Origin of the sequence: Oryzomonas sagensis, assembly GCF_008802355.1 — a bacterium.
In the GTDB taxonomy this organism is placed as follows: Bacteria; Desulfobacterota; Desulfuromonadia; order Geobacterales; family Pseudopelobacteraceae; genus Oryzomonas; species Oryzomonas sagensis.
In genome coordinates this window covers 521,532-579,202 of record NZ_VZRA01000002.1, presented here as the reverse complement: position 1 = coordinate 579,202, position 57,671 = coordinate 521,532, and the positions used below count along the sequence as shown (strand labels likewise).

Genomic DNA, 57,671 nt, shown 5'->3' with positions numbered 1-57,671 from the left:
GTTGTTGATCATGTTCACCAGGTCCCAGGCGGTTTTGTAGCTGACGCCGACCGCCTTCGCAGCCTTGGTGATCGAGCCCAGCTCGCCGATCTGCTCCAGCAGACTGATCCGGTCGCCCCCCAGGAACTTCCGGTCTTCCTTGTTCAGCCAGACGGCCCCGGAGAGCTCCAGCTTGGCACCTTCCTGTGAACATTTCATAACACGATACCCCTGTGCGCAAAAAACTCGCGGCGACCGGCACGGAATTTCGTGCCCTATTGGTTAAAATTATACCGGGATCACCACCCATGTAAAGCGCATTACTATAAATTCAGCCCGGCAGGCTGCCGAACGTGGCGCAGCCTGCCGGATGTATTCCCGATGAGTTGAATCAGAACAGCATCTGGACCTGGAAACGCACCTGCTGATCGTCGGTGACGTTCTTGCCGCTTGTGGAGGCGATGGCCGCCTGCTTGTGGACATTGGTGTAGTCCGCCTGGACCTTCAGGTTTTGGTTGTTCACGTACCACGACACCGCACCGGTGTTCTCAACCCACAGGTCGTTCACCGCGTCGCGGTTCGGGTCGATGTAGGAATAGCGGTAGGCCACCTCCACCTTCTTCGGGATCACGAAGTAGCCGGCCTGGGCGTAGAAGCCCTGACCGCGCAGCTTGTGGCTGGTCGTCTGGCCGTCGGCCTCGGCGAAGAAGTACTCGCCCGTGGCCGAGAAGCCGCGCCATTTGAAGGCCGCATCCACGCTGGCCATGTTGAAGTCCAGCGCCTCGCCGGCGCTGAACGCCCTGGCCGCGGGCAGGAGGCCCTTGCCAAGCCCGTACCAGCTGGTGCTCTTGGCAAAGCTGAGGTTGTTGCCGGTGGCGGTGTTGGTGGTATTGACTTCGGTGGCGCTCAGGGTGTTCCGGTAGAAGTCGGCGCCCACGGAGACCAGCGGGCTCTTGCTGTACTCCACGTCGGATTCGGTGTATTTCACGTCGCCCAGGGGGTTGACGGTGAGGCGCGCCGCAAAGGCGTTGTCCGTGGTGCTGCGGTAGGTGTTCTGCCCTACCCCGCCGTAGCCGGCGATGTTGTAGTTGACGAGTCCGCCGGCGATCTTGCCGTGGATCATCACCCCGGTGTCATACCCGGGCACGAAGGCGTTGGTCACCGCCGAGGCGTCCACGAACTGCTGCGCCGCGGAGGAGGTGATCCACTGGCGGCCGAACTGGACCTTGTCCTGGCCGAAACGGAACTGCACCTCGTTCAGCAGGCGGTAGTTCACGTAGGTCTCTTCCAGAAGACCGCCGTTGCTGGTGGTGCCGCCGGCGATGTTGGCGAAGTTGATCGTCATCTTGTAGGTCAGGTCCGGGGAATAGGCATAGCCGTTGGCAACCAGCTTGATGCGCCGCAACTCGAATTTGCTGGAATCCTGGGCCTGCTTGGCGGCGGTGTTGTTGGCATCATCCAGATCCATCAGGGTGTAGCGGAGCTGATACACACCGCCGATGGAGGTGCTGAACTTCCCGTCGGCCGAGGTAAAGTTGAACCCTTCGCCCAACTTGTACTTGATCGGGCTGCTCTTCTGGATTTCCTTGTAATCCTCCTCGGTGATGACCCCCTTTTCCTTCAGCACATCCTCCAGACTCCGTGCCGAAGCCGTGCCGGCCTGGGCCGCGATCAGGGCAACCCCCAACAAAATTCCCAACCTTTTCATACCAACCTCCTTTGTTTTATACGCGCCCGGGGGCGCGCCATTCATCCCGCGAAATGCGCCCGCCGCCCCTGCATGAAAAAAGGGGGGATCGCTCCCCCCACCACATGAAGGAGGCCCACAAAGTGAGCCTTGTACGGCGTGCGTACAGGTCAACGTAATCCTTGGGAAAACGCCCCTGAGCGGGTATGTCACCCCGCAACAAAGTCGTTCCCTATCTGCGCCTTGCGAATCCAGGGTGCCGGGGCCCCCCGCAGCACGTTCTTCAACCTGCCGATGATCTCCTCCACGGGGGTGGCCACGCCGGCCTTCAGAGGGTGGATGCCCCCGGCCGCCAGCTTGGCCGCCGCCGGGCCATTGATCTCCCGGGCGCACACGATGGAGCATCCGCTGAGCGCTTTGACGCGGATGGCGATCCTGTCATCCTCGCACCCCGCATCGTCTGTGATCCGTACCGTTGTTACGTAGTACGCCTCGTCCGGCCTCACGTCCCAGACGGTGAAACTGGTGGATGTGCGGAAATTCAGATCGACCTCGACGCCGGTCGAGGTGGTGAAAGCGACCTTCATACTGTCTCCCTTCCAAGGCCTTACGCCGCCGGCGCCCCCGCAGTGCCGCAGTTTGCCACCGGCCGCGCGTGCATTTCCCGTGTGCCCACGCAGACACGGTGAGCATGGTACATCGTGCATATTCGGAAAGAGGCGCTCCATTCATCCATGGCAACGCCGTTACCGCATCCACCAATGGCAGCGCACACCAACGGGCGCCGCGCGCGACCTCCCTGTCGCCTTACCGGCACCCGAATCACGTTGCGGCGGAATATAGCCATTCTCGCTCGCAACACCTTCGGGCGCTATATAGATAAATACATAACACATGCCAAAATCATTGAAGCATAATTACATTATTAATTCATATAGTTATGCAAACAAAACGACGGGCGGCATATTATATGCTGCATAACGAATAGTCAAGTCCCGCGTACATGCCCCATTATAGGGCAGCCTTGCTGTCCGCACGGCGCCAGGGGCGTCGTCGAAGAAACCGTATTCAAAAGGCATCTCGGCCGACATGTTGCATAGAATCATATGCAACAACAGCTGAGCACCCGCTTGCAAGGAGACGCAACATGGCACAGGCACAACAGGGCAGCACCGTAACGGTCCACTACATCGGGACCCTCGACAACGGCCGCATCTTCCACAGCACCCCGGACGAGGAGCCGCTCGTCTTCACCATCGGCCGGGATCAGGTCTTTCCGGCCCTGGAACGGGCCGTGGTCGGCATGGCCGTAGGAGAGACGGTCAATATCCTCATTCCGGCCGCCGAGGCCTATGGGCCGCGGGTGCCCGAGAACATCCTCCGGGTGGACCGGGCCCATTTCCCCGCTGAAAAAGAGATCATAGTTGGTCAAAAACTCAGCATCGGCTTTTCGGGAGGCGGGGAACGGGTCATGCAGATCGCCGGGATCACCGAGACCGAGGTAACCCTGGACGGCAACCACCCTCTGGCCGGGCTGGACCTGACCTTTGCCCTGCGGCTGGATGCCATCGAATAGTTTCCGTCCGGAAAGGGTTCTTTTTCGCCCATGCGGCGTCAATCTTCGGGATTGCTTGTGCGGCGTACAGTAGTACGCCTCCGCGCAATCCCTTGATTTCCTTGCCTGGACAAAAAAGCCCTCCATTCCGGATCGGAAACACTACATCTGAAAGGATGAATTTATGGAGGCAACAACAGCAGCAAAGCCGGACCGCTACGTATCCTTTATCGGCATCAACGGCGACGAGAATTCCCGGGTGCTGATGGCGATGCTGCGGCGGCATATCGACGACCCGGAACGGACCAATCCGTTCTGGGAGAAGTTCAAGGAAAAGCTGGACAGCGTGGGAGCGCCGGACAAGACCAGCGGCCGCTGCCTCGACGAGCTGTTCCTGATCCACTCGTATATCAATAACATCAGGGAGCTCTTCGAGACCTACGACGACCAGGATGCTTTGGAACTTTTGGAAAAAATCGAGGAGGAGAGCTGCTGAAACGCCCGCAGATGGTACGCCACGGGGCGCGGGGCGGGGGGAAGGCGTCGCATAATCCGGCACAATGCGCGCCCCGCCCCGGCCGGTCATGATCAAGCCCGACGACAGCGATCAGACATGCTCGATCAGCTCCCCGTTGCGCAACGCGTTGCGCACGGCGGTCAAACGGGCGTCCATCTCCTCGAAGGCGGCCATGTTGGCCCGTTCAGCCGGCGTGGTGGCGATGACCGCACGTACGCCGCCGTTCTTGAACACCAAACGCCGGTCCCCCATGAGGGCCAGGATCGGGTCGTGGGTGGCCATGAGTACGATCTTCCGTTCGTCCACCAGGGTCCGCACCGCCCGTTTGCGGTCGATGCCGGCGTTTTCGATCTCATCGATGAGCACGATGGGCGAGGTACTGAGGCAGGAGGTGTCGGCGATCATCAGCGCCCGCGATTGGCCGCCTGACAGAGCCGTGACCGGGGTCCGGGGCGAGAATTGCTCACCGGCCAGTTCGTTGGCCTTTGCGATGACGGTGCGGGTAATCCCGGCCACGTCGTTCACCAGGCGACTCTCGGCGTGCATGGCGATAAACTCCTCCACGCTCAGGTCCATGACGAAGTTCATGTTCTGGGAGAGCTGGGCCACCAGCTTGTGCTCCAGGGAAAAACGGCGGGACGGGTCGGGCACGGCCCCGTTGATCAGCACCCGGCGCCTGGTGGGCGTGTCCCCCTGGGCCATCCATTCGATGTCGGCCAGGAAACGGCTCTTGCCGGAGCCGGTCGGGCCGACGATGGCGAGCACCTCCCCCGGCGCGACGGTCAGCACGAACCCTTCGGCGGCGCCGCTCTTGTCCACGCCACCCTGGATCGTGATGGAATCGATGGTCGGGCCGGTGTGCTTTTCCCGGAGCGAAACCAAGAGGGCCATGAAGGCGTCGAACCGCTCCCCCAACTCCCGGCGTTCCACCCCCAGCTCTTCCAGCGTATCGGGCGTCATGCGCCCGAAATAGGCGTCCACCGACTCACCGGCCGGCGGCAGCGCCAGCCCCATGGCGGTGAAAAAATCCTCGGCACAGGGGTAGTTGCGCAGCAGTTCCCCGCTCGGCATGGCGCTGTAGGATGGTGTCTCGTTACCGGTGTCCATAAATCCCCTTTACGAAAAATCCATCTTTCTGACGTTGCCCATCTGGTAATCGCTGCCGATGCGGCGCTGGCCGAGGCAGTAGGAGCAGAGCGCCGCGGGCATGGTGAAGCGCAGCAGCCTGCCGGTGAGGGAGACCGTTTCCTCTGCGGCGGACAACAGCCGCCCCAGTTCGTATCCCCCCTGGCCGGTGAGGCCGTTGACGTTGATGATGACCGCCCCCGGATTGACCTGGCGCACCCGGTAGGCGAACACCTCCCGTTCGGCCTGGGAGACGATGTCCCCCTTGGTGACCACCACGATGTCCGCCATCTTGAGCATCGGCCCGATCTTGCGCGGCGTCTCCACCCCGCTCAGATTGTCGATCACGCAGACCGCACACACGTCCTTGATGTGAGGCGCACAGCGGTTGCAGAGACCGGCGCTCTCGGAGATCAGCAGGTCGAAGCCGCTCTGCTCGCCCCAGTGCAGGCACTCCTGGATATTGCTGACAAAGAAATGGTCGGGACAGAGGTTGCCGGACAGGCCGGTCTTCGCCGCGATGCCCCGGCGCTCGTACAGGGCCTGGTCGCCGGTGGAGAGGCAGTCGAACTTGACGACCCCCACCGTGATCCCCTCCCCCACGAGCGCCTCGGCCGCCTTGATGATCACGGAGGTCTTGCCCGACGACGGCGGCCCGGCCACGGTGACGAGCCTCATACCCCGCCCCCGGCGAAGCCATGGCGGAAGGTCGCGTTGATCTCCGCCAGCATGGCCTTGATGTCATGGTTTTTCACATACTCCCAGCCGACCCACTTGAACACGGCATCGTCCGGCAGGCGGTTGTCCACGGCGGGATGGACCGCCGGGAACGCGGCTTCGGCGCAGATTGCGGCTGCCTTCGGCCCGGCGAAAAAATCGATCAGCGGCTGCAGCGCCTCCCGCTTGCCGGTCTTGACCAGCATGGTCACCGGGCTGACCAGGGCGCCGTCGGCGGGCCAGACGATGCTGACCCCCTTCCTCCCGTGCAGATGCCGGGCGAAGAAATAGGGCATGGCGCTGATGGCAGGTGCGTCCGCACCGCCGCTGGCTGCGGCCTTGACCATCTGGGAGGGGTGCCAGCCGTAGCGGACGTTCTCCCCCAGGCGAAACACCCCGTCCAGGCCGAACTCCTTGTGGATCGTCAACAACAGGGTCTCGCAGAAGGAGCCGTCGTGGTTGCCGCGGATGGCGACGCTCTTGCGGTATGCCGCATCCAGCAGGTCCCGCCAGGTTGCGGGAACGGGCCGGTCGCCGAGACGGGCATGATCGACCACCATCACCAGCAGGTTCATGGCCAGCATGGTGTACTGTCCCTGGGGATCGAGCACCCCCAAGCGCGCCAGATGGCGGTCGCCGGCAAAGGTGGAGACGCTGGTGAACAGGCCCGGCTTGATGAAGCGCTCCACGAACGGTCGATGGAAGAAACTGTTGAAACCGGGGGTGACGATGATGTCCGGCATATCGTCGATGGACTCGAAGTGTTCCACCAGGGCGTAGTAATCCACGTCGTGGTTGGCGTTTCCCTCCAGGCAGTAGGTGAAGGAGGCCCGCACCTCGGGGAGGAGGGTGTCCAGGTACGCCTCGAAGGCCTCCTCCAGGGGAACCTTGAGCGGACAGGGGAGCAGGGCGAACAGATTGAGGGGGGAGCCCGCCGCGGTCGGGGCGGGCTGTCTGCGCGCCGTACGGGCGGCCTCACCAATCGCCTCGTCCAGGCGCCGGCAGAACAGAACGGCGTTGAGATCCCGCGCCTTGAGCAGGGTGCGCAGGGTCACCACCGTGCCGAAAGAGGCCCGGAGCCCTTCGTCCGCGACCATGCCCAGGCCGGCGTCGGCGAAGACCGGAAGGGTTTCCGGGTGGCCGGTGAGGATATGGTTGAGGGTCGCGTCGAGCAAGCCGGCGCTGGCGGTTATGGTCATAGAAGATTCCTCGTACCGGTGTGGGATGTCATTACCCTTCCCCCTCCAAGCATAATGCTTGCCAGATATTCGGAAACGGAGCTTGACCACGAGCCGGGCGAGTTGTTGTCGGCCCGGGTCTCGCTATGCTCACCCACCATAACCACCGCCCCATGCGTCCACGGCCGGCAACCAGGAGAAAACCCGATTACCGCCCATGGCCGGATACCGGCAGGCAGCTTCTTGGGCACAAGGTGACTAATTAATGGGCAGGAACGGCGTAAAGTGAGACAAACGGCACGCAGCAGGACGTCATGCTCAGCATGTTGCTGCTTTTCCCAATATTTTACCGCCTGCTCACAAATCAAAGCGGGCTGCGCCATTATGACGCAGCCCGCTGTTTGTACCGAACCGTCGCTCCTAAAGGCGTGGTCTCTTCAATCGCATCGTTCTTCCAACTCCAGTATGGGCGCTACTGCGACCCGGTAGGCGCCCGCAAGGGAAGAAGCCACAAAAGCGTCTTCCCACTCCTGGTACCGCCCTTGCTCACCATCCAACGGCACCGGTTCCCCGCCATCGTACCGGGCCTCTCTGGCCACGAAATCGAAGGAGGTCTTCTCCGTCGCTTCGGAGAAATCGGCGGCATCCGAAAAGCTGGTAATGAAGATGATGGTGCCGTCGGTATCGATGGCGATTTCGGCCGGATGGTGGCCGACTGCCGGGGTCCGGCATTGAAAGGCAATGACGCAGGCCGTGAAACGATCGGAGATGTGGGCGTGGATGACGGTTCGCAGCTCTTTCGAGATGAGCCACGGCAGGTTATTGGTATTCAAGAACACAATTAAATCGACCCTATAGTGGAGAGATGGAATTCCGTACCTTCAGATAATCAGCCGCCTCGACCGAGCCGGTTGCAACATTTATGAGCTGACGTTCAATGATGTCGATCGCATGGGACCGGTCATCGTAGTTCCGCGAGAAGTTCATCAGAAGGATGTGGGTCGCGGTGGTCTCCGCCCCTATTTTTTCCCGCAAATCCTCCGGCACAAAGGCCAGGTTGCTCGACTCGTATTCGTTAAGCACCCGGTTGACCTCACGCCTGTTGACCACGTTGAAGGCATATTTCTGAAAATACTTGGAGAGATCGAGCAGATGATGCTCGTAATCGGCAATCAGTTCCTCGGTGGTTACCGACACAAACTCCTGATAACCGTCATACCCCTCGTAATTGTTATCAATCTTGACAGTACCGGCAACGACGGCAATCCTGATATTCTGATTGCAGGAGAGATAGTAGAGCTTGCTGTCGATGGGAAATTCATTTTCCGAGATTTTGTTATGCGAAAGGGTCGTCAAGCCGTAAGACCTGGAAAGGTTGCTGCATGCCGCCAGCACCAGAAAAGACGTTATGAGGAATGCTTGTAATAACTTCATAGCAATACCTGAGCACAGGAATAACAGTGGGTGGTGCCCCTCCGGCAACGAGCAGCAGCACAGTAACAAATTCCGCCCAGGCTTTCAAGCGTTGTGATACCGCTTATCGGGGCGTGGCAGAAGAGTGCCGGGGCGTGCGACGCTACTTCGGCGGTAAATGCCTGTTTTTTTTGCGAGGCCATAACGTTCCGCCGGTACGGCCGGAGCCTGTTTCTGAACCCGAAGGAGCGCCACCCGGATTCTCACCAGTTCTGGATTGGCACAGGAACCGCAGGCTCCGGTAAAGCGGTATGCGGCTGGATTGCGGATTTCGATCTTTACGGTGCATCTCCCTTTGTCCGGTTGGCCGCAGACGCGAAAAAAGCAGATAAACGCGGGACACCGTGTGGTAGAGTGACGGCTCAACTTTCACACCAACAGGGGAGACGAACATGATACCGTGGGAACTCATCGACAGCGCACAGGCGCCGGGGGGCGGCGAACTGTGCCTCTACAGGCGTGGCAGGGAATATTCGATCCAGGTCAACGGCAACGAGCTCATGAACAGCCGGGTTCACGGTTCGGAAGAGGCGTTGGCAGAGTTGGCCTGCGCCCGGATCGCCGACCGCCCCGCCGCCCGGATACTGATCGGCGGGATGGGCATGGGGTATACTACCGCTGCGGCGTTGCGGCGACTCGGTGCCGACGGTCGGGTGGTCGTCGCCGAACTGGTGCCGGCCGTGGTGGAGTGGAACCGGGGCCCGCTCGCGGACCTGGCCGGGTTCCCCCTCGACGATGGCCGGGTCACGGTCCGGGAGCAGGATGTGGCCCTGGTCCTCCGTTCGGAGCACCTAGCCTACGATGCCATCCTGCTGGACGTGGACAACGGCCCCGAGGCCATGACCCACAGGGGCAACGAATGGCTCTACAGCCGGACCGGCCTGGAGGCGTCCTTCGCCGCCCTGCGGCCGGGGGGGGGGCTGGCCGTATGGTCGGCCGGTCCCGACCGGACGTTTACCGAACGGCTGCGCCGGGCCGGTTTCCAGGTGCACGAGGTCCGGGTGCCGGCCCGGGGCAAGGCGCTGGGGGGAAGACAGCACACCATTTGGCTCGGCGTGCGGGGGCCTGAAACGACCGGTTCAGTTACGCAACACAGGAAACCGGCACTCGGCTGACATCCTTTTTCGAGTGCCGGTTCGGCCCACAGCCGCTCCCCTCTCAGCACGTCACACCACTGTAAAAAATTCCGACAAACGGGCGGCTTGCTGCGTTCCACGCCAACAGTAATGGATAAGGCAATATCATATCAACCAGTTACAACGCACGGTACACATTATGCTTTAATTACCCCATGCGGTTCGATTTCACCCGCCCCGCCGCAGAGCGGGGGGTATTGAGGTTGAAAACACGGGCGTGGAAAGGGGTTGATGAACATGCCGTGGTACATTAATCCGGCTCTGACCTGCAAGGTGCTCAACAGGATTGCCGATCGTATATCCCGGACAAACCTTCAAGACCTCAATGCGACTCTGGATCGTGCCACTGAATTGATCTGGAGCAAGCAGGAGTGCTACAACAACATGCGGAATGTACGTCGCAAGGAGGGGTGAGCGCTCCTGCGCGGAGAGCAACACCTTCAGCTCTTGACGAGGCGGCTTCGCCGGTGTCAGGATTTGCCGGCCGCCAGCAGTTCCAGCAGCTTTTACGCCGTAGCCTCGGATGAGGCGGGATTCTGGCCGGTGACGAGCGTGCCGTGCGACGTCAGTACCATCAGGATTTTCATAGCTGCCTCCGGGTGTTTCGGGCCTGTCGCTGATGTTGAAATTTCCCCCGGCAAGGGCTAATGCCGTACGCCTGCCTCTTCGTTCCATGACTGTTAGTACAACATCTGTCCCCCCTGACCCGTGGCCTGGAGCAACTTGTTGACGAAGGCATTTTTGACCACCGCATCCCCCGGCTCGGGAATGCGCCGCTGGGATCGATAGGTGTTATGCTTCAACTCCAGGAGTTCACTGCTTGCGCCAAACTTCTTGAGCAGCGCTTCAAGCTCCTGTTTGCTCGCAGAAAGGGTGAGGAGCGTTTTGGGGATGGTTACGCCATCCCGCCCTTTTTCTTCATAGATGGACCAAAGCCCCTTCAGGTCGGAAATATCCCCGGCACTGAGGTGCCCATGCCTGTTCAACGGGTCGAGACGAACCATGCGCAGGGCGAGTTGGTCTGCCTCGGCCTGGCTGAGGAACACATCTTTGCGGAGACCATATGCCGCCTTGAGGGCATCCAGATAGTGCGGATCGAGGTCTGCCGCCGTCAGGAAATGACGGTAGGCCTCGGCCTTGCGTCCCTGGGATTCGCGAAGCTGCCCAAGAAGGTAGTGAACCTGCGGCTTGCGAGGAGTGGACGTGACCAGCCCGGTCAACACCTCCTCGGCAACGCTGACGCTCTGCTGGTGAGTGAACACCCCTTCGCAGCCGAAGCAGAAGCTGGCGACCTGCCCAAATTGTTCCGGCATCCGTTCAAAGGCGATCTCATAGTGCTTCTTCGCCGCTTTCAAGTCCCCCAGGGACGAGAGGCGCTCCGCCAGACGCCACTGGACACAGTAAGCATCAACAAAACTTTTGGATGCCTCCTCGTAAACGGCGATACTCTTCCGGACGAGTCCGGCTTCCGTGAATTTGTCCCCCGTTTCGGCAGTGTGAATGGCGGTAACAACCCGGTCGAAAAATGCCGCATCTTCGGCACGCCCTTTGGCCCTGAGAGTATCGGCCAGCACCACGTACGCACGGCCCCGGTTGCCCGGTTTCTGTTCGCCGTCGGTCGGATCGATCTTCAGCGCCTGCCGGACGGTTGCTTCAGCCTCATCAAGCTTCCCAGCCTTCAAGAGGAGTTGCGCTTTCCAGATCAAGGGGCGTTCCTCAAACCGATCACGGGCCTGGAGTCCGTCGAGCCAGGGGATTACCGCCGGGCCAAGGATTTCGGTCAGGGTGGCATAGGCAGAATCATCTCCCGGTTTTCCCAGCAGATAGCTCTTGAGTATCTCGACCGCCAAGCTGTCGCGGCCCGCCGCGTGCAACGCCCGAGCGGCCACAGCCGGTAGTTCGTTGTTTCCCTCAGCCAGGTCCACCAGGTCGGTGCCTCCCCACCAGGCGGCTTTTTCCAGAAGCGACAAGACATCCTCGTGGCGTCCGGCGCGATCATAGATCTCCGCCAGCCGAGCCAGATGCCCGGCTAAGAATCCGCTACTGAGCGCCAGTTCGCGTCCGCCCGGCAACTCCGTTAGCTCGGGGGCTTTGAGCATTACCTGCATGGCAGTCACCACCATATTCTCCGCGCCGGCGAAGTCTCCCTTCTCCAGGTACGCATCGACCATAACCCCCAAGGGCGAATCCGTATCCATGACGTTTAAGGCCGTCATTTCCGATAGGTTGATCCGCATTCCTTCATTGCCGAGAACCGCAAGAAACGCATCTTCACTTTCCTTAACCAGATCGGGGCGGGCCAGGAGCATCCCCAAGGTGCACATGCGGGCCGCCAGCCTCAGCTTTGTAAAACCGGCACCACGCTGAACCTTTGGGGTCTCACGGCCGGCATCGGCCTTGATCATCTCTCTCAGGAGCGACACGGCATCGTCAACCCGGTCCAGGGCGAGCAGCAGTTCGACCTGCCGTTCACGGATGCCGAGCCGCGTCTCGAACCCCACATCGCTTTTCTTCGCCGCGGCATCAACGATGGCGACCAGCCCCTCGGACTCACTGACATTCGAAGCAATGACGCCGCACTGCTTCCAGAGCGGCAACTCCGGGCGGTCAGTCAGAACACTCTTGCAGAATTGGTTCAATCCATCGGCATAGCGTATCTTGTCGAAAGAATGCCACTTCTTTTCAAACTCCTTGTTCTGGAACTCCTCGGGGTCCATCCGCTTTGCCTGCTCCGTAGCATCCTTCACACGGTTCAGAGCGATCAGCCCCAGGATGTAAACCGTCCGCGCCTTGTGCCGACTCATGTCGTCCCCGCTGGAGGGACCGCTGTATCGATCAGTGGCCTGGAAGAGATCCGGAGGTGCCTGCCCCCTCTTCTCCTTGTCGGGAAAACGCTTGGCCAGTACCTCGAACAGTTCGGTATCATGGGTGCTGGTGACCAGTTCCCATTGCGGGTCGGTAAGCGTCGCGATGTTTTTCAGGACAAGACGCTTGGCGAGCTCCAGGGTGGCGCCACCCGACGGGACGTTCAACGAGAGCCCCGATATGGTCAATGCCCTGAGGATCATCTCCTCGGCCCGTTTCTCGCCTGCCAGTGTCACAAGGTCCGGTATCTGGATGCTGATGCGCCCCTCGGGCCGTTCCCCCTTGAGCGCCTGCAGATAAGCGTCGAACGACTCGACAATGGCGCCGCTTCCTTTTGCGCCGTCCTGCCGCGGTCCCTCGACACGCAGATCGCGGAAGAAGTAGGACGAGCCGGGGTTCCCCTTTAAGGCTTCACTTGCTTTCAGTTGCTCGATCGTTTTTTAAGGTTTGGCGTATCCTGTGTCAGGAGGTACGCCAGTGCCCGCAACACGGTTTCCTGAGTACCGCCTTCTGTTGCCTGCCGTGCAAGAACTCGGGCCTTGAGCGTTTCCCATGCAGCCGGAGGCGGGATAGCGGAAATAAGCGAGGCCAGGGACAACTCGTCTAGATTGCCTTGGCCGAACGGATTCAATTGTTGCGACTTCACAGCATCCGAAGGCAGCATCAGAAAACGGTCGTAGAGCCCCATCCAACGGTCAACCGCCTCTTCAGGAGCAAGTTTGGACCTGATCACCTTGAAGCCATCAAGGTCGCGCATGAGGCGCTTTGCCTCTTCTTTGCCGGGCTTGGCGGGTTGCTCGTCAGGAGAGCCCGTTGTCTTCTTAACCAGGGATATCACCCCATCGGCCCCGAGGAAGTCTCCTGCAACGGCTGCCGACACCCCCAAAGATGAACAGAGGGTCAAGGTCAATGCCATCATCCTCAGCTTCATGCACACCAGATGCCTTGCTTGGAAATTCACTGTATCCTCCTCGCTTGAGTGTTAATGAAAAGCCAATCAATAATCAGGGACCTTGTTACGCGCGTTCCCCTTCGTGTCGGCACCGAATATAATCTGAATACTTCTGCACGAATAACACAGTGCGCCGGAAACGCCTGTTTCATTAATAATTGATTCCCTTCTACTCCTCGCAAACGCACATTTCAATCATAAAATCAGTATGTTAAAAATATTACCGCCATCAAAAAGTGTTAAAAAAATTACCATTCCGGGAGCATTCCCCAAACGGCCTGTTATCACAAAGCAAAAGACACCTGAAATGCCTCCGGAGGCCCCACTATGTATCATTTTGATACGAGGCCAAAGATGGATATGGTCGCGACCCTTTGTATTTTAAATATTTATGATATGCTTTTAACATTCTCCGCACCGGATCATGAAACGTCACCCCTCAGAGAGCTTCCGGCGTGTGCAGGTTTGCGCGGCGCGGTACAATCGGCTCTTTGCCGATCTTCACAACGTTGTCACGGGTTATGACCTGCCACCGCGTGTCCCCTTTCGGCAGATCGCCGCCGCGAGGGTATCCTGAGATGTGGACCCCTGAGACAAAAAAAGCCGAATCAGCCTGGTGCCTCTCCCCAAAACCGATGCAGTTCGTCGGCACCTTTCTGTTTGCCCTGCTGCTGCAATCCTCTCCAGCGATAAGCGCCCTGTCCGACCAGCCTCCACGCCATCACCATGTCCTCATCCTGTACGGCAGGGTGACGAACCTCCCCACCCATGGAATCATCAACAAGGGCTTGTTGCCCGCTTTGAGCGCCTCGGATGTGGGAGACTCCGATCTGTTCCAGGAATACCTGGACCTTCAGCACCATCCAGACCACAAATACCGCCTCGAACTGGCCGATTATCTGCGCAAGAAGTATGCGGATGAGACGTTTGACGTAGTCATTGCCCTTTACCAGGACGCTTTGGATTTCATGCTCCGGGAGGGGAAGGAGCTTTTCGTAGGCACCCCGATTGTTGCCGCTGTTCCCAAGGGAGCAACCGGCACAGGCAATGGCGGCAGGAGAGTACTCCAGGTCGTCTACGGTTTCGACTCACTCGCCACCCTGCGCTATGCCCTGGCATTATTGCCCGAGACAAAGGAGATCATCGTCATATCCGGCCCAACTGCCGACGATGCCCCCCACTTGAAGAATGCTCTGGATGCGGTGAAAGATCTCGATGGGAAATTTTCTATCCGCTATCTCATCAATAACTCCCTACCGGAGATCCTCGAGGAGGTCGCCAGGGAACGCGACCATGCCATTATCCTGTACACCCGTCTGTCCAAAGACGCCCGTGGAACGGTGTGTGCTCCCGCCATAGCGCTCTCTGACATCGCCAAAGCGGCGAAATCGCCCGTATTCGGCCTTTATGACAGCCTCCTAGGCGCCGGAATCGTCGGCGGCAACCTCATTTCCTTCAAGGACCTCGGCCAAGCGGTTGCCCGCCTCTCCATGGACCTCATCCACAACAGGCCCGACGCCCGGATGTCACACGTCGATTTTGTGAACCATGTCCCGATGTTCGATTGGGCCGAGATGCAGCGCTGGGGGTTGCAAAAGTCCCGGCTGCCGAAGGGAAGCATCCTGATCAACTATCGGCTCGGCTTCTGGGAGCAATACTGGGGCTACGCGCTCATTGCCCTGTTCTTCCTTGCCGGGGAGGCCTCGCTCATCGCCTATCTGATCCGGAGCCGCCGCAGCCGCATCCAGAAGGAGAAAGAGCTGCAAAAGAGCGAAGAGAAATACCGTCGGATCATTACCACGGCACGTGAAGGAATCATCGTCACCGGGCAGGATTACACCATAACCTACGTGAACAGCCATATCTCGGACCTGCTGGGCTATACACCGGAGGAACTGATCGGGACCCCCCTGCCGCACTTGGTGCCTGGTGACGACAGTTCCAGTATTTTAACAAGAATGAATAGCCGGCGTCGCGGGGAGAGCGGACAGTATGAGTGCCGTTACCGGCGCAAGGATGGCTCGTCTATTTGGCTGCTCGTCTCGGCAACGCCAATATTGGACGACGAAGGCCGTTTCCAGGGTTCTTTCGCCATGTTCACGGACTTGACCGACCTGAAACAGGCCGAAGAAAATCGCCTGAATCTCGAACGCCAACTGCTGCACGCCCAGAAGCTGGAGAGCCTCGAAGTGCTGGCCGGCGGAATTGCCCATGACTTCAACAATATCCTGACATCGATCATCGGATATACCGAACTCGCCATGTTGCGCCTGAATCCCGACTCACCGGTCCGCGATAACCTGAAGCGAATAGAACAATCGGCACAACGCGCCGCCGAGCTCGCCAGGCAGATGCTCGCCTATTCCGGCAAAGGAAATTTCGTTGTCGAGCCGGTTGATCTCAACCGGCTGGTTGAAGATATTGGGCCGCTCATCGAGGCCGCCATCCCCAAAAACGTCCAACTCCGTTTCGAGCCGACCAACCCGCTCCCCAGGGTGACCGCCGATGCGGGCCAGATCCGCCAGGTGGTCATGAACCTCGTCATCAATGCCTCGGAAGCCATAGGCGACCACGACGGCAGCATCACCATCGGCACCGGCTGGAAGAACTGCGATCAAGGCTACTTGCGGGGCGCCTGGTTGAGCGACAACATTGCCGCAGGCCTCTACGTGTACCTGGAAGTAACCGACACCGGCTGCGGTATGGACAGGGAGACCAAGGCAAAGATATTCGATCCATTCTTCACGACCAAATTTACCGGGAGGGGCTTGGGCATGGCCACGGTACAGGGGATAGTCCACGGCCACAAGGGATCAATCCAGATCTACAGCGAACCGGGAAAAGGGAGCATCTTCAGAATCCTGCTGCCCGCCGCCGGAGAGCAGGCGGGATATGCGCCCGCTGAGCGGCAGGAAGCAGATTTCCAGGGGGACGGAACCGTACTGCTGGTGGACGACGAAGAAGATGTCCGGGACATCGGGAGGGAAATGCTGCAATTGCTCGGCTATACGGTCGTTACCGCCGACGACGGCGCCGAAGCGCTGGCAGCTTTCAAGGAGAATCCGGCAGTGGCCGGCATCATCCTGGATTTGACCATGCCCCACCTGGACGGCGAGCACTGTTTCAGGGAGTTGCGCAAGCTCGACCCGAAGGTAAAGGTGATCATGTCCAGTGGGTACAGTGTGCACGACATCGCCCGGAAATTCGCCGGTCTGGGTTTGGCGGGATTCATCCAGAAGCCCTACACCCTCTCGTCGTTACGCCAGGTGCTCACGGACTCCCGGGATTTCCGCCCACCCCCGTATGGAACCGGGGGCGCTTCCGGGGCAGAGCGGAAAGAATAGGACGTCAAAAAGCACGTCTCGTCACAAACTCGATCCAAACCCCTGAATGCTTCCCGCTTCGCGTCCCTGCGAGGCAAGTAATGAGGAAATCAGGGCGGTTACCGCACGCGCCGTCGATATCATCATGGCGGCCTACGGCCCGCAGCGGGCGTAGATCACCGCGGAAATGGCCCGGCGGCTCGTTGGGAAAAACAGTATCGAGTGGAACGCCGCGGAAAACTACCGGAGAAAAGAATGTGAAACGCCGGTAATTGCCCTTGCAGCCGCACAGCATCTCGGGTTATATTCTCCAAACGCCCACTCTCGGGCAAACGACAAAAACTGGAGGATGACCATGACCAAAGCAGAATTGGTAAAAGAGATAGCAGAGGAAGCGGGACTGACACAGGCCCAGGCCGCCGAAGCGCTGAACGCCTTCACCGGGGCCGTAACGAAAGCCCTCAAGGCCGGCGACAAGGTTGCGCTGGTTGGCTTCGGCACCTTCTCGGTGTCCGCCAGGGCAGCCAGGGAAGGCCGTAACCCGCAGACGGGAGCCCCGCTCAAGATTGCGGCTTCCAAGAGCGGCAAGTTCACCCCCGGCAAGGAATTGAAGGGGCTGTAGTCTTTCGCGACACCATGGTTATAAAAAAAGGCCTGCCTCCATGCAAAGGAGACAGGCCTTTTTGGTTTCTTTCAAAGTAACACGGGGTCTAGAAAATACGATCACTCACCCGTCATAATCAACTGTTTCGTCGCCCGCGTCATAGCCACATACAGAAGCTGCGCCTCTGCCTCATCCGTCTTTGATTCCTCTGACGGAAAACAAACCCCCGGAATCGCCACGAGGGGAAACTCAAGACCCTTGCTGCTGTTGTACGACAAAAGCGACACCCTCTTTGCCTTGTCTCCAAACAGAATCGTTTCCTTCCCACCAAAGGGAATCCGGGCCTCATATAGGGCCTTGCGCAAATCTTCCCCCATTGGCTTCCAATGCCGGAATAAAACCGCCATGTCTTTCCATTTGTGTCCCTGCTGGTGCGCCTCTTTCAGCTTGGCGACAATATAATCCACCTCATCCCTCAAGGTCGGCAGCTTGATCAAGATCGGCTTTTCCCCGCTCTCACCGCCTGAAATCGGCGCAATACGCGGGATTGAATCATCGTCCGAATCCTGCGCTATCAGAAGCCCCTGGGCAAACCGCGTCGCACAATCAAGAATCTCCTTGGTATTTCGATAATTCACCTTTAGGATCGTTGTGCGCCCCGTCGCCTGAATATCGACACTCTTAAAGCTGAACCCACGTTTCTTCTTGTTGTAGATCGACTGTGCATCATCGTACAGCACCAGCAAGGAATTTGAGCGCGGATTCACCATCTGCACAATGAGCTTCAACCACTCCGGTCGAAAATCGTGCCCCTCGTCAATCAACACCGCATCATACTGGCCTGCCGGGATATGCTTGCTATCCACCGCGCGAATTACCGCATCCACCAACTCATCGCTAAATTCATCGTCGCTCAGACCTTTTGCCGGCAGCACCACATGGAAAGCGTTCAACTGGTCCCGGCACCACTTGTGGAAATGGCGCACCTGCACCTTTGCCTCGAGTCTCTTTGATTCCATCCACTCTTCCAGACGCCGGGCAAGAACCTTGTTGTAACAAAGAATCAGAATCGGCCGTGAACAGACCTGCGCCAGATACTCCGCCCTGAACCCCAGGATCAGCGTCTTGCCGGAACCCGCCACGCCATGAATCACCCTGTGGCCTTCCCCCAGGCTCCGGGCAAGTTGTTCCTGCTGCAAATCCATCACCTTGATAATATCCGGTGGTGTTATATCTGCGTCGTCCTGGAAATCGAAAAGAGATGCCTGTTTGTAAGGAATGCGTATTTCAGGGAAGAGATGCCAGCGGACACGTTCTATCTGTGGAAGGGTCAACATCCCCTTGTTGTGGTAGGTAAACATCCCCCAAAGCTGTTCCTGAAACGCCAAGGGGTCAATCGTATCGAGCATTTCATCCTGACAAATCACCCTATGGGACGGAATCACATTATCCATCTCGTGCAGGTCGAAAACCTTGCGGCTGATATTGGTAAGGACAACACCCCACGTCCAGGGGAAAAGCAGCTTGCCGTTCTCCGCGCACACCAACTGCGGATCACGCTTAAGGATATTTATAATCTCGGTAATATACTCATGGGCCTGTTCAAAAGGATTCTTTTCGTCCTTGACGGCGTCATTGATCAGCAGCTTGAAACTTGTCGGGCTGGCCTCCTGAATATAATCAACCCGCCAGTCCTTGACCTCAAGAACGATAATCCCCCGTTGCGGATGCAGAATAATGAAATCAGGATAGCGGCTTGACCGGCCAATGGGCACGTTGTACCAGCAGAGATAGTCGTCATCCAGCTTGCTCTCAAGCCGGCCGGCAAAACGTTTTTCCCCTTGCGTCATTTTCTTTAAGCAGGTGCTTAAAGCAGGAATGAGGGTAGCCATCCGATGGTTTAGCTCCTTTCCGTAGTTCAACGGCAAATATCTGGAAATGTTAAATTGGCTTGTCAGAGCAACCCGCAAGGGGCAGTCCTACAAAATTCAAAATTGAAGATTGGAGACCTGACCTCTCTTAAGTCATCTTAAATCTGTCCACTTGACAGGGAAGCTTACGATGCCAGGTCTTTAATAGAAGGCTGCATAAGTGGCATTTCTTTCAACCTTATCCAAATCGAAAGGATGAAATCATTCATATTCATTCCTTGTTGCACAACGTGGTGCCCGGTTGACCTGCGAGCCCGGCTTTTTCGGGCTGGCGGCGTCCAACCGGCTGATTGGGGCTTATTTCATTTAGATTTGAACCTCTGATGAAGTTGAATAACGCCGGAATATCCAAACTTTTCTAGGTATGGTGTGAATAGCCCCTTGTTGTTAGTGAGTTCGGACCCGAAAATCTGATCTGTCCAATATTCAACTGGCCTAATATCTTCAATTCGAATAAGATCAACCGAAATATAGTGATTCATTAGATAGAAAAATGTAAAAAGATCATCAAAAATTACTCTGCAATACCTCTCGTCTTCACTATACCCTAGACCATCTGGTCCCTCGATACTGGCATGCATAGCTCTCTCATACCTAGACCAGTGATATTCAAAATCTTCCTTTCCGTTTCTTGTATCCTTAAACTTCGCAGGTACTTTTGATTTCCCATGTTCCCAATCTAGCATTTGACAAGCCAACACCAAAACCTCATTCGATAATAATTTATCTATTTCTCTTGACGCAAATTCGGATTGTTTCCACCTTTGCCCCTTTCTGTATTGCAGGTATCCAAGGAAGAAACCTAATGTTGCAATAGCAACTGTGCCGAATTTGATACAGATGTCTAAGGTTGTTGACATGCTATCTCCCTCCAACGTGGCTGTGGCACTAATTTGACAGGTATTGCCGATGGTTATGCCATAATCAGTCCCTCATTTAAGTGGTTAGTTAATTTACGGACATGCTTTCTATTTTTTCAAAAACTTTGCGTGCAATATTTTCAAGGCCACCTAACTCGGCAATTCCTATAGTTGCCAACGCTCCGAACATTTCTGAAAAATTTAGAACCTCCTCGACCTCTTCTTTAGAGTAATTTGGTTCTATTGCTTCACTTGTGTTCCAGCGTTGTACGTGGATGCCTCCGGTGTGGGTGTAAGCACACATAGAGTCCCATCCTTGTTTTTTTATTTTAGATAGCGTTTTCTCGTTCTCTTTATAATTTTTCTCAATGTCGGAAATCAGACTATTGGTTTCTAGAAATTTGCATTTTTTGCCCGATATAAATCTATCAACTCTCACGTCTGTTGCACATTGCGAAAGCCAGAGGCCACGGATATATGCTTCAAATTCAAGGCGGATGAGCGCAAAGCTAGAGGCGTAAAGTCTATTTTCAATGAGGAGAACTATTGAGTGATGGTGGTCTTGAGCAATGGCATAGCATGGGGCGGCGGCTCTAACTCGGTTGTTTGAAGGTAGTTGCTGTTCATGAATGGATTGACGTAACCATTCAACAAATTCACCAGCTTCTCGGATGCGCTCAGGTGTGACCATATTCCGTACTCCCGTTTTTTTGGTGCAAGCCTCAAGGGTCGGGTCTCCAAAATTCAAAATTGGAGACGTGACCCATCATAAGAACCTTAATGGATTTAAAACCATTTTGGCTCCACATATGGTCCAACATTCCTGCATTCAGGATACCGGGTACACACCCAAAATTTCTTTCCTGCCTCATCTCCTGACTTCTTCTCCCTCACCTTCATTTCGCTTCCACACGCGGAACATCTTTCAAGATCACTCGACGGTGCCGGTTTTACCTTCACTGGCTTAGACCCTGCTACATTTACAGCTTCTTCCTCGACCGGCGCTTGCGTTGAAATGACAAAATTCCCCAGTTTGGTTTGAAGCTCCCGCAAGGTATATGCCCGCTTAACCGGAAACCGTGCTATCGGAACATTTGCCGCTTCCAGCGCTGCGTCCAAAAACTCATCTCTTGCTCTCCGAGCCTTTTGCTCATGGGTACGGTCATCAAGCTCAATGACCATTTCAATGGCAAGGCTCCGAGCATTACAGATCACAAAATCCACATGCTTGCTGCTGATCCTGTTAAAGGCCTTCTGTTGCGTTCTGCTGTCCAGATTATTCTTTGGCTCAATGATGTCGCATAAGCGCACCTTGCCGTAAATCTGGTAATTCTTGTTCAGTGATTGTTGCAAGGTATTCAGGAAATTCAATTCGGCAGGGGTAAAGAGGATTTCTCGGCTCTTGTACGGCAGGTCGTAATTTTTGGATGTTCCCCGGTGCAAAAACCATTCTCGAATCAACGAGAAAATCATTGCACATATAATCACCATTGAAAAATAATTTGCAATAGTGGGCGCTGCTTGTGCTGCCGCACCTTGCATCGCCGTTCCTAACGGCCCCGGGGTCCTGCCCCCTGAAAACCACGCGGGAATGGCGGTACGTATTACTATATTCCCAAACACCAGAAGTGTTGCGCTTACCCACCAAGGCGTTTTTATCAATGTCTCAAAAAAACTGTCATTTCTCGCCATGCATGATCCGGTTATCGGTAATTGAGAATTATTAGAAATACATTTACGCCACAAAAATCCACAATTCAACTGTAATATCAATATGTTAAAAATATTAACACTATTCCAAAAATGTTAATAAAATTACCATTCCGGGCGCTCTTGCAAAACAACCCGTTATCACACGAAAAAAGGCACCCGGAATAGTTCCAGATGCCTCGGTTTGTGTCGTTTTGCTACAGCGTCAAATAATCAGATAAGCTACAACCATCAGGCAGGGGTTTTGTTGTTCCACAAAACGTCCCGCAACAAACAAAAAAAGGGCCAGCCGATCAGGCTAACCCTTTGAATTTGTTTGGAGGCGACGGGCGGATTTGAACCGCCGAATAAAGGTTTTGCAGACCTCTGCCTTACCACTTGGCTACGTCGCCACGATGAAATGTGGACGTTTCTTATATAAAATTAGCTCAGGCCTGTCAATCCTTATTTGAACTTGATCGCCACCCCGGTGGCGCGGTACTCGGTTGAGGGTATCACAACCGACATGATATAGGAGCCGTTGATCTCGGGGAAGATAATGGCATCCGCCCCCATCTTGGCCGCCTCCCGGCGCAGGGCCGCAGTGCCCCAGTCGTAGACGTCGGTATTGTTCAGGGCGTCGGTTTTGAACACCTCGCGGGTGATTTGAATCCTGCCGATCTTAATGTACGGACGGATGACCTCGTCCAGGGTCAGGATCGGGGGAAGAGTGGAGGCATCGTCGCGGGTGTTGGAATCCACCCCAGCGCAGCCGGCCAAAAGCGCCACCGTGACAAGCGACAGGAGCCCGAATCGTCTGAGGTAACATATGATTGTCATCATATTTTTGCCCCCTTTGTGCAGTTTTTCCCTCTGGACAGTAGCGTGGTCGCCATGCTAATGTCTGTCACTTTTTATAGCAACAAAAAAAGCTACACCACATTTTTTCGAAGGAGTGGGAAGGATGTCAGGTCATAATAAATGGAGCACCATCAAGCACAAAAAGGGCGCAGCGGATGCCAAAAGGGGCAAGGTATTCACCAAGCTGATCAAGGAGATCTCCGTTGCCGCCAAACTGGGGGGCGGCGACCCCAACGGTAACCCGCGCCTGCGGACCGCGGTCGATAAGGCCAAGGCCGAGAATATGCCCAAGGACAACATCGACCGGGCCATCAAGAAGGGTACCGGCGGGATGGAAGGGGTTACCTACGAAGAGATCGTCTACGAGGGGTACGGCCCCGGCGGGGCGGCGGTGCTAGTGGAGGTGCTGACCGACAACCGCAACCGTTCCGTCTCCGATATCCGCAGCATCTTCACCAAGAACAACGGGAACATGGGCGAGGCGGGCTGCGTTGCCTGGATGTTCAGCAAAAAAGGGCTGATCGTCTATGACAATTCGGTGGATTTCGAGCAGTTGTTCGAGGCCGCCATCGAGGCGGGCGCGGACGACGTGGCCGAGCAGGACGACCAGATCGAGGTCATGACCGAGCCGGGCTCGTTCATCGAGGTCAGGGAGGCCCTGGCGGCCAAGGGCTTCAAGATGGTCAGCGCCGAGATCACCATGATCCCCCAGACCCAGGTGGAGTTGGAGGGGAGGCACGCCGAAACCATGCTCAAGCTGATGGACAAGCTGGAGGACAACGACGACGTGCAGAACGTGTACGCCAACTTCGACATCTCGGCGGAAGAGATGGAAAAGCTGGATATGTAGACAGAGACAATCAAGGGGGCTTCGGCCCCCTTTTCTTTTGGGAGGCCCGCATGGAGAAAGCAACCTTTGCCGCCGGCTGTTTCTGGGGCGTGGAAGACGCCTTCATGGGTGCGCCCGGCGTCGTGGCCACCAGGGTCGGCTATACGGGCGGCCGCACCGAAAACCCTACCTATGGCGATGTGTGCAGCCATGCCACCGGCCATGCCGAGGCGGTGGAGATCACCTTCGATCCCCAATTGACAACCTACGACCGGCTCCTGGACCTGTTCTGGGAGTGCCACGACCCGACCCAGGTGAACCGCCAGGGGCCGGACGTGGGCGATCAGTACCGCTCGGCCATCTTCTACCATTCCGAGGAACAGCGCCAGGCCGCCGAGGCTGCCTTGGAGCGCCTCGACCTTTCGGGCAGGCTGCGCCGCAGGATCGTGACCGAGATCGTCCCCGCCACCACCTTCTGGGAAGCGGAGGCGTACCACCAGAAGTACCATCAGAAGCAGGGGGGCGGCTGCGGGTTCTGACGCCCCCTCCCCTCCGGCCGCCCCGTTTCATTCCATTCATCTTCTAAGAGCTATCGAAACACTCAGGTTGTTCAAAAATAGTCAGAGCGTCGCACCCGCGAGACAAGCCATGAGGAGGCCCTCACCCGGCCTTTGGCCACCCTCTCCCGGAGGGAGAGGGTAACGGTATCCCTTCTCCCCGGGGGAGAAGGATAGGATGAGGGGCGCTACGCCGCACGAAAGGGCTTTTGAGGACGAAGGCCTGATGGCTGTTTTTCAACAACCTCTTAAACTTGTGTCAGGGGATCAGCACGATCTTGCCCAAGGTGCTGGCCTCCATGACGGCATGATGGGCCGCCGCCGCCTCGGCCAGGGGGAGTTCCCTGCTCACCACCGGCCGCAGGGTGCCGTTTTCCAGGCCGGCCACGAATGCTGCATGCATGGAGGCCAGGTCCTGGGGCGTGGCGTTATACAGGGTGACGCCCAGAATCGAGGCCTCCCGCCCCATGGCGTCCCGCGGGTCGATCTCGATCCGGCCCCGGCTGCCGATCACCGCGACCCGGCCGCCCGTGGCCAGCGCCGTCAGGTCCTTGGCCAGGTTCACGTTGGCCAGCATCTCCAGGATCACATCCACACCTTTACCGCAGGTCAGGTCGGCCAGTTTGTCCAGATAGCCCGGCTCGTGGTGATTTAGCACCTGGTGGGCTCCCTGGGCCTGCACCAGCGCCCGCCCCTGCTCGGTGCCGGCTGTGCCGATCACGCGCAACCCGGCGGCCCGGGCGAGCTGCACCGCGCCGAGCCCCACCCCGCCGCTGGCGCCGTGCACCAGCACCGTTTCGCCGGCACAGGCGTGGGCCCGCTGGAACAGGGCGCGATAGGCCGCGCCGTAGGGGACCCCGATGGCAGCCCCCTGGCCGAAGGTGATCCCCTCGGGCAGGGGGTGGGTCTGGAACTCGGTGCAGAGCACCTGCTCCCCGTAGGTGCCGGAGACGGACCAAGCCACGTACACCCGGTCCCCCACCCGGCGATGCTTCACCTCCGGCCCCACCGCCGCGATCACCCCGGCGGCGTCGATCCCCGGCGTATAGGGGGGTGCCGCGGCGTGTTGGTACAGGCCGGAACGGATATAGGTATCCACCGGGTTGACCCCGGCAGCCTTGACCGTCACCACCACCTGACCCGGCCCCGGCTCCAGGTCGGCCACCTCGTGCAGCGCCAGGACCTCGGGAGGCCCGAATTGAGCAACGCGTATCGCTTTCATCCCATCCACTCCTTTCCCTGAACGTGTCATTTCATACTCCCTATTCTACCCCACTCCGCCGGACCGGGAAGGAAAAAAATGAGCGGGCTGGTGGGGCAGAGCGACGTTCCCGGGGGGTAAACCGCAGGAAAGTATCGCAAATTGCGGGAAAAAAGCATATCATGCGGCCCATAACGCACGAACTACCACACTACGATGGGATATACTTATGACGGTTTCAAAAAAACAAATTCTGGCGCTCCTCAAGGAATACGGGGGGGCGGTCCTTTTCTCGACCCTGCTGCGCGACTTCGGCGGCCGCCACCTGAAGCGCGAACTGAAGAACCTGCTGGAGGAGATGGCGGATAACGGCGAGGTGACCCGCCTGCGGGGCAACAGCTACGTCCTGCCGGGCCAGGTTAAAACCGTGCGCGGCCGGATTTCGGTCCACCGCGACGGCTACGGCTTCGTTGCGCCCGAGGAGGGCGGCGAGGATATCTTCATCCCGGCCAAGTTCATGAAAAATGCCCTGCACGGCGACCTGGTGGAGGCAACCGCCAATCAGAGCCGCATGGGCGGCAGCAAGCTGGACGGGCGGATCGTGAACGTGGTGGAACGGGCCACCACCCGGATCGTGGGACGTTTCGAGGAGAGCCGCCGCGGCGCGGTGGTCATCTCCGACGACCAGCGCCTCAACCTGGCGGTCGTCATCCCCCCCAAGGGGCGCGGCAGGGCCGAGGACGGCCAGCAGGTGGTGGCCGAACTGACCGCCTACCCGATCGGCGGCCGGCCGGCCGAGGGGCGCATCGTGGAGATCCTGGGATGGCCCGACGACCCGGAGGTGGAGGTCCAGTCGGTCATCCGCCGCTTCGACCTGCCCCATGAGTTCGGCCCGGACGTGCTGGCCGAGGCCGACGCCGTACCCGAGGCGGTGAGCAAAGGGGAGTTGAAGGGGCGCGTGGACCTGCGGGGCATGACCACCGTCACCATCGACGGCGAGACGGCCCGGGACTTCGACGACGCCGTCGCCCTGCGCCGTGAGGGGGGCAATTTCCGGTTGTGGGTCTCCATCGCCGACGTCTCCGCCTATGTGACGCCCGGCAGCCCCCTGGACCGGGAGGCCTACCTGCGCGGCACCTCGGTCTACTTCCCGGACCGCTGCATCCCCATGCTGCCCGAACGGCTCTCCAACGGCATCTGCTCCCTCAACCCCCAGGTGGAGCGCCTGACCATGACGGCCGAGATGCTCTTCGACGCCACCGGCCGCATGGTGGAGAGCGCCTTCTACCCCAGCGTCATCAAGAGCACCGCCCGCCTGACCTACACCATCGTCAAACAGATCATCGTGGACAACGACCCGGAGGTGACGGACAAGCATCGCCCCCTGGCCCCCATGCTGGGCGAGATGAAGGAGTTGGCCCTGATCCTGATGGCCATGCGCAAGAAGCGAGGGAGCATCGACTTCGACCTGCCCGAGCCGGAGATCATCATCGGCCTGACCGGCAGGACCGAGGGGATCGTCCGGGCCGAACGCAACCTGGCCCACCAGTTGATCGAGGAGTTCATGCTGGCGGCCAACGAGGCGGTGGCCGCCTTCGTCACCTCCCGGGAGCTCCCGTTCCTCTACCGCATCCACGAGAACCCGGACCCGGCCAAGCTCCACGACTTCCAGGAGTTCATCTACGGGTTCGGCTACGAGTTCGCCCTGGTGGAGGACCGGGTCAACCCCGCCGAGTTGCAGCGCCTTTTGGCCCAGGCCGAGGGGCGGCCCGAGGAGCGCATGCTCAACTACGCCCTGCTGCGCTGCATGAAGCAGGCCCGCTACGCCGCCGAGAACCTGGGGCATTTCGGCCTGGCCTCCCCCTGCTACTGCCACTTCACCTCCCCCATCCGGCGCTACCCCGACCTGGTGGTGCACCGCATCCTCAAGGCGATCCTGGCCCTGGACGAGAAGAAAGAGGACAAGCGCCGCGGCAAACAGCTCGCCATCGCCACCGAACACCTGGGCGAGACGGCCGAGCATACCAGCAAGCGGGAACGGGTGGCCATGGAGGCCGAGCGGGACGTGGTGGAGATGAAGAAGGTCCAGTACATGCAACAGCATCTGGGCGAGGAGTTCGACGGCTATATCACCGGGGTGACCGGCTTCGGCTTTTTCGTGGAGTTGGAGGAGTTGTTCGTGGAGGGGCTGGTGCACATCTCCACCCTGGACGACGACCTGTACACCTTTCAGGAGAAGCAGCACTCCCTGGTGGGCAACCGGCTGCGGCGCGTCTTCCGCATCGGCGACAAGGCGCGGGTCACGGTGGCGGCGGTCACCCCGGCCACCCGGCGCATCGAGTTCACCCTGGCGGCCCACACCCCCTCCGCGCCGCCCAAGGTCACGGCCGGCGCCGGGCCGGCCGAGGAGTACCCGCGGATACCGATCAAAGGCAAACGGGTGAGCGGCCCCAAACGGGGCGTCGGCGCAGAACCCAAGGGGGCTGCGCCCGGCACGGGCACGGGCAAGGGAAAAGGCCGGAGCGGCAGGAAACGGCGCTGATCCCGCGGTTACCGCTCCGGCTGGTCATGGGCGCTACCGCCCCTCAAGGTCTGAATGCGCCGACAATGCCGCTTGATTTGCGGATGCCCTTCGTATAACATTGCCGCGTTTTGCACTAGCGCTTTGCTCAATAATCCACACCGTTCAACAGGGGCGACAGAGGCGTCCGCCCAACCGGGGACAAGGCCGCCGCCCCGGAAAAATCCGTGCAGCACGAAGGCCCATGGAGCTATTCCTCCTTTCTCCAGGGGCCTTCTGCGCCGTAATGAACCGATACAAAGGAGATCACAGATTATGTTTGGTTTTGGCACCCCGGAATTGATTATTATCGCGGCCATCGTGATGCTGGTATTCGGCGTGGGGAAACTGCCGCAAATCGGCACTTCCTTCGGCAAGGCCATCAGCAACTTCAGGAAGGCCGCCGACGGCAAGGATACCGCCGAGCTTCCCCCCCAGAAAGAGTCGTAACCAGGTTTACCGGCATCCGCGGGTCGGCCTGACGCCCGGCCCGCCCGGCAAAAAGCGGTTGCGCAACCGCGTGGCCCTGTGGTAGGAAAGAACCCCATGAGCGATGACAAAGAAAAAGTTGCCCCCTTTATTGAACATCTGGTTGAACTGCGCAAGCGGCTGGTAATCATCGTCGTCGCCGTGGTTATCGGCATGGGCGTGGCCTGGAATTTCTCCGGCCCGGTCCTCACCTTCGTGGAAAAGCCCCTGACCGGCAAGACCTACCTGACCGAGATCAAGAAGATGGTCTATGCCAAGGTCAAGGAACGCGCCCCCCAACTCTATACCCGCTACAAGCTGGACCAGGAGATCAACGCCCCGGAGAAGAAACGCCCGCTCAACTACAGCGCCCCCCTGGAGCCGTTCTTCATCCAGTGCAAGATCTCCATGCTGCTCGGGTTCGTGCTGGTCCTGCCGGTGGTCTTCCTGCAACTCTGGATGTTCATCGCGCCGGGGCTCACCCGCAAGGAACGGCGCATGGTGATCCCCTTCATCACCGCAGCCACGATAACCTTTTGCGTCGGCGCCCTGTTCTTCCTCATCGTGATCTGGCCGGTCATCATCAACTTCTCCCTCTCCTACGAGGCCGAAGGGTTGCAGAGCTGGTTCAACATCAGTGCCTACATCAACTTCTGCCTGCGGCTCATCCTGATTTTCGGCCTGATCTTCGAACTCCCGATCCTGACCCTGATCCTGTCCCGCTTCGGCATCGTCAGTTACAAAATTCTGGCCCCCAAGCGCAAATACGCCCTCCTGGCCAGCGCTATCGTAGCCGCCTTCCACGCCGACCTGATCACCATGTTCGTCATTATGCTTCCCATGTACATGATGTACGAGATCAGCATCTGGGTGGCCCTCATCTTCGGCAAGAAGAAGGTGACCGCCCCGCCCGAGCCGGAGGGTGAAACAATCTAACCAGGTTGTTCAAAAACAGTCAGATCGTCGCCCCCGGAGGAAGTCCCGCGGAGGCGTAGCAGCGCTACGCCGCACAAAGGGACTTTCGAGGAGGCGGCGAGATGGCTGTTTTTCAACAACCTGCCGGGAGGTTCCCCATGACGCAAACCATTGGCATCCTGACCGGCGGCGGCGACTGTCCCGGCTTGAACGCCGTCATCCGCGGCGTGGTCAAGAGCGCCATCATCGGCCACGGCTGGCGGGTTATCGGCATCGAGGACGGTTTCGACGGCCTCCTGAACCTCGATAAATGCGCGCCGCTCACCCTGGAAAGCGTGCGCGGCATCCTCCCCCGCGGCGGCACCATCCTGGGTACCACCAACCGCGGCAACCCCTTCTCCTATCCGGTGGAACAGGACGGTATCATCGTTCACGCCGATCGCTCCGACGCGGTCGTCGCAAACATCAAGACCCTCGGTATCGACGCCCTGGTGACCGTAGGGGGCGAGGGCTCCCTCAAGATCGCCCTGGAGCTGGGCAAAAAGGGGGTGCCGGTGGTGGGGGTGCCCAAGACCATCGACAACGACCTGCGGGAAACCGATTTCACCTTCGGCTACAACACCGCCCTGGAAACGGCAACCGACGCCCTGGACAAGCTGCACACCACCGCCGAGAGCCATCACCGGGTGATGATCCTGGAGGTCATGGGACGCTATGCCGGCTGGATCGCCCTGGAATCGGGCATTGCCGGCGGCGCCGACGTCATCCTCATCCCGGAGATCCCCTTTCACATCGACCGCATCTGCTCCGCCATCACCAGCCGCTCGGCCCGCGGCAGCCGTTTCAGCATCGTCGTGGTCGCCGAGGGAGCCTTCCCGGCAGGCGGCAGCAGGGTCGTGGCCCACGAGGCGGATGAACGCCAGGCCATCGAACGCCTGGGGGGCATCGGGCAGTTCGTGGCGAAGCGCATCGAACAGTGCCTGGATATGGATGTGCGCGTCACCGTGCTGGGGCATCTGCAACGGGGCGGGTCCCCCACCACCTTCGACCGGGCCCTGGGGAGCCGCTTCGGCACCAAGGCGGTGCAGATGGTGGCCGCCGGGGAGTTCGGGCGCATGGCCTGCCTGAAGGGGCGCGCCATCACCTCGGTCCCCATAGAGGATGCCGTCCGCGACCTGAAGCTGGTGGACCCCACCGGGGAGATCGTGCAAACCGCCGAAGAGCTGGGCATCATGCTCGGTCGCTGACCCCGACTCGGCAGCCGCGCAGGGCACGAGCAGCCCCGCCGGAATGACCGTAAAAAATTCTGTTGACAAACAACGGAAAAACCCATAAAAAGATAAAAAAAGTCTTCTTGAGGTTGTATCCCATGATGGAACTTACCCGCAAGGGTGAATATGCAATTCGCGGCATTGTCTATCTGGCATCCCGCCCTACCGATCAAGTCTGCCTGCTGAGCGACATCGCGGCGGCAGTTGACGTCCCCCCTACCTTTCTTGCCAAAATTTTCCAGCAATTCAGCAAAATCGGGCTGGTAAAATCATACCGCGGCACCGGCGGCGGTTTTATCCTCGGCCGCACGGCGGACAAGATCACCCTCCTGGACGTGGTCGAGGCCGTAGAGGGCCCGATCATTCCCAACAGGTGCGTCATCAACGGAATAGATTGCGATCGCAGCAGCAGTTGCAACGTGCACCCGGTATGGATGAACGTACAATCCCAGGTCCGGGGCATCCTTGACAAGGTCACGCTGAAAGAGCTGGCCGAAGGGTAGCCTTCGTCCTTTCGGCCCCGGCCAAAAAAATTTTGCCCAAAACAGGACAATTCAGGTCTTTTTGTGCATAAAAGGATTGCATTTCAAAAAAAAAGTTATAAACTGACAAATAACAGTTTGATTACGCCAAATTACGATTTGCTTCAAGGAAACACCTCACAGCACCACTATCTTAGCAAGGAGGAAGTATGGACGTACTAACCCTCAGTCAGCTGCAGTTCGCGGCAACCGGCATGTTCCACTGGATTTTCGTCCCCCTGACGCTCGGCCTCTCGATCCTGACCGCCTGGATGGAGACCAAGTATGTGACCACCGGGGATGAAATGTGGCTCCGCATGACCAAGTTCTGGGGCAAACTGTTTTTGATCAACTTTGCCCTGGGCGTCGTGACCGGCATCACCATGGAGTTCCAGTTCGGCATGAACTGGTCCGAGTATTCCCGCTACGTGGGCGATATCTTTGGTGCACCGCTGGCCATTGAGGCGACCTTCGCCTTCTTCCTCGAATCGGTCTTCATCGGCGTCTGGATCTTCGGCTGGAACAAAATCTCCAAGAAGGCCCATCTGACCGCCATCTGGCTGGCCTCGGTCGCTACCAACATCTCCGCCCTGATCATCCTCCTGGCCAACGCCTGGATGCAGAAACCGGTCGGTTACGTGCTGCGCAACAACCGGGCCGAGATGGAGAACTTCCTGACGGTCCTCACCAACCCCTACGGCTGGATCAAATTCACCCACACCCTGCTCTCGGGTTATGCCCTGGCCGCGTTCCTCATTATGGGGGTTTCCGCCTGGCATCTGCTGCGCAACAACGAGAACGACTTTTTCAAACGTTCCTTCAGGCTGGCCGCGGTCTGGGCCTTTGTCGCCTCCCTCGGCGTCGCCCTGACCGGGGACTTCCACGCCGTGGAGATCGCCAAGACCCAACCGACCAAGTTCGCCGCCATGGAGTCCCAATGGGAAACCAAGCGGGGCGTCGGCATGAACCTCTTGATCCTGCCGAATGCCTCCCAGGAGTGCAACTCCGTGGAGGCACTCTGCGTGCCCAACGGCCTCAGCATGCTGGCCTTCCATGATCCGAACGCCGAAATCAAGGGGCTCAAGGATTTCCCCAAGGAACTCCGTCCCATGGTCACCCCCACCTTTCTCAGTTTCCGCCTGATGGTCGGCCTGGGCAGCTTCATGATCCTCGCCAGCCTGGTAGCCATCCTCCTGTCGCGCAGACAGAACCTGGAGCGGCAGCGCTGGTTCCTGACGCTCATGGTCTTCGCCATCCCGGCCCCCTACCTGGCTGAACAGTTCGGCTGGCTCGTCGCCGAACTGGGGCGCCAGCCCTGGATCGTCTACGGCGTGCTCAAGACCGCCGACGCGGTTTCCAAGTCCGTCTCCGCGACCCAGGTGGCCTTGTCCCTCTTGGGCTTCACCGTCCTGTACGGCCTGCTTGGCGCCATCGACATCTTTCTGCTGATCAAATACGCCAAAAAAGGGCCGGACAAGAATCTTTCCACTATCATCAACGTTCAAGGGAGGGCATAAACTATGGACATCTCCGTATTCCAGAGCATCTGGTTCGTACTGTGGGGAGTTTTGTGGGCGGTCTATTTCATGCTCGACGGCTTTGTGCTCGGCACCGGCCTCCTGTCGGGGTTCCTGGCCAAGAACGATACCGAGAAACGGGTCCTGATCAACGCGGTCGGCCCGGTGTGGGACGGCAACGAGGTCTGGCTGATCACGGCGGGCGGCGCCACCTTTGCGGCCTTCCCCACCACCTACGCCCTCATGTTCAGCAACCTGTACTCGGCCCTGCTGCTGCTCCTGTTCTCCCTGATCGTGCGCGGCGTCTCCTTCGAGTTCAGGGGCAAACTGGAAAGCGCCGCCTGGAAGGGAGCCTGGGACGCGGCCATCGTCGTTTTCAGCTTTCTCCCGGCCCTGCTGTTCGGGGTGGCCTTCGGCAACATCTTCAAGGGTATCCCCATGAAGAACGATTTCGCCGCAACCAGTTTCAGCTATGACGGGACCCTGCTCGGCCTGCTCAACCCCTACGGCCTGGTGACCGGCGTGCTGTTCGTCCTGCTCTTCGCCGTGCACGGCTCCCTCTACGCCGCCATCAAGACCACCGGCGACCTGAGCAAGCGGGCCGCCACCCTGGCCAACAAACTCTGGCTGCCGCTCCTGGTGGTTGCGGTCGTCTTCTTAGGCTACACCTATCCGGCCACCAAACTGTACGGCAACTTCCTCAAGGCACCGGTTCTCTTGATCATTCCGGTCATTGCCGTGGTCTCGCTCCTCCTGGTCAAACTCTTCGCCGCAAAAGGCGAATGCTACAAGGCCTTCACCTTCTCGTGCCTGACCATTGTCTTCGTGGTCTTTACCGGCGTGACCGGGCTGTTCCCCAACCTGATCCCCTCCAGCATCGACCCGGCCTCCAACCTGACCATCTTCAACTCTTCCTCCAGTCTGCTGACCCTGCAGATCATGACCGTGGTGGCGCTGATCTTCGTCCCGACCGTCATCGCCTACAAGATCTGGGTATACCGGATCTTCAGGGCACCCGTCAGCAACGAGGACGTATTGGGAAGCCCGGATGCGTACTAAATCAGCGCATAACATGCTGATATAGCTCAACAGTACCCCCTCAACTTGACAAACCTACGATCATGAAGTATAAGTAGTACGTACCTTGAGCAACGAACCAAAGTCCCGGCCAACCGGGACTTTGGCGTTTCAGGGTAACTACAACGAGAAAGGAGCACCCAGCCGGAGCCCCCCGACAACACTTCCAGGCGTGTACGCCATTCCGGCAAAGCCGATACAACCGACCACACTCTTTCTTATGCGAAAACAACTACTCTGCTTAACATGCCTGCTGGTGCTCGCAGGCTGCGAAAACACTCCGATCAAAAAAGCGGAGCCGCAGGCTGCTGTCGTCACCACTCCCATTGAATCTCCGCTGGACCGGGAGATCAAGAGCCTCTTGGAGAAGGGCATCTCCATGAGCGAACGCAAGCGTCAGGTCAGCGCCATAGAAGCCGCTTTCACCCGCCGCACAACCCCCGAGCGGGCGCGCCAACTGGCGGCCCTCTGTTTTACCAAAACACTCAGCACACCTTTCATGCCCTTCGACCTGGCCGAGATCGCCCTGGCCGAGACCGGCGGAAGCCGCCTCTCCGCGGTGGCAGTTTCTTCCAAGGGAGCGCTTGGCGTGTGGCAACTCATGCCGCAGCGGGCCAGAAGCCACGGCTACACCCCCCAGGACATGGAGAACGATGAAAAGTGCGCCGAAGCCGCTGTTCGCGAACTGTTCGCCAAGCTGGAAATCGCCGCGGGAAACCTGGAACGGGCCAAAAAACTCTACTGCGGCCAAGGCCCCCAGGCCAATGCCTATCTGAGAAAGATTCGGCACGTCCGCCAGGAAATGCTGGCCGAACTGGAACACCAGACCGAACGTCTCGCCATGGAAGAGTCCGGCACCAAAACCCCCTGATGACAGCCATGGGACGTCTCATCACCCTTTTCATCACGGTTCTTCTGTTGACGGCCTGCGCCGTCTTCGTCAAGGACCCCCAGGTAGCAATCAAACGTACGAATATTGTCGGCCTGGACACCACAGGCTTCGACATGGAATGCTACCTGGGGGTTACAAACCCCAACTCTTTCGACATCTCGCTCTTGGGATATAGCTACGACCTCCAGGTTATGGCCCTGCCGCTGGCCGCCGGCGGTCTCCAGCAGACCGTCGCCTTTCCGGCGGGCGGGGAGGCGGAGCTGCGCCTTCCGGTGCGGATACGCTACAACGACCTGATCGAGATCCTCAAGCGCCGGCCCGACCCGGACAAGATCCCCTACCACCTGGAGGCCCGCCTGCGCCTGGGCACCCCCCTGGGGGAGATGATCATCCCGGTCGTCAGCGACAGCACCCTTTCCCTACCGGAAGCATACCGGCCCGGCGCCTACCTGGACCGCATCGGGGACCTCCTGCGGGGCCTGCGCTGAAAACCTGCCGGAAGCGTGCCGTGCAGCGGTTTTCGGGCGTTTTTGCTTGATATGAAAGCGCGTGCTCTGCTATAGTTGTGCGGATTTTTCCCATGCTGCTTGTATGCGCACGGGCTGCCGCACGGTGATTGCGTGCCCCGTATGGTTTGTTCGTACTCCTACGTCCCACGACAAACCGCACGGGACACGAACCGACGAAAAGGCCGCGGACCGTGAACATCCCCTTGGCGCTTCAACCATACACTTCGCAGAGCAAGGAGCTGCACAACGTGGAGACCCCATTGAATCCGACCAGCGGCAACGGTTTCAGCCTGCGCGCCAAGATGATGCTGCTCTCTACGGCGGCCTTTTCCGGCATCCTGCTTGTGGCCATTCTCAGCATCCTGCTCCTCAACGAGGTCAGGATCGGGGGAGCGACCTACCGGGCCATCCAGGCCAACAACAACGCCCTCGAGAATATCGCCCTCCTCAAGTCCGACCTCTACCAGATCAGCAACGAGATGCAGAACTTCATGCTGGAAACCGATGTCGCCGCCATCGACAAGATCGTTACGACCGTGAAGCGACTCACCCGTGATATCGACAGCAAATTCGGCGTTGTCCAGAAGTCGGTGAACTCGTCCGAGGAACGGGAGACCATCAACAAGGCCTACACCATCTGGTCCGATTACAAGAAAACGCTGCTGAACGAGGTCCTGCCCGCCGCCGAAAAGGGTGACGTGCTCAAGGCCAGTTACCTCATGACCGGCCTTCAGACGCAGCGTTTCAACAGCTTCAGCACCACCGTCGCGGCCATGGTGGAAACCCTCCACCGTGACGTGAACGCCGCCGAACAACGGGTGGCTACCAGCATCGCGCTCAAGATCATGACGACCGCCATCGTCGGTCTCGTGGTGATCTCCCTGATCGCCCTGCTCTCGTACCTGATCACCCTGTCCATCACCAGACCCCTGCGGGCGTGCGTTGTTTTTGCCGGCACCGTGGCGGCCGGCAAGCTCGACACCCGTCTCGAAACCAAGGCCGGGGGCGAGATCGGTGCCCTGGCCGTAACCATGAATACCATGGCCGAGAACCTGCAAAACATGGTTTCCCGGGTCACGACCTCCTCCGATGAGCTCACCTCCATCGACAACAACATCGAGAAGGCCTCCCGCCAAGTGGTCAACTCCGCCAAGCTCCAGGAGGAGACGGTCGCGGAGACCTCCCAGGCGGTGGAACTCATCAACATATCGATCCAGGACATCTCCACCGACATCGACAAGCTCGCCGTCTCGACCTCGGAGACCTCCTCCTCGATCCTGGAGATGGCGGCCAGCATTGAGGAAGTGGCCATAAACGCCGACAAGCTGGGGGTTACGGTCAACGAGGTCAGTTCGTCGATCATCGAGATGGCCACCTCCATCAAGGAGATCGACGTCAGCATCGCCAATCTGCTGGACGCCTCCAGCACCACCGCCTCCTCCGTCGCCGAGATGGACGCCACCATTAAGCAGGTGGAAAAGAGCGCCATGGACGCCTCGGCCATCTCCGAGGGGGTCAAGAACGACGCAGAAACCGGCAAGCAGGCGGTGGAAGAGGCCATTGCCGGCATGCAGGACATCCGCCGCTCGTCCCACATCACCGCCGAGGTCATCGAGAACCTGTCCGTCAAGGCCAACGACATCGGCGCCATACTCTCGGTCATCGACGAGGTGGCGGAGCAGACCAACCTGCTGGCCCTCAACGCCGCCATCATCGCCGCCCAGGCCGGAGAACACGGCAAGGGGTTCGCGGTGGTGGCCGACGAGATTCGCGAACTCTCCGAACGGACCAGCAGTTCCACCCGGGAGATAGCCGCCGTCATCAAGGGGGTGCAGAACGAAACCCTGCGCGCGGTCGAAGCGATCGGCCTGGCGGAGCACTATATTTCGGAGGGTGAGAAGCTCTCCCAGCGTTCCGGCACCGCCCTGGAAAAGATCGTCAGCGGCGTCCAGAAGGCCAGCATCCAGACGCGGGAGATCGCCCGCGCCACCGTCGAACAGGCGCGGGGCAGCCAGAGCATCAAGGAAGCCATGACCAGCGTGGAGGAGATGGTCGGTCATATCGCCACCTCGGCCCGGGAACACACCAAGGGGAGCGACCTGATCTCATCGGCGGTGGAGTGCATGAATGACCTGACCGTCCACGTGCGCACCTCGACCCGCGAACAGAGCCGCGCCAGCAGCCTGATCGCCCGTTCCACCGAAGACATGACCTCCATGGTCGATCAAATCCGCGATGCCTGCCGTTCCCAAGGCCTCAACAGCGCCCAGATCCTCAAGGCGGTCGGCAACATCCAGCTTTCCTCCACCGCCAACGCCAAGGCCGCCGACCTCATGGAACAGGCCGTCACCAGCCTTTCCAAGCAGATCGACCTGCTGGAAAAAGAGATGAACGGTTTCAAAATATAGTCGCATACCACCCCGGAGACTGCAACATCATGGACCGACTTACCCAACGACTCGCCACACTGGGCGAACATAACGACAAGGCGCTGGTGACCTTCATCACCGCCGGCGACCCGGATCTGGGCACCACTGAAGCGGCGATCCACCTCTTGGCGGATGCCGGCGCGGATATCATCGAACTGGGGGTTCCTTTTTCCGACCCCATGGCCGACGGGCCGACCATTCAGCTCTCGTCCGAACGCGCCCTGGCGGCCGGCACCACCCTGGAGGGGATTCTCGCCACCGTAACAAAGGTGAGGACCTCACAGGACATACCGATCATCCTCATGGGCTATCTCAACCCCATCCATGCCTACGGCTACGAGCGTTTTTGCCGCGACGCCGCCCGGGCGGGCGTGGATGGCGTCCTTTTGGTGGACATGCCCCCCGAGGAGTCCGGCGAGTTTCTCCGCCATGCCGCTTCGAGCGGGTTGAACGTCATCTTCCTCCTGACCCCGACCTCGGACAAGTCGCGCATCGCCACCGTGGACAAGCTGGGGCGCGGTTTCGTCTATTACGTCACCGTCACCGGGGTCACCGGCATGCGCCAGCAGACCTCCGCCACCCTGGCGACCGAACTGGCCAAGGTGCGCAAGAAGATCCGCCTGCCGGTCATGGCCGGGTTCGGCATCTCCACCCCGGAACAGGCCGCCCGGGTGGCGGTCATGGCCGATGGCATCGTCGTCGGCAGCGCCATCGTCAAGCTGTTCGAACAGCATTCCGGCGCCACGCTGAAAAGCGAGCTGCGCCGGCTGGTCGGCGAGTTGAAAAGGGCCATTTCTCCCGGCCCAGCCTGAGATGCGCGCTTGACAGGCCGGCGCATTTTTGCTACCACCCCCATTCACTTCAGTACGTTTTCAACAGATCGCGAGGTTTACTATGAGCTGGTTCAATCGGGATAAGGCAGGGATAGAAAAGCACACGGGAAAGAAGGTCAAGGTTCCCGAGGGGATGTGGGTCAAGTGCCAGGGGTGTTCGGAAACCATTTTGGGCAAAGAGATCGAAGCCAACCTCAACGTCTGTCCCAAGTGCGGCCACCACTACCGCATCCCGGCCCGCAAGCGCCTGGAGATACTGTTGGACAACGGAACCTGGCAGGAGTACGACGCCGACATGAAATCGGTGGACTTCCTCGACTTCAAGGATGCCAAGAGCTATCAGGAGCGTATCGATGCCGCCCTGGCCAAGGGGGGGTCGAAGGATGCCGTCATCTGTGTCGAGGGAGCCATCGAGGGGATCGGCGTACAGGTCGCCTGCTTCGATTTCGCCTTCATGGGGGGAAGCATGGGGAGCGTGGTGGGGGAGAAGATCACCCGTTCCATCGAGCGCGGCCTCAAGCAGCGCCAGCCGGTGCTCATCATCTCCGCCTCGGGCGGCGCGCGCATGCAGGAGAGCATCCTGTCGCTCATGCAGATGGCCAAGACCTCGGCCGCCCTGGCCAAGCTGAAACAGGCGGGTATCCCCTTCATCTCCATCCTGACCGATCCGACCACCGGCGGCGTCACCGCCAGCTTCGCCATGCTGGGAGACCTGAACATCGCCGAGCCCAAGGCCCTGATCGGCTTTGCCGGACCCCGGGTCATCGAGCAGACCATCCGCCAGAAGCTGCCGGAAGGGTTCCAGCGGGCCGAGTACCTGCTGGATCACGGCATGGTGGATGCGATCATCCCCCGCATGGAGATGCGCCCCAAGCTGGCTTCGATCCTGAAAATGCTCCACCGCTCCGCCGCCTGAAATGTCCCTGGCCGGCATACTTGAGAAACTCTACGCCCGGCGGCGCTTCGGCATCCGTCCCGGCGTGGACCGGGTCCGGCTCATTCTGGAGCGCCTGGGGCACCCGGAGCGCTCCTTCCGCAGCATCCATGTGGTCGGCACCAACGGCAAAGGCTCCACCTCGGCCTTTCTCGCCGCCATACTCGGCGCGGCGGGACTGCGCACCGCCCTGTTCACCTCTCCCCATCTGGTAAACTTCAGCGAACGTTTCCGCATCAACGGCGAGGAACAATCACGGGAACGCCTGGAAACGCTCCTCGCCACGGTTCTGGCGGCGGCCCCGGCAGAGGCGACCTTCTTCGAGATCGTCACCGCCCTGGCCGCCCTCTGTTTTGCCGAGGAGCGGGCCGAGGTGGCGGTCATGGAGGCGGGCATGGGGGGGAGATCGGACGCCACCGCCGTCATCCCCGCCCTGATGACCGTCATCACCCCCATTGCCCTGGACCACTGCGATTACCTGGGGGCAACCCTCGCCCGCATCGCCGCTGAAAAGAGCGCCATCGCCGAACCGGGGACCCCGGTGGTCGCCGCCCGTCAACCGTCCGAAGCCCTGGAGGTGATCCGGCGGGTCTGCGCCGGGGGGGGCAACCGGTTCATCCACGAGGGGGATGACTTTCGCGCCTCCTGGGGAGGCGACGGTTCCCTCGACTACTACGGCCTCGGCACGGAGCTGCCCCACCTGGTCCCCGGCATTCCGGGGCGTTATCAATCGCACAACGCTTCCCTGGCCCTGGCTGCTGCCGAGGTGCTCGGCGCCGCCGGAATACCCATCACCACGGATGCCCTCACGACAGGCATCGGCGCCGCCCGCTGGCCCGGCCGCATGGAATTGATTCCGGGCCCTCCCCCCCTGCTGCTGGACGGGGCCCACAACCCGGCCGGCGCCGCCGCCCTGGCCGAGGCGCTCGACGACTACCACTACCGGCGGCTCCTCCTGGTCACCGGCGTCATGTCCGACAAGGATGTCCCGGCCATATTCGCTCCCCTGGCGGGCAAGGTCCACCAGGCCTACACCGTCTCCCCTGCCGTGGAGCGGGCGATGAATGCCGACGCCCTGGCCGGCATCCTGGGCGGGCTCGGCTTCCGGGCCACGGTCTGCGGAAGCGTCGGCAACGGCATAGAAACGGCACGCCGCGAGGCGGGGGCGAACGACCTGATCCTGGTGTGCGGGTCGCTGTTCACGGTCGGCGAGACCAAGGCGTGGCTCACCGGACAACACTTTGAAGGGATACGCGGCTAGTGACCCACACACGCCTGTTCATACTGCTGATCTTCCTGGTCGTGCTCCCCACGACTCCGTCCCTTGGGGCGGTCCCCATGCCGACCGAAGGTAACATCTCCATCAACTCCGACAGCATGAGCCAGGACACGGCCAACGAGGTGTTCACCGCCACCGGGCACGTCACCATCAGGTGGCAGGGGATGACCCTCACGGCGGACAAGGCGACCTACGACCGCAAGACCCGGGTGCTGCACGCCACCGACAACGTCCTCGTCGTCAAGGGGGACGAGACCCTGCGGGGGAACTCCATCAAGCTGGATATGGACACCGGCCGGGGTGAACTGGAGAAGGGCGTGCTCAACTCCACCACGTCCAACGTCACCTTTGTCGGCGAGAAGATCACCCGGATCAACGACAACGAGGTGGAACTCACCACCACCGAACTGACCACCTGCGACCTCCCCGATCCAAGCTGGAAATTCGGCGCTGACCACCTCAAGGTCAACCTGCTGGGATACGCCGTCGGCCGGGGGGTGACCTTCTACATCAAGGACGTGCCGGTGCTCTACCTCCCCTGGATGGCGTTTCCGGTGGTGCGGGAGCGCAAGAGCGGGCTCCTCTTTCCCCGCATGGGCTACTCCAGCAATCGCGGCGCTCAACTGGACATCCCGCTCTACCTGGTCCTCTCCCCCAGCCAGGACCTGGTGCTGGACCTGGATTTCGAGACCAAGCGCGGCGTCGGCACCGGGGTTGATTACCGCTATATCTGGAACAGGGGGAGCGAAGGGCGTTTCGGGGGCTACCTGATCTACGACCTTTTGAAGGATCGCTGGCGGGGCCAGATGAACCTCAACCACAAGGAAATATTCTCCCCAACCATGAACGTGCGGGCGGATATCAACCTGGACAGCGACCGGAGCTTCCAGGGGGATTTCGGTGAAAAGAGCGGCGACTACAACCGCCAGTCCAACGACACCGTCGTCAATGCCCTGAAAACCTGGCAGAATTACGCCCTCTCCGGTTACCTGCGCTTCGCCGAAGACCTGTACGCCGTGGACAACAGCCATACCCTCCAGACGCTCCCGGAGGTTTCCCTGGCAGGGGTCCGCCAGCAGATTCCGTCGACCCCGGTCTATTTCGACCTGGACTCCAGCGTCGCCAACCTGTACCGCGAGGTCGATCCCACCGGCCAGCGTCTGACCGCCTTTCCGCGCCTCACCTACGTGACCGGCCTGCCCGGCTACCTGAACGCCTCGGCCTATGCCGGCCTGCACGTGCGCGGCTACGCCACCCAGGACAGCCCCGGCGGCACCACAAAGGAAAACGACGGCGACCTGCTGCCCGAATTCGGCGCCCGCGCCGCCACATCCCTCAGCCGGGTTTATGACATAGGCGGCACATCCCTCAAAAAACTGCGCCATGAGATCACCCCGGAGCTATCCTACACCTACGCACCGAACCACGACCAGTCCCGGCTCCCCTTCTACGACTACAACGACCGCCTCGTGGGGCAGAACATCATCTCAGCCTCCGTGACCAGTTTTCTGGGGGGCAAATTCCAGACGGGCGACACCACCACCTATCGCGACATCTCCCTCATCAGGTTGACCCAGGGGTACAGCGCGGGGGGCACGCGGCGCGACCTGCTGACCATGGTGGACGCCAACCGCCCCTGGACCGACCTGACCCTGGAGTCGGAGACCTGGCTGCATCCCCAGGCAAAGTTCACCATCGACGCCCGTTACAACCTCTACGACAAGCGTTTCTCCAGCGCAGCGCCGGGGGTGGAGTTGGACGACAAGCAGGGGAACAGCGCCGCCCTGAGCTACCGCATGGCCCGCAATCAGGTGGAGTACCTGGAGGGGAAGCTCGCCACCAAATATTTCACCCCATGGACCCTGGGCTATACCACCCGCTACTCCTTCGACCGCCCCGGTTTTCTCGAATCGGTCTACAGCGTGGAATACCGTCAGAAGTGCTGGAGCGTCAACGTTTCCATCGGCGACCGGCCGGGAAGCCACTTCTCCTTCCACTTCGGTTTCAACCTGGAAGGACTGATGACGAGCAAATAACCGGGGCAGGCACATTTTTTCTTGACAACAGCGGCCCATATGAATTAAAAAGTAGGGCCTTACCCAATCGATTTTGGCGGCGTAGCTCAGCTGGTTAGAGCACACGGCTCATATCCGTGTTGTCCGGGGTTCAAGTCCCTGCGCCGCCACCATTTAAACGAAAAGCCCGGTCAGCTGTCACAGCTGCCGGGCTTTTTCGTTGCCTGCCTGGCGGTAACCCGACAAAAAAAACGGGAAGCCACCCGTCTTTTACGTTTGCGCGTTTGATACGGTGCGACACCTCATGCCGTATCCCGCCCCGCCCCCACGGCCAGCCGCCGAATCTCCTCGTTCAGCACCCCGATCTCCAGCGGTTTCGCCACATAGCCGTCAAACCCCTGGGCGAGGAACCGCCCCCGGTCCTCATTGAACGCATGGGCCGTCAGGGCGATGATCGGGATGTGTCCTCCCCTGGCCGCCTCGCGCCCGCGGATGATGCCGGTCGCCTCGATGCCGTCCATGACCGGCATCCGCACATCCATCAGGATCGCGTCGAAGGCCCCCCGGTCCCACTTCTCCACCGCCTCCCTGCCGTCCCGGGCCGCCTCCAGGGTGTGCCCCATCTTTTGCAGGATCTTGACGGTGAACCCTCGGTTGCTCTCCTGATCCTCGGCCACCAGGATGCGCAGGGGCGGGCCTGCCCAGGACTGCACCGAATCGTCGCTTCTGCGGTCGTGGCGTTCCAGGCGGGGTTCGTTGACTGCGAACGGGATCGTCACCAGAAACAGGCTGCCGTTCCCGACCCTGCTCTCCACCCGGATGTTCCCTCCCATGAGTTCCACGAAACGCCTGCTGATGGAGAGCCCGAGTCCGGTGCCGCCGTACCGGCGGGTGGTGGACGAATCCGCCTGGCTGAAGGGGGCGAAGATGGCGTCGATGGCGGCGGCGTCGATACCGATGCCGGTATCCGCGACACTGAGCCGGATGAGGGCCGTATCGTCGCATGTTTCCACAAGGGAGACGCTTACCGCGATCTCCCCCTGTTCCGTAAACTTGGCGGCATTGCCGATCAGGTTGATCAGCACCTGCTTCAGCCGCAGCTGGTCCCCGGACAGGGCGTCGGGCACCTGGGCGGGGATATGGGTTTTCAGGGTCAGCCCCTTGGTGTGGATGGCGGCGACATGGACCCGGAGCGCATCGTTGATGCACCCCCGCAGGCTGAACGGGGCCAGTTCCAGCACCACCTTCCCGGCCTCGATCTTGGACAGGTCCAGGATGTCGTTGATGAGCGTCAGGAGGTTTTCCGAGGAGAGCTGGATGCATTCCAGATACTCCTGCTGTTCGTCGGTCAAATCCGTCAGCTTCATGAGGCTGGCCACCCCCATGATGCCGTTCATGGGGGTCCGCATCTCATGGCTCATGTTGGCGAGAAATTCGCTTTTGGCCCGGTTGGCGGATTCGGCCTGCTCCTTGGCCTGCCTCAGGTCCTCCTCCTGCCGCTTGCGTTCGGTGATGTCCGTGGCGATACCGCAGATGGCGAAGGGCGAACCGTCGGAATAGTACAGCGGGACCTTGATGGCGGAGAAGATGCGGGGCTGCCCGCCCGAGGTGCCGCTCGTCTCGTACTCCAGGGAACGCCTGGTGGCGAGCGCCTCCCGGTCGGCGGCGCGCATGGCGTCGGCCTCCCCCGGTGGAAAGATATCGTAATCGGTCTTGCCGCCCACCGTGGCGTTGGTGACATGAACCATCTCCTCGAAACGGCGGTTGACCATCACGTAGCGCCCCAGGGGGTCCTTCATGAAGATCTGCGCCGGCACATGGTCCAGGACCGTCTGCATATGCCGGCGGTCCTCCTGGATTTCGTAGTTCAGGATCAGCCCCATGACGATGATCATGCCCAGGTACGCCAACGGCCCGAGTGGCGGGATGCTGCCCACCCCCAGCCGGAACAGGAAACCGACCACGGAACCGGCCAGGGACAACCCGACGGCAGCCATCATGAACAGGGCCGTGCGCCGGTGGTCCCGGCGGAAGCGGACCGTCAGGGCGTAGAATCCGTAGGCGTACGTGGAGAGAAGGGCCGCCACGATCACCGGCTTCCAGATGCCCCTGGTACCCTGGGGACGGTAGATGCTCTCGCCCCAGGGGAGCGGCACACGCTCCACCCCGCGGAACTCCGAAAAGGTGTGCGTGTACGGCTGGGTCAGGTTGGCAAGGAACAACAGGGCGAACATCCCGGTGATCCCGGCCAGCACCCACCGCGGGCGCACCCCGGTATACTCGGCGATAAACCAGGGCCAGAGGGCGATATACAGGTTGAAGATGGCCAGGTTCAGGCGGAGCGCCTGAAAGTTGGGGGACACGGCCGCTATCCGGAAAGTCTGGATGCTGGACAGGGCGAACAGCGCCATCAGAACCGAGATGGCGGCGAACAGGTAATGGACGCGGCGTTGCGGCCGGTGCTGCGCCAGGGTGCAATGCTGGATGGCCGTATAGGCGCAGATGCCGGACAGAAAGAGCTGGACAGATATAAACAGGCTAATCGCCATTGGCGTTCATCCCGAACTATGGGTTACCGGACAAGGAGGATACCATGGGAAAAAAAGGCCGTCGATCGAGCGCAATGAATCCATAGAGTGCGGCTAGTCATTATTCCCCCAGAAGCGCTTCGTAGTCAATTTTTATCCTGCGCCTTCACTCCACAACCGCTATTTTTTCATACCCGCGCGCTGCACCAAGCCGGAGCGGATGAAATCCCTGACCCCAAAACCGCCCCCCGGCCAGCCTTCTTGTCATCTCCCCCCTCTTCGTGCCGCCTCCCGACTGTGTCAGACAATACTATTGATATAGATTATCATTACCATTTACATTGGTGCATGAATTGGTTACCATATATGCATATGAAACACATGACAACGGATGGAGGTGCGTCATGACAAGAACACGCGGAATACTTTCAGTGCTGGCGGCAGCCGCCATGCTCTTCTCGGCCGTGCCGCTCCTGGCTGATGACTATACGGGCGCAACCATGGACCCGGATATGAAAGCGATACAGGAGACGCAGAAGGACGAATGCCTGCTGGTGGCCATGAACTGCCCCACCGACCGGGCCGATACGGTCCAGCAGCGAATCGACCGGTTGAACAGGGAGATCGACAAGGGGTCGGCGGTATACACCGACCAGGAGTTGCAACAACTCAAGGAACAGTTGAAGTGGCTCAACGAGGATAGCGATACCACCAACATCTCCGAATGATCCGGCTTCAAGTTCCCGCAACAGGAAAAAGAGGCCGTACGGTCCAGTGCCGTACGGCCTCTTCTCTTGGGTGAACGTCCCAGGGCACAGAGGCGCCGGGAGAGCGGAGATCAGGAGAGCTTGAACTGCCCGACCAGCTTGCTCAGTTCATCAGCCAAGTGAGCCAGCTTGTCGGCGGCCCGGGTGGTGTCGTGGGTCGATTGGGCCGTGGCGTTGATTACCGCGGTGATCTGGTGCATGTTGTTGCTTATTTCACTGCTGGTTGAGCTCTGCTGCTCGGCCGCGGTGGCGATCTGGTTGATCTGGCCGGTCACCTCGTTGACCTGATCGAGGATTTCCTGCAAGGCGCTCCCCGAACGCGCGGCCTCGGTGGTCCCCGCCTCCACCTCCCGTACGCCGGCTTCCATTGAATCCACCGCCGTTCGGGTCTCCCCCTGGATCGCCCGGATCATCCCGGCTATCTCTTTGGTGGCGCGGGTGGTCCGTTCGGCCAGGGCGCGCACCTCATCTGCCACAACGGCAAAACCGCGTCCCTGCTCTCCGGCCCTGGCGGCCTCGATGGCGGCGTTGAGCGCCAGCAGGTTGGTCTGGTCGGCGATCTCTTCGATGGTGCCAACAATGGCGCCGACCTCGTCGGAGCGCGCGCCGAGCCCTGCGACCTGGCGGGCCGTTTCCTGAACCCTGGCGGCGATCCTCTGCATCCCTTCGACCGTCTGCATGACGATCCCGGCCCCGCTGGTGGCGAGGGTGCTTGCATGGTGCGAGTTGCCGGCAGCGGCATTGCAGTTGTCGGCAATATTGTGGGAGGTAGCGGCCATTTCCTCGCCCGAAGTCGATACGGTAGCGGCCTGGGAGGCCAACTCTTCGGTGCCGGTGGCGATCTGGGTGGCGGTATCGTGCAGGTCCGCGGATGCGGCAGCCACATCGTGGGTGCTGTCGGCCACCTTGCGTATGACCGCCTGCAGCTTATCCACAAACCGGTCGAAATACCCGGCCGCCTCGCCGATCTCGTCGTTCGCCGTGATGTTCAGCCGGACCGTCAGGTCCCCTTCCCCCTGGGCGATATCGTGCATCAGGGCAACCATCCGGCCCAAGGGCTGCAACGCCCTGCGGACAAACAGGAAGGAGAGGAAGGAAAACAAACCGGCCAGCAGGGCGGCCACAGCTGCGGTGACATACTTCAGGCGGTCATAGACGGCAAGGTACTCGCTCTGCTTTTCTCCCACGTAGAGGACGCCCACCACCTCGCCGGCGGCGTTTTTCAACGGGTCATAGGCGGTAAAATACGGCACCCCCAGGATGGGCGCCGCGCCGCGGTACGGCTTGCCCTCCTTGATGACGGCATCATAGGCCGGACCTTGGAGCTTGGTGCCCACGGCGCGGCTGCCGTCCGGTTTCATGACGTTGGTGGAGACGCGGACATCGCCCATGAAGATGGTGGCGGCCCCGCCGAAGATGTCCTTGATGCTGTCCGGCAGTTCAAAATTGTCGTTGATGACATAATCGCCCTGCTTCAGTTTGCCGTCCGCCACCCGCAGTTCCGCCCCCTTGAATTTGAGCAGCTGGTGGAAGGTCTTCATGCGCGCCTCCAGGTCCACGGAAGCCTTGCGGATGAATTCCTTGCGCATCTCATAGAGACCCAGCGACGACGTGGCGGCGACGGCTAAAAGAACGACAATTACGTTGGCGATAAAAAACTTGTGACTCAACTTCATACTGGTTTCCTCATAGTCATGGAGTGATAGCGGAGCGACAGGATATCTCCGCCATATCGCGTAAAAATAATTTGTTACAATACCATTAAATTTCCTCACTGTGTTCACTGTATACGCAACATTCAAGCAGGGCCATCGGTGTCGCTTTTATCGTCACATCAGAAGGTTATCACTGAAATTTCAGACTAAACAGGATTCTGCCGGGGCTTTTCCCGTCCCTGCGCCACAGAAACGGCCACGCCGGCACGGTGAGCCGTTTTCCCCGGGCGAGATCAAAAGAAGACCATCATATATGCCAAATAGCCGAAATAGCATTCTCAATAACGGCGCCACATTCAAGATGTGCTCTCTGGCATTGATGAACATACCTGCTGGAGGACCGAACCGATTTGGCCAGATACCGTACAGCGACCGTGCCTCAGACCACCGCGATTTTTCAAAGGAACATGCGGCTAAAAATTGAAAAGGCTTTACAAACCAACAATTTCTAGTAAACAACAATATAATGGCATAGATCACCCAGAAACGCTGTTCTCATACAGAGAGGTGCCGCGTGGCCCACCACCAGGTAACCAATGATTATATGGCCCACGGTTTCTGCTTCTCATGGGAACCGGGATTGGTCCGGCTCCATGTCGTTTCCGACATGGCAACCGGAATCGCCTACTATGTCATCGCGTTCGCAATGCTTTATTACGCCTGCAAGCGGCGTGGCATCACCTACTACGGAATGCTGATAAGCTTTGCGGCATTCATTCTGGCTTGTGGCACGACCCACTTTTTCGCTGCCTATACGGTCTATGACCCCGCCTATTGGCAAGAAGGATATGTCAAAGCATTTACCGCCGTGATATCCATCGCTTCCGCCATCTACTTCATCCCCCAGATCCCTAAAATCCTCACCATGCCCAGCCTTGCAAAATCCCTGGCCGAGAACCGGGAACTGAACGCCCAACTGACCAGGACGGTGCAGGCATTACAGGAAAGCAACGCCCTGAATCAAAGCATCATCGACAGCAGCACCGATTGCATCAAACTCCTGGACCCGGAGGGACGCCTGCAGTACATGAATCCCGAAGGGCAGCGCCGACTCGGCATCAAAAATCTCGATGAGTTTTTGAACATGCCCTACGAAAACTTTTGGCACGGAGAAGACCGCGACGCGGCACGGGCTGCCGTCGCCGACGCCCGGCAGGGCCATCAAAGGAGTTTTGAGGGGTATTGCCCAACCCAGGACGGCACACCGAAATGGTGGGAGGTCATCGTGACACCGGTTAAAGGCGAGGGCGGGAATCCGGAGAAGCTGCTCGCCGTATTGCGGGATATCACCGAGCACAAGTCACTGGAAGAAAATCTGCACAAGCAGACACTCCAGCTCGAAGAGGAATTGGCGGAACGCCAGATGGTCCAGGAATCCCTGCAGGAACAGGCGGCCATGCTCGAGGAGGAGGTTGAGGAGCGCAGGAAGACGGAGGAGGCCCTCCAGAGGAGTGAGGACACGATTAAAAATAAACTCCGCGCCATCCTGGAGCCGGAAGGCGATATCGGCGCCCTGGAACTCTCCGAAATTATCGATTGTGAAATGTTGCAATCCATGCTGGAAGATTTTTACCGGATTACCGGCATGCTGGGTGCCGTGCTCGATGTTTCGGGAAAGGTCCTGGTTGCTGTCGGCTGGCAGGATATCTGTACCAAGTTTCACCGGTGCCATCCCGACACGCTCAAGAATTGCATCGAAAGCGACACCAATCTCACCAGTGGCGTACCGGTGGGGGCATTCAAGCATTATCGCTGCAAGAACAACTTGTGGGACATGGTAACCCCTCTTGTGGTCGGGGGGAAGCACATGGGAAACGTATTCATCGGCCAATTCTTCTATGAGGATGAAGTACCCGATGTGGAACTGTTCCGGGAGCAGGCCCGGCATTACGGCTTCGATGAGGCGGAATACCTTGCGGCGCTCGAGCGGGTGCCGCGTTTCAGCCGGGAAGCAGCCGATGCGGGCATGAAGTTCTACGCCAAACTTACCAGCATGGTTTCATCCCTGAGCTTCAGTTCGATCAAGGTATCCAGAATGCTCAACGAGCGTATCCACCTGGAAGAGCAACTCCGGCAATCGCAGAAAATGGAGGCGGTGGGGCAGCTTGCAGGCGGGATCGCCCACGACTTCAACAACATCCTGCAGGTGATCAGCGGCTACGGGAACATGCTGAAGATGGACGGCAAGCTGGATGACCGGCAGCAAGGCGAGATAGATCATATTCTTTCCGCTTCGGAGAAGGCGGCGCAGTTGACGAAAGGCCTCCTGGCTTTCAGCCGCAAGCAGGTCATGACCCTCGCACCGGTCAATCTCAACGACATCATAGAAAATGTCAAAAAATTCCTCACACGAATCATTGGAGAGGACATACAGCTCAAGACCATAATCAGTGAAAACAGGCTCAAAATTTACGCCGACTGGGGGCAGATAGAGCAAGTCCTGATCAACCTGGCGACCAATGCCCGCGATGCCATGCGAAAAGGCGGCCTGTTGACCATAGAAACCGGATTCCAGACGGTCGAGGCTTCAACCGACCATGAATCCGGTCGTGCCGAGCCGGGCAGTTATGCGGTGATGACCGTGTCCGACACCGGCATCGGCATGGACAAGGAAACCTGTAAAAGGATCTTCGAGCCGTTCTATACCACCAAGGAGATCGGGAAAGGCACCGGCCTCGGCATGGCGATCGTGTATGGGATAATCAAGCAGCATAACGGATTTATCGATGTCTACAGCGAACCGGGTCACGGCACGACCTTCAGGATATACCTGCCGATCCATGGGATTGAGCAGTCCGGGCAGGAGGGAACGATTGCGCCGGTCGCCCCGCCCAGGGGGGGCACCGAAACCATCCTGGTGGCCGAGGATGATGTGGATGTACGCAATCTCGTGGTGTCTCTGCTGACAAGGTTCGGTTATGACGTGATCCAGGCGGTGGATGGGCAGGATGTGGTCGATAAATTTACCGAGCACCGGGACAGGGTGGCCATGATCCTGATGGACATGATCATGCCGAAGAAAAACGGCAAGGAAGCGTATGAAGAGATAGTTCTGCTCAAGCCCGATGTCAAGGTGCTGTATTCCAGCGGCTATACCGCTGACTTCATTCTGAATCGCGGGGTAACCGGGGAAGATATCGAGTTGATCATGAAACCGGTCCAGCCGATGGAACTGCTCCGGAAGATACGGGAGATATTGGATCGTTCGTACCCATGATGTTACTCAGACACCCCAAATCGCCTGTGCCCCATCCACGTTACGGCAGGGTGTTCCCCGTAATGCGACCGGGGTCAGCACGCCGCCAAGCCGATGGGGGCCTTATGGGGCACACCGCCAGCCACGGGCAACTCGCCCAGACGGATCTCGGCCGGCTTCAGGGCCTCCACCAGCGCGGCCTGCCCCGCAGCCACGTCGAAACAATCCCCCACAGCGATGAGGTAATCCGCGGCATCGCCCCGGGTCAGCCACACCGTTCCCGACGAACAGCGTACCCGCAATCCCGCCGGCCCACCGTTGAGACGCAGCAATTCTCCCTCTGCCAGACAACACTCCATGACCCCACCTCCTCTTCTGATGCTACGACCTTACCCCTACCCACGCCAAAAAAACAGACACAGCAATTCTAATTTGTAACCATAACAGTTGCATGATACAGTATCTGTATCCAAACAAAACCGGCTCAACTGTACCTATTCTCTTACCAATACAGTAAGGTATCCTGGCACCATGATAAACGCGACCACGATTTCGGACAGCATGGCGCCGCTCTACGAGCGGGTCGCCGTAGAGATGGCGGGCCTGATCGGGCAGGGCACCTTCCGGGCCGGCGACCGGGTGCCGTCGATCCGGCAACTCAGCCGGCGCTTCGACGTCAGCATCAATACGGCCATGCAGGCCTATGCCCTGCTGGAAGACCAGCGACTGATCGAGGCCCGCCCCCAGTCCGGCTATTACGTGCGTGCCCGCGCCCCGGAGATCGCCTCCCTCCCCCACTCCCCCTCGGCACGGATCAGGCCGGCCACGGTCACCATCAGCGAGCTCTGCCATCAGGTGATCCGCAACATGATGAACCGGGACCTCCTGCCCTTGGGGGGTGCGATCCCCAACCCGCGCCACCTGCCGGTGGACAAGCTGAACCGGATGCTGGCCAGCGAGACGCGCCGGTTCGGCGACCTGAGCGTATCCTACCTCATGCCCCCCGGTTGGGAGCGGCTCAGGGTGCAGATCGCCCGGCGTTCCCTGGAGACCGGAATCAGCGTCACCCCGGACGGGGTGCTGGTCACCGCAGGCTGCGTCGAAGCGGTCATTCTGGCCCTGCGGGCGACCTGCCGCAGCGGCGACACCATTGCGGTGGAATCCCCCTTCTATTTCAACTTCCTCCAGATGATCGCCGAGTTGGGGCTGAAGGCCCTGGAGATCCCCGCCACCCCGCGGGAGGGGATCAGCATCGAGGCGCTGCGCTACGCCATCGAACACAACCGGGTGAGCGCCTGCCTGGTGATCCCCAACTTCGGCAACCCGTTGGGGAGCCTCATGCCGGTCGAACGCAAGCGCGAACTGGTGGAACTCCTGGCCAGCCACGAGATCCCCCTGATCGAGGACGACATCTACGGCGACCTGGTGTTCGGCAACGAGCGCCCGGTGGCCGCCAAGTCCTTCGACCGCAAGGGGCTCGTCATCTACTGTTCCTCCTTCTCCAAGACCCTCTCCCCCGGCTACCGGGTGGGATGGGCCATTGCCGGGCGCTATCAGGAGCGCATGGAACGGCTCAAGATGATGATGAACCTCGCCTGTTCCTCCCCCACCCAGCTCGCCGTCGCCGAATTCCTGGCCACCGGCGGCTACGACCATCACCTGCGGACGGTGCGCCGCCTCTACAGCCGCAATATGTCCCTCATGCGGGACGCCGTGGTCCGCTTCTTCCCCGAGGGGACCCGCATGACCCACCCGGCGGGGAGTTTTATCCTCTGGGTGGAGATGCCGGAGCAAATCGACTCCATCACCCTGTACCACCGGGCACTGGAACAGGGGATCGGCATCGCCCCCGGCTCGCTCTTCACCCTTACGGAGAACAAGTACCGCAACTTCATCCGCCTCTCCACCGCCACCTGGGACGACGGGATCGAACAGGGCGTGAAAAAACTGGGCGAATTGGCCCACCAACTGCTGAGGGAATAAACCTGGAAAAAGCGATTCACCACAAAGGCACAAAGGACACAAAGCTACACAAATAATGATTTCAATTAGTTATATGACAATTTCAGAGCACCTTTTCGCCGCTAACAACTTTGAATCCTTTGTGCTCTTTGTGTCTTTGTGGTGAATAATCGCCGTTTTGAGGATAAAACTATGCGAGCAATGGTCATGGAACGTCAGGGAGGTGCGCTGGAACTGCGGGAGGTGCCGATTCCCCAGCCGTCGGCCGGAGAACTGCTCTTGAAGGTTGCGGCGTGCGGCATCTGCCGTACCGACCTGCACGTGGTGGATGGGGAACTGACCGAGCCGAAGCTACCGTTGATACCGGGGCACCAAATCGTGGGGGTCGTGGAGGCCCTTGGGGAGGGCGTGGCCGGATTCCGGCCCGGCGACCGGGTCGGGGTCCCCTGGCTGGGCGGCACCTGCGGGGAATGCGACTACTGCACATCGGGGCGGGAAAATCTCTGCGACCGGGCGCTGTTCACCGGCTACCAGAAAAACGGCGGTTTTGCCGACTACTGCACCGCCGACAGCCGCTTCTGCTTCCCGCTGCCGGAGGGGTATCCCGACACCCAGGCCGCGCCGCTCCTCTGCGCCGGCCTGATCGGCTACCGCTCCCTGCGCATGGCCGGGCAGGGAAAACGGCTCGGCATCTACGGCTTCGGGGCCGCGGCCCACATCGTGACCCAGGTGGCAACCTGGCAGGGACGGGAGGTCTACGGCTTCACCCGGCCGGGGGACACGGCGGGACAGGCATTTGCAAGGGCAATGGGGGCCTGCTGGGCGGGCGGTTCCTTTGATGCACCGCCGCTGCCCCTGGACGCGGCCATTATCTTCGCCCCGGCGGGCGAGTTGGTGCCGGCGGCGCTCCGGGCGGTGGGCAAGGGGGGGATCGTGGTCTGCGGCGGCATCCACATGAGCGACATACCGGCCTTTTCCTACGACATCCTGTGGGGGGAGCGGAGCATCGTCTCCGTGGCCAACCTGACCCGCCGCGACGGGGAAGAATTCCTGAAGCTGGCCCCCCGGGTGCCGGTACGGACCGAGGTGCACCTGTTCCCCCTGGAACAGGCCAACGAAGCGTTGGCGGCCCTGCGAGGGGGGAGGATCAGAGGGGCCGGGGTGCTGGTGCCGTAGATAGGATCAGATTTTTGCCGCAGAGCCACGGTGGCAAAATGGAACCGGTCTTGCTCAACGCCCCTTGCGCGGCCCTTTCCTGTCGCCGCCCGGACGGGACGGTCTGCCGCCGCGGTCGCCGCTGCCCGGCCTTGCCCCTGCGCTGGACCGTGCGCCGGCCTCAGACCTCGTTCCCGTACCGGACCGTGCCCCAGAACCGGACCGTGTGCCGGCGTCGGACCTTGTTCCGGCGCCCCCCCTCGCTCCCGCCTCTGACCGCGCCCCGGATCTGGCCTCCGTAGCAGGCTTAGGCCCGGCGGCAAACCGTGTTCCGACACCCGGCTTCGCGCCCGCTGCCGGCTTCGGTTTAGCGCCGAACTTGACACCGGCACCGGGTCCCCGTCTTCCGGCTGTGCCCGGCTTGCCCGCTGTGCCCGGCTTGTCCGGTTTCTGCTCGCGGGCGATGCTCACCGTGATGACCCGGTCGATCAGATACGCGCCGTCCAGGGTCTCGGCCACCTCCTTGGGGTCCACACTCGCCGCCATGCGCACATAGCCGCAGCGTTTGAACTCCTTGGTCTCGGGATCGATGATCAGGTGCACGGAGGTCACAACCCCCATCACCGAGAACAGCTTGTACAGGTCCTCTTCCGTCACCTCTTCCGGCAGGTGTCCAACGTATAATTCCTTAGCCATGCTCTATCCTCTTCATCCTGCGGTTGAATATGCGAATCAAGGAGCAAACCGGTGTTCGCCCAATCCGGGGCGCAGACAATACGCCTCTACTGTTTTTCCCGGTGGACCGCGAACGGCGCCCAGGTCTGGTCGATGGACATTACCTCCAGGGTGTTGACGTTCACATGGGGGGGGCGGTTGACCGCCCACAGCACCGTCTCGGCGATATCCACGGCCGTCAGGGCCTCGACCCCTTCGTACACCTGGGCCGCCTTGGCATCGTCCCCCTTGAAGCGGACCTTGGAAAACTCGGTCTCGGCCATGCCGGGCTGGATGCAGGTCACCCGCACCTTGGTCCCCAGCAGGTCGCAGCGCAGGTTGCGGGAGAACTGGGTCACGAACGCCTTGGTGCCGCCGTACACATTGCCCCCCGGATAGGGCCACGAACTGGCGGTAGAGCTGATATTGACGATGTGCCCCCGGTTGCGGGCCACCATGCCGGGCAGGATCAGGCGGGTGCAGTACATCAATCCCTTGATGTTGGTGTCCACCATGGTATCCCAATCGTCCAGATTGACCTGGTGGGCCGGTTCCAGCCCCAGGGCCAGGCCCGCGTTGTTGATCAGGACATCGATCTCGCGGAAGGCCGGCGGCAGAGAATCGACCGCCCCCTTCACCGCCTCCCGGTCGCGCACGTCCAAGGGGATGATGTGGATATCGGCCATGCCGGCCAGTTCCTTCTGCAAGGCCAGCAACGGATCGATGCGCCGGGCCGTCAGGATCAGGCGATTGCCCGGTTGGGCGAAAATGCGGGCGCAGGCGGCGCCGAAACCTGCCGATGCCCCGGTAATGAAGATGGTCTGTCCACTCATGATTGCCCCTCCTTCGGTGTATGCTGTCTGTTTTGTACTACATAACGGGCAGGGATAAAACAGAAAAAGCCGCACAAAAGATGTGCGGCTTTTCCCTACAGCGATCAGTGCCGATACTGAACGCTTATTTTTTCATGTCCTGCATATCTTTCATGGCGCCTTCCTTGAGATCCTTGGCATCCTTGGTCACGGCGTCTTTCTTTTTCTTGGCGGCGTCAACCTTGCCTTCGACCTTTTGCTTCTTGGCCTTCACGGCATCGGTTTTGGCCTTTGCCTTATCCTTGACGTCGGCCTCTTTCTTGGCAGCCTTGGCTTTCACGTCGGCCTCTTTCTGGGCGGCCTTTGCTTTCACATCGGCTTCCTTCTGGCCGGCCTTGGCTTTCACATCGGTTGCCTTGGCTTTGGCATCGGCCTTTTTCTTGGCGGCCTTGTCCAGGGTTGCGGCGGACTTGTTCAGCACGTCGTCGGTCTTCTGCAGCGGATCGGCAGCCATGACACCGGCGGCAAACATCAGGTTGGCAAAAATTACGGCACAGACGGCAATGTTCCTTTTCATCGTTATTCCTCCTTTGGAATAGGTTAAAATTTAATATTTATAATCCAATATGCCCCATCGATCAACCGGAAAATACCCATAAGCCGGTGTAGAATTCCTTGATCTGCACATTTTATACACAAATTGAATGATTTACGCGACATTAAAAACTAGAAATCAAACATCTGCCACAGAGACACGGAGACACAGAGGGAAGCATTAACCATAAAAAAATTGAAAATTCGACGGCACCGGAACCAACACAATACACCATGAACTGCAACCTGCGCCCCGATCGGCCCGTCCGGTCTACAGCCCCTTGAGCAGCCGGTAATACTCGGCCAGGTTCTTCATGGATTCCATGGTTGCCCGGCACAGGTACCAACTGAACACCAAGGTGACAATGGTGAGCCCGATCTTCCAGGGGCGCGACAGATTGGGGCGGAACCAGATGAGCGGCAAGGCGAACGGCCCCACGCTCAAGAGCGCGACGACGATAAAGCCTGTGCGGAAATACCACTTGGTCCCGGCATCTCTGGAGAGCAGCCGGGCGGACGGGTCGAGGAACTCGCCGCAGTGTTTGCACTTGATCGCCGCATCCTGAATCTCTTCGGCACAGAAGGGGCACTTTTTCATTGGTTTCTTTCGGGTGGGGCGGTTTAAGTCGTAGCGAAAGCAGTCTCGTCTATTCGCCCCGACCGCCTTAGTTCAGCTCATAGGCCAACAAAGAGTCCAGCGGCGGCCCCTACGCACCTGCCCCGCCAGCCAAACACGCCCCCAGCCGCGCAATAACCGCCTCAGGCCCCTGTCCGAGATACCGCTGCGCCAGCCCCCAAAAACCATCGGGCAGCGGCGCGCAGACCGTCAGCGGCCCCGCCTCCGGCCTGACCACGACTGTGCGGAACGAATGGAGGGCAAACCCGTCGTAATCCGATAATTCACCCATGCCGTAGCGCTTGTCCCCCAGCACCGGGTGGCCGATCATCTCCAGGTGTCGCCTGATCTGGTGCATGCGTCCGCTGATGGGGGTCAGGGCCAACAGGGCGTTCCCCTCCCCGTGCAGCAGGACCGTGTAGCGGGTCTCGGATTCCTTGTCGTCCAAGGGCTCGGCAATGACGCCGCTCTCGTCGGGAATTCCCACCACCAGGGCCAGGTAGAGCTTGTCCAGGCCGGTTTCCTTGACGTGGCGGCCGTACATGCCGGCTGCCGAGGAACTCTTGGCCAGGATCACGGCCCCCGAGGTCCCCCGGTCCAGGCGGTTCACCGGGTACAGCTTGCACGGGGTGCCGCGCCAGGCCATATAGGCCGTCCCCTCGTCCACCAGGTTGGCCTCCTGCTCCGCGGTGCGGTGCATGGGGAGGCCGGCCGGTTTGTTGACCATGGCCACCAGATCGTCCTCGTAGAGCAGGTCCAGCGCCGGACGGGTCGAACTGATGAGGGAGGCGGTGGCGGCGCTCTCCTTGAGGGTCACCCGGTCGTTCACGGCCAGCAGGGTATCGGGCGTTGCGGCGATGGCGTTGAGCTTGGCCGCGCCGTTTTTGATCAGCTTGCGGCAATAGCCGGGGGAGGCGCTGGGCATGAGGGTGCGCAGGAAGCTTTCCAGCCTGCGGCAATGGTCGATATGGGTGATAGCAAAGGTGAGCATAGTATGTGTCCTCCCCTCCTGGTTTAGGAGGGGGAAAACTGGGCAGCCCCCTTTTACAGGGAGATCTTGCGGTCCCGCATCAGGTTGGTCAGGGAGCGGTCATAGGTTCTCTCGCCTTCCGGGGTGAACATGCAGGCGCTCACCTGGCCCCGTTCGCGGTGAAAGGCCACGCACTGGCAGCAGTTGCCGCGTCGCGGGCAGGCCGGGGTGTAGGTGCAGCGGCAATCGTCGCCGGTTCTGGTACAAGACATTGATTGTTTCTCCTTAGGTTTTTCCTACGCAACGCGATTTTTTGGCGCAGCCTTCGGACCGCCTTGCGACAGAGGGGTGCCGAGGAGGTAGCAGCGCTACGCCGCACGACA

General features: G+C 59.7%; 51 protein-coding genes and 2 tRNA genes (1 of these 53 only partly in view). 27 read left to right on the top strand and 26 right to left on the bottom strand.

Translation table 11 applies throughout. The features are described from left to right. The 3 genes from F6V30_RS10550 to F6V30_RS10540 form a co-directional block, all read right to left on the bottom strand. Positions 1 to 198 carry the beginning of a TOBE domain-containing protein gene (locus F6V30_RS10550; protein ID WP_151156922.1) on the bottom strand. The gene continues 618 nt to the left of window position 1, outside the view, so 198 of the gene's 816 nt are visible here — the first part of the coding sequence; its start codon is at positions 196 to 198; the stop codon falls past the left edge of the window. A gap of 172 nt (positions 199 to 370) precedes the next feature. Further along, positions 371 to 1,687 (bottom strand): porin, encoded by a 1,317-nt coding sequence (locus tag F6V30_RS10545; protein ID WP_151156921.1) that lies wholly within the window; start codon positions 1,685 to 1,687, stop codon positions 371 to 373. Between the two features lie 188 nt (positions 1,688 to 1,875). Beyond that, complete coding sequence (locus F6V30_RS10540) at positions 1,876 to 2,253, bottom strand: NifB/NifX family molybdenum-iron cluster-binding protein (protein ID WP_151156920.1); 378 nt, start codon at positions 2,251 to 2,253, stop codon at positions 1,876 to 1,878. A gap of 560 nt (positions 2,254 to 2,813) precedes the next feature. Between F6V30_RS10540 and F6V30_RS10535 the strand changes: the two genes are divergently transcribed. Together F6V30_RS10535 and cowN are read left to right on the top strand one after the other, a co-directional pair. Beyond that, complete coding sequence (locus tag F6V30_RS10535) at positions 2,814 to 3,242, top strand: FKBP-type peptidyl-prolyl cis-trans isomerase (protein ID WP_151156919.1); 429 nt, start codon at positions 2,814 to 2,816, stop codon at positions 3,240 to 3,242. Positions 3,243 to 3,405: 163 nt separating this feature from the next. Beyond that, entirely contained in the window at positions 3,406 to 3,717 is a 312-nt protein-coding gene (cowN, locus tag F6V30_RS10530) for a N(2)-fixation sustaining protein CowN (protein ID WP_151156918.1), read from the top strand. Between the two features lie 111 nt (positions 3,718 to 3,828). Here the strand turns inward: cowN and F6V30_RS10525 are convergent, their stop codons facing one another. The 5 genes from F6V30_RS10525 to F6V30_RS10505 form a co-directional block, all read right to left on the bottom strand. Continuing rightward, a complete protein-coding gene (locus F6V30_RS10525; RefSeq protein ID WP_246163426.1) occupies positions 3,829 to 4,845 on the bottom strand; it encodes an ATP-binding cassette domain-containing protein in 1,017 nt (338 codons plus the stop codon). Positions 4,846 to 4,854: 9 nt separating this feature from the next. Continuing rightward, positions 4,855 to 5,541 (bottom strand): GTP-binding protein, encoded by a 687-nt coding sequence (locus F6V30_RS10520; protein WP_151156917.1) that lies wholly within the window; start codon positions 5,539 to 5,541, stop codon positions 4,855 to 4,857. Then, positions 5,538 to 6,779, bottom strand: a complete 1,242-nt coding sequence (locus F6V30_RS10515) for an ABC transporter substrate-binding protein (RefSeq protein ID WP_151156916.1) — start codon at positions 6,777 to 6,779, stop codon at positions 5,538 to 5,540. The genes F6V30_RS10520 and F6V30_RS10515 overlap by 4 nt, the downstream gene beginning before the upstream one ends. A gap of 416 nt (positions 6,780 to 7,195) precedes the next feature. Beyond that, positions 7,196 to 7,597 (bottom strand): DUF2787 family protein, encoded by a 402-nt coding sequence (locus F6V30_RS10510; RefSeq protein WP_191965654.1) that lies wholly within the window; start codon positions 7,595 to 7,597, stop codon positions 7,196 to 7,198. Positions 7,598 to 7,610: 13 nt separating this feature from the next. Beyond that, positions 7,611 to 8,192 (bottom strand): hypothetical protein, encoded by a 582-nt coding sequence (locus tag F6V30_RS10505; RefSeq protein ID WP_151156914.1) that lies wholly within the window; start codon positions 8,190 to 8,192, stop codon positions 7,611 to 7,613. A 431-nt stretch (positions 8,193 to 8,623) separates the two neighbouring features. Between F6V30_RS10505 and F6V30_RS10495 the strand changes: the two genes are divergently transcribed. Together F6V30_RS10495 and F6V30_RS17100 are read left to right on the top strand one after the other, a co-directional pair. After that, positions 8,624 to 9,346 carry a polyamine aminopropyltransferase gene (locus tag F6V30_RS10495; RefSeq protein ID WP_151156912.1) on the top strand — a complete coding sequence of 241 codons (723 nt, stop codon included), beginning with the start codon at positions 8,624 to 8,626 and terminating at the stop codon, positions 9,344 to 9,346. 258 nt (positions 9,347 to 9,604) lie between these two features. Beyond that, a complete protein-coding gene (locus F6V30_RS17100) occupies positions 9,605 to 9,781 on the top strand; it encodes a hypothetical protein (RefSeq protein ID WP_191965653.1) in 177 nt (58 codons plus the stop codon). A gap of 266 nt (positions 9,782 to 10,047) precedes the next feature. Here F6V30_RS17100 and F6V30_RS10490 read toward each other — a convergent pair whose 3' ends face one another. Continuing rightward, positions 10,048 to 12,468, bottom strand: a complete 2,421-nt coding sequence (locus tag F6V30_RS10490; RefSeq protein ID WP_151156911.1) for a tetratricopeptide repeat protein — start codon at positions 12,466 to 12,468, stop codon at positions 10,048 to 10,050. Between the two features lie 185 nt (positions 12,469 to 12,653). After that, positions 12,654 to 13,193 carry a hypothetical protein gene (locus F6V30_RS10485; RefSeq protein ID WP_151156910.1) on the bottom strand — a complete coding sequence of 180 codons (540 nt, stop codon included), beginning with the start codon at positions 13,191 to 13,193 and terminating at the stop codon, positions 12,654 to 12,656. Positions 13,194 to 13,762: 569 nt separating this feature from the next. Here F6V30_RS10485 and F6V30_RS10480 point away from each other — a divergent pair. Beyond that, positions 13,763 to 16,528, top strand: a complete 2,766-nt coding sequence (locus F6V30_RS10480; protein WP_191965652.1) for a hybrid sensor histidine kinase/response regulator — start codon at positions 13,763 to 13,765, stop codon at positions 16,526 to 16,528. A 334-nt stretch (positions 16,529 to 16,862) separates the two neighbouring features. Next, positions 16,863 to 17,129, top strand: coding sequence for an HU family DNA-binding protein (locus F6V30_RS10475; RefSeq protein WP_149306156.1), 267 nt, complete (start codon positions 16,863 to 16,865; stop codon positions 17,127 to 17,129). Positions 17,130 to 17,230: 101 nt separating this feature from the next. On the opposite strand, the gene F6V30_RS10470 is transcribed toward F6V30_RS10475, so the two are convergent. From F6V30_RS10470 to F6V30_RS10445, 6 genes are all read right to left on the bottom strand, one after another. Further along, positions 17,231 to 19,003 (bottom strand): DEAD/DEAH box helicase, encoded by a 1,773-nt coding sequence (locus F6V30_RS10470; protein ID WP_151156908.1) that lies wholly within the window; start codon positions 19,001 to 19,003, stop codon positions 17,231 to 17,233. Between the two features lie 341 nt (positions 19,004 to 19,344). Beyond that, the gene (locus tag F6V30_RS10465) at positions 19,345 to 19,902 is read right to left on the bottom strand and encodes a hypothetical protein (protein ID WP_151156907.1); all 558 of its coding nucleotides are present in this window, start codon (positions 19,900 to 19,902) and stop codon (positions 19,345 to 19,347) included. Positions 19,903 to 19,990: 88 nt separating this feature from the next. Beyond that, positions 19,991 to 20,593: a DUF6988 family protein gene (locus F6V30_RS10460; protein WP_151156906.1), complete on the bottom strand. Its 603-nt coding sequence runs from the start codon at positions 20,591 to 20,593 to the stop codon at positions 19,991 to 19,993. Between the two features lie 95 nt (positions 20,594 to 20,688). Then, positions 20,689 to 21,594, bottom strand: coding sequence for a DUF2726 domain-containing protein (locus F6V30_RS10455; protein ID WP_151156905.1), 906 nt, complete (start codon positions 21,592 to 21,594; stop codon positions 20,689 to 20,691). A gap of 335 nt (positions 21,595 to 21,929) precedes the next feature. After that, positions 21,930 to 22,004: transfer RNA gene (locus tag F6V30_RS10450), tRNA-Cys, on the bottom strand. A 52-nt stretch (positions 22,005 to 22,056) separates the two neighbouring features. Next, the gene (locus tag F6V30_RS10445; RefSeq protein WP_246152929.1) at positions 22,057 to 22,434 is read right to left on the bottom strand and encodes a hypothetical protein; all 378 of its coding nucleotides are present in this window, start codon (positions 22,432 to 22,434) and stop codon (positions 22,057 to 22,059) included. A 121-nt stretch (positions 22,435 to 22,555) separates the two neighbouring features. On the opposite strand from F6V30_RS10445, the gene F6V30_RS10440 reads away from it, so the two are divergent. Beyond that, the gene (locus tag F6V30_RS10440; protein ID WP_149306158.1) at positions 22,556 to 23,302 is read left to right on the top strand and encodes a YebC/PmpR family DNA-binding transcriptional regulator; all 747 of its coding nucleotides are present in this window, start codon (positions 22,556 to 22,558) and stop codon (positions 23,300 to 23,302) included. Between the two features lie 50 nt (positions 23,303 to 23,352). After that, on the top strand, positions 23,353 to 23,820 hold the full coding sequence (gene msrA, locus F6V30_RS10435) for a peptide-methionine (S)-S-oxide reductase MsrA (RefSeq protein ID WP_151156904.1): 468 nt from the start codon (positions 23,353 to 23,355) through the stop codon (positions 23,818 to 23,820). A 277-nt stretch (positions 23,821 to 24,097) separates the two neighbouring features. Here the strand turns inward: msrA and F6V30_RS10430 are convergent, their stop codons facing one another. Then, positions 24,098 to 25,060 (bottom strand): NADPH:quinone reductase, encoded by a 963-nt coding sequence (locus F6V30_RS10430; RefSeq protein ID WP_151156903.1) that lies wholly within the window; start codon positions 25,058 to 25,060, stop codon positions 24,098 to 24,100. A 208-nt stretch (positions 25,061 to 25,268) separates the two neighbouring features. On the opposite strand from F6V30_RS10430, the gene rnr reads away from it, so the two are divergent. From rnr to F6V30_RS10355, 15 genes are all read left to right on the top strand, one after another. After that, a complete protein-coding gene (gene rnr / locus F6V30_RS10425; RefSeq protein ID WP_151156902.1) occupies positions 25,269 to 27,581 on the top strand; it encodes a ribonuclease R in 2,313 nt (770 codons plus the stop codon). Between the two features lie 294 nt (positions 27,582 to 27,875). Beyond that, entirely contained in the window at positions 27,876 to 28,049 is a 174-nt protein-coding gene (locus F6V30_RS10420; RefSeq protein WP_151156901.1) for a twin-arginine translocase TatA/TatE family subunit, read from the top strand. A 96-nt stretch (positions 28,050 to 28,145) separates the two neighbouring features. Continuing rightward, positions 28,146 to 29,003, top strand: a complete 858-nt coding sequence (gene tatC, locus F6V30_RS10415) for a twin-arginine translocase subunit TatC (RefSeq protein WP_151156900.1) — start codon at positions 28,146 to 28,148, stop codon at positions 29,001 to 29,003. A gap of 137 nt (positions 29,004 to 29,140) precedes the next feature. Next, on the top strand, positions 29,141 to 30,229 hold the full coding sequence (locus F6V30_RS10410) for a 6-phosphofructokinase (RefSeq protein WP_151156899.1): 1,089 nt from the start codon (positions 29,141 to 29,143) through the stop codon (positions 30,227 to 30,229). 122 nt (positions 30,230 to 30,351) lie between these two features. After that, complete coding sequence (locus F6V30_RS10405) at positions 30,352 to 30,756, top strand: RrF2 family transcriptional regulator (protein ID WP_149306165.1); 405 nt, start codon at positions 30,352 to 30,354, stop codon at positions 30,754 to 30,756. 188 nt (positions 30,757 to 30,944) lie between these two features. After that, the gene (locus F6V30_RS10400; RefSeq protein WP_151156898.1) at positions 30,945 to 32,291 is read left to right on the top strand and encodes a cytochrome ubiquinol oxidase subunit I; all 1,347 of its coding nucleotides are present in this window, start codon (positions 30,945 to 30,947) and stop codon (positions 32,289 to 32,291) included. A 3-nt stretch (positions 32,292 to 32,294) separates the two neighbouring features. Further along, a complete protein-coding gene (cydB, locus tag F6V30_RS10395) occupies positions 32,295 to 33,350 on the top strand; it encodes a cytochrome d ubiquinol oxidase subunit II (protein WP_151156897.1) in 1,056 nt (351 codons plus the stop codon). Positions 33,351 to 33,588: 238 nt separating this feature from the next. Beyond that, the gene (locus F6V30_RS10390) at positions 33,589 to 34,239 is read left to right on the top strand and encodes a transglycosylase SLT domain-containing protein (protein WP_151156896.1); all 651 of its coding nucleotides are present in this window, start codon (positions 33,589 to 33,591) and stop codon (positions 34,237 to 34,239) included. A gap of 8 nt (positions 34,240 to 34,247) precedes the next feature. After that, positions 34,248 to 34,748: an LEA/WHy family protein gene (locus F6V30_RS10385; protein WP_151156895.1), complete on the top strand. Its 501-nt coding sequence runs from the start codon at positions 34,248 to 34,250 to the stop codon at positions 34,746 to 34,748. Positions 34,749 to 35,017: 269 nt separating this feature from the next. After that, positions 35,018 to 37,177 (top strand): methyl-accepting chemotaxis protein, encoded by a 2,160-nt coding sequence (locus F6V30_RS10380; RefSeq protein ID WP_246163424.1) that lies wholly within the window; start codon positions 35,018 to 35,020, stop codon positions 37,175 to 37,177. Between the two features lie 29 nt (positions 37,178 to 37,206). Continuing rightward, positions 37,207 to 38,010: a tryptophan synthase subunit alpha gene (gene trpA, locus F6V30_RS10375; protein ID WP_151156894.1), complete on the top strand. Its 804-nt coding sequence runs from the start codon at positions 37,207 to 37,209 to the stop codon at positions 38,008 to 38,010. An 82-nt stretch (positions 38,011 to 38,092) separates the two neighbouring features. Next, positions 38,093 to 38,947, top strand: coding sequence for an acetyl-CoA carboxylase, carboxyltransferase subunit beta (gene accD / locus F6V30_RS10370; protein ID WP_151156893.1), 855 nt, complete (start codon positions 38,093 to 38,095; stop codon positions 38,945 to 38,947). A gap of 1 nt (position 38,948) precedes the next feature. Then, entirely contained in the window at positions 38,949 to 40,226 is a 1,278-nt protein-coding gene (locus tag F6V30_RS10365) for a bifunctional folylpolyglutamate synthase/dihydrofolate synthase (RefSeq protein ID WP_151156892.1), read from the top strand. Continuing rightward, positions 40,226 to 42,280 carry an LPS-assembly protein LptD gene (locus tag F6V30_RS10360; protein WP_151156891.1) on the top strand — a complete coding sequence of 685 codons (2,055 nt, stop codon included), beginning with the start codon at positions 40,226 to 40,228 and terminating at the stop codon, positions 42,278 to 42,280. The genes F6V30_RS10365 and F6V30_RS10360 overlap by 1 nt, the downstream gene beginning before the upstream one ends. A 75-nt stretch (positions 42,281 to 42,355) precedes the next feature. Further along, positions 42,356 to 42,432 (top strand) — tRNA-Met (locus tag F6V30_RS10355). 129 nt (positions 42,433 to 42,561) lie between these two features. Here the strand turns inward: F6V30_RS10355 and F6V30_RS10350 are convergent. Further along, a complete protein-coding gene (locus tag F6V30_RS10350; protein WP_151156890.1) occupies positions 42,562 to 44,808 on the bottom strand; it encodes an ATP-binding protein in 2,247 nt (748 codons plus the stop codon). A gap of 383 nt (positions 44,809 to 45,191) precedes the next feature. Between F6V30_RS10350 and F6V30_RS10345 the strand changes: the two genes are divergently transcribed. After that, entirely contained in the window at positions 45,192 to 45,515 is a 324-nt protein-coding gene (locus F6V30_RS10345; RefSeq protein WP_151156889.1) for a hypothetical protein, read from the top strand. A gap of 110 nt (positions 45,516 to 45,625) precedes the next feature. On the opposite strand, the gene F6V30_RS10340 is transcribed toward F6V30_RS10345, so the two are convergent. Continuing rightward, positions 45,626 to 47,230 (bottom strand): methyl-accepting chemotaxis protein, encoded by a 1,605-nt coding sequence (locus F6V30_RS10340; RefSeq protein WP_151156888.1) that lies wholly within the window; start codon positions 47,228 to 47,230, stop codon positions 45,626 to 45,628. 553 nt (positions 47,231 to 47,783) lie between these two features. Between F6V30_RS10340 and F6V30_RS10335 the strand changes: the two genes are divergently transcribed. After that, positions 47,784 to 50,486: a PocR ligand-binding domain-containing protein gene (locus F6V30_RS10335; RefSeq protein ID WP_246163421.1), complete on the top strand. Its 2,703-nt coding sequence runs from the start codon at positions 47,784 to 47,786 to the stop codon at positions 50,484 to 50,486. Between the two features lie 74 nt (positions 50,487 to 50,560). On the opposite strand, the gene F6V30_RS10330 is transcribed toward F6V30_RS10335, so the two are convergent. Continuing rightward, positions 50,561 to 50,824 carry a DUF2917 domain-containing protein gene (locus tag F6V30_RS10330; protein ID WP_151128186.1) on the bottom strand — a complete coding sequence of 88 codons (264 nt, stop codon included), beginning with the start codon at positions 50,822 to 50,824 and terminating at the stop codon, positions 50,561 to 50,563. A gap of 172 nt (positions 50,825 to 50,996) precedes the next feature. Between F6V30_RS10330 and F6V30_RS10325 the strand changes: the two genes are divergently transcribed. Both F6V30_RS10325 and F6V30_RS10320 read left to right on the top strand, forming a co-directional pair. Next, positions 50,997 to 52,448, top strand: a complete 1,452-nt coding sequence (locus tag F6V30_RS10325) for an aminotransferase-like domain-containing protein (protein ID WP_151156887.1) — start codon at positions 50,997 to 50,999, stop codon at positions 52,446 to 52,448. 171 nt (positions 52,449 to 52,619) lie between these two features. After that, positions 52,620 to 53,603 (top strand): zinc-dependent alcohol dehydrogenase family protein, encoded by a 984-nt coding sequence (locus tag F6V30_RS10320; protein ID WP_151156886.1) that lies wholly within the window; start codon positions 52,620 to 52,622, stop codon positions 53,601 to 53,603. Between the two features lie 54 nt (positions 53,604 to 53,657). On the opposite strand, the gene F6V30_RS10315 is transcribed toward F6V30_RS10320, so the two are convergent. The 6 genes from F6V30_RS10315 to F6V30_RS10290 form a co-directional block, all read right to left on the bottom strand. Further along, entirely contained in the window at positions 53,658 to 54,278 is a 621-nt protein-coding gene (locus tag F6V30_RS10315; protein ID WP_151156885.1) for an RNA recognition motif domain-containing protein, read from the bottom strand. A gap of 86 nt (positions 54,279 to 54,364) precedes the next feature. Beyond that, on the bottom strand, positions 54,365 to 55,129 hold the full coding sequence (locus F6V30_RS10310) for an SDR family oxidoreductase (RefSeq protein WP_151156884.1): 765 nt from the start codon (positions 55,127 to 55,129) through the stop codon (positions 54,365 to 54,367). Positions 55,130 to 55,253: 124 nt separating this feature from the next. Further along, entirely contained in the window at positions 55,254 to 55,685 is a 432-nt protein-coding gene (locus F6V30_RS10305; RefSeq protein WP_151156883.1) for a hypothetical protein, read from the bottom strand. A 288-nt stretch (positions 55,686 to 55,973) separates the two neighbouring features. Further along, positions 55,974 to 56,300, bottom strand: a complete 327-nt coding sequence (locus F6V30_RS10300; RefSeq protein ID WP_151156882.1) for a zinc ribbon domain-containing protein — start codon at positions 56,298 to 56,300, stop codon at positions 55,974 to 55,976. Positions 56,301 to 56,409: 109 nt separating this feature from the next. After that, positions 56,410 to 57,309 carry a pseudouridine synthase gene (locus tag F6V30_RS10295; protein ID WP_151156881.1) on the bottom strand — a complete coding sequence of 300 codons (900 nt, stop codon included), beginning with the start codon at positions 57,307 to 57,309 and terminating at the stop codon, positions 56,410 to 56,412. A 53-nt stretch (positions 57,310 to 57,362) separates the two neighbouring features. Continuing rightward, complete coding sequence (locus tag F6V30_RS10290; protein WP_151156880.1) at positions 57,363 to 57,560, bottom strand: hypothetical protein; 198 nt, start codon at positions 57,558 to 57,560, stop codon at positions 57,363 to 57,365. Positions 57,561 to 57,671: the final 111 nt, after the last annotated feature.

Coding starts and splice junctions, on each gene's coding strand:
- F6V30_RS10475 (WP_149306156.1), top strand. CDS start 16,863: ATGACCAAAGCAGAATTGGTAAAAGAGATAGCAGAGGAAGCGGGACTG.
- F6V30_RS10520 (WP_151156917.1), bottom strand. CDS start 5,541: ATGAGGCTCGTCACCGTGGCCGGGCCGCCGTCGTCGGGCAAGACCTCC.
- F6V30_RS10315 (WP_151156885.1), bottom strand. CDS start 54,278: ATGGCTAAGGAATTATACGTTGGACACCTGCCGGAAGAGGTGACGGAA.
- tatC (WP_151156900.1), top strand. CDS start 28,146: ATGAGCGATGACAAAGAAAAAGTTGCCCCCTTTATTGAACATCTGGTT.
- F6V30_RS10365 (WP_151156892.1), top strand. CDS start 38,949: ATGTCCCTGGCCGGCATACTTGAGAAACTCTACGCCCGGCGGCGCTTC.
- F6V30_RS10480 (WP_191965652.1), top strand. CDS start 13,763: ATGTGGACCCCTGAGACAAAAAAAGCCGAATCAGCCTGGTGCCTCTCC.
- F6V30_RS10515 (WP_151156916.1), bottom strand. CDS start 6,779: ATGACCATAACCGCCAGCGCCGGCTTGCTCGACGCGACCCTCAACCAT.
- F6V30_RS10440 (WP_149306158.1), top strand. CDS start 22,556: ATGTCAGGTCATAATAAATGGAGCACCATCAAGCACAAAAAGGGCGCA.
- F6V30_RS10310 (WP_151156884.1), bottom strand. CDS start 55,129: ATGAGTGGACAGACCATCTTCATTACCGGGGCATCGGCAGGTTTCGGC.
- F6V30_RS10455 (WP_151156905.1), bottom strand. CDS start 21,594: ATGGCGAGAAATGACAGTTTTTTTGAGACATTGATAAAAACGCCTTGG.
- F6V30_RS10330 (WP_151128186.1), bottom strand. CDS start 50,824: ATGGAGTGTTGTCTGGCAGAGGGAGAATTGCTGCGTCTCAACGGTGGG.
- F6V30_RS10345 (WP_151156889.1), top strand. CDS start 45,192: ATGACAAGAACACGCGGAATACTTTCAGTGCTGGCGGCAGCCGCCATG.
- F6V30_RS10430 (WP_151156903.1), bottom strand. CDS start 25,060: ATGAAAGCGATACGCGTTGCTCAATTCGGGCCTCCCGAGGTCCTGGCG.
- F6V30_RS10350 (WP_151156890.1), bottom strand. CDS start 44,808: ATGGCGATTAGCCTGTTTATATCTGTCCAGCTCTTTCTGTCCGGCATC.
- F6V30_RS10325 (WP_151156887.1), top strand. CDS start 50,997: ATGATAAACGCGACCACGATTTCGGACAGCATGGCGCCGCTCTACGAG.
- F6V30_RS10295 (WP_151156881.1), bottom strand. CDS start 57,309: ATGCTCACCTTTGCTATCACCCATATCGACCATTGCCGCAGGCTGGAA.
- F6V30_RS10460 (WP_151156906.1), bottom strand. CDS start 20,593: ATGGTCACACCTGAGCGCATCCGAGAAGCTGGTGAATTTGTTGAATGG.
- F6V30_RS10420 (WP_151156901.1), top strand. CDS start 27,876: ATGTTTGGTTTTGGCACCCCGGAATTGATTATTATCGCGGCCATCGTG.
- cowN (WP_151156918.1), top strand. CDS start 3,406: ATGGAGGCAACAACAGCAGCAAAGCCGGACCGCTACGTATCCTTTATC.
- F6V30_RS10405 (WP_149306165.1), top strand. CDS start 30,352: ATGATGGAACTTACCCGCAAGGGTGAATATGCAATTCGCGGCATTGTC.
- rnr (WP_151156902.1), top strand. CDS start 25,269: ATGACGGTTTCAAAAAAACAAATTCTGGCGCTCCTCAAGGAATACGGG.
- F6V30_RS10495 (WP_151156912.1), top strand. CDS start 8,624: ATGATACCGTGGGAACTCATCGACAGCGCACAGGCGCCGGGGGGCGGC.
- F6V30_RS10390 (WP_151156896.1), top strand. CDS start 33,589: ATGCGAAAACAACTACTCTGCTTAACATGCCTGCTGGTGCTCGCAGGC.
- F6V30_RS10290 (WP_151156880.1), bottom strand. CDS start 57,560: ATGTCTTGTACCAGAACCGGCGACGATTGCCGCTGCACCTACACCCCG.
- F6V30_RS10340 (WP_151156888.1), bottom strand. CDS start 47,230: ATGAAGTTGAGTCACAAGTTTTTTATCGCCAACGTAATTGTCGTTCTT.
- F6V30_RS10535 (WP_151156919.1), top strand. CDS start 2,814: ATGGCACAGGCACAACAGGGCAGCACCGTAACGGTCCACTACATCGGG.
- F6V30_RS17100 (WP_191965653.1), top strand. CDS start 9,605: ATGCCGTGGTACATTAATCCGGCTCTGACCTGCAAGGTGCTCAACAGG.
- F6V30_RS10545 (WP_151156921.1), bottom strand. CDS start 1,687: ATGAAAAGGTTGGGAATTTTGTTGGGGGTTGCCCTGATCGCGGCCCAG.
- F6V30_RS10300 (WP_151156882.1), bottom strand. CDS start 56,300: ATGAAAAAGTGCCCCTTCTGTGCCGAAGAGATTCAGGATGCGGCGATC.
- F6V30_RS10540 (WP_151156920.1), bottom strand. CDS start 2,253: ATGAAGGTCGCTTTCACCACCTCGACCGGCGTCGAGGTCGATCTGAAT.
- trpA (WP_151156894.1), top strand. CDS start 37,207: ATGGACCGACTTACCCAACGACTCGCCACACTGGGCGAACATAACGAC.
- F6V30_RS10385 (WP_151156895.1), top strand. CDS start 34,248: ATGGGACGTCTCATCACCCTTTTCATCACGGTTCTTCTGTTGACGGCC.
- msrA (WP_151156904.1), top strand. CDS start 23,353: ATGGAGAAAGCAACCTTTGCCGCCGGCTGTTTCTGGGGCGTGGAAGAC.
- F6V30_RS10505 (WP_151156914.1), bottom strand. CDS start 8,192: ATGAAGTTATTACAAGCATTCCTCATAACGTCTTTTCTGGTGCTGGCG.
- F6V30_RS10320 (WP_151156886.1), top strand. CDS start 52,620: ATGCGAGCAATGGTCATGGAACGTCAGGGAGGTGCGCTGGAACTGCGG.
- accD (WP_151156893.1), top strand. CDS start 38,093: ATGAGCTGGTTCAATCGGGATAAGGCAGGGATAGAAAAGCACACGGGA.
- F6V30_RS10525 (WP_246163426.1), bottom strand. CDS start 4,845: ATGGACACCGGTAACGAGACACCATCCTACAGCGCCATGCCGAGCGGG.
- cydB (WP_151156897.1), top strand. CDS start 32,295: ATGGACATCTCCGTATTCCAGAGCATCTGGTTCGTACTGTGGGGAGTT.
- F6V30_RS10465 (WP_151156907.1), bottom strand. CDS start 19,902: ATGTCAACAACCTTAGACATCTGTATCAAATTCGGCACAGTTGCTATT.
- F6V30_RS10305 (WP_151156883.1), bottom strand. CDS start 55,685: ATGAAAAGGAACATTGCCGTCTGTGCCGTAATTTTTGCCAACCTGATG.
- F6V30_RS10400 (WP_151156898.1), top strand. CDS start 30,945: ATGGACGTACTAACCCTCAGTCAGCTGCAGTTCGCGGCAACCGGCATG.
- F6V30_RS10445 (WP_246152929.1), bottom strand. CDS start 22,434: ATGATGACAATCATATGTTACCTCAGACGATTCGGGCTCCTGTCGCTT.
- F6V30_RS10410 (WP_151156899.1), top strand. CDS start 29,141: ATGACGCAAACCATTGGCATCCTGACCGGCGGCGGCGACTGTCCCGGC.
- F6V30_RS10470 (WP_151156908.1), bottom strand. CDS start 19,003: ATGGCTACCCTCATTCCTGCTTTAAGCACCTGCTTAAAGAAAATGACG.